Annotated in this window: 47 protein-coding genes, 1 tRNA gene and 1 pseudogene (1 of these 49 running past the window's edge); 30 read left to right on the top strand and 19 right to left on the bottom strand. The window is 45.8% G+C overall.

The genetic code is table 11. From position 1 onward, the window contains the following. Positions 1 to 1,145: the 5' portion of a M13 family metallopeptidase gene (locus F752_RS0110010; protein ID WP_017731597.1), read on the bottom strand. 913 nt of this gene lie to the left of the window's left edge; the window shows 1,145 of its 2,058 coding nt (coding positions 1-1,145); it begins with the start codon at positions 1,143 to 1,145; the stop codon falls past the left edge of the window. 598 nt (positions 1,146 to 1,743) lie between these two features. Between F752_RS0110010 and F752_RS0110000 the strand changes: the two genes are divergently transcribed. Continuing rightward, positions 1,744 to 2,139 carry a hypothetical protein gene (locus F752_RS0110000; protein WP_017731594.1) on the top strand — a complete coding sequence of 132 codons (396 nt, stop codon included), beginning with the start codon at positions 1,744 to 1,746 and terminating at the stop codon, positions 2,137 to 2,139. A 94-nt stretch (positions 2,140 to 2,233) separates the two neighbouring features. Here the strand turns inward: F752_RS0110000 and alr are convergent, their stop codons facing one another. Together alr and F752_RS0109990 are read right to left on the bottom strand one after the other, a co-directional pair. Continuing rightward, positions 2,234 to 3,385: an alanine racemase gene (alr, locus tag F752_RS0109995; protein WP_017731593.1), complete on the bottom strand. Its 1,152-nt coding sequence runs from the start codon at positions 3,383 to 3,385 to the stop codon at positions 2,234 to 2,236. A gap of 24 nt (positions 3,386 to 3,409) precedes the next feature. After that, positions 3,410 to 4,585: an amidohydrolase gene (locus tag F752_RS0109990; protein WP_017731592.1), complete on the bottom strand. Its 1,176-nt coding sequence runs from the start codon at positions 4,583 to 4,585 to the stop codon at positions 3,410 to 3,412. 141 nt (positions 4,586 to 4,726) lie between these two features. Here F752_RS0109990 and F752_RS0109985 point away from each other — a divergent pair, with 141 nt between their 5' ends. Beyond that, on the top strand, positions 4,727 to 5,254 hold the full coding sequence (locus F752_RS0109985) for a hypothetical protein (RefSeq protein ID WP_017731591.1): 528 nt from the start codon (positions 4,727 to 4,729) through the stop codon (positions 5,252 to 5,254). A gap of 47 nt (positions 5,255 to 5,301) precedes the next feature. Here the strand turns inward: F752_RS0109985 and F752_RS0109980 are convergent, their stop codons facing one another. The 8 genes from F752_RS0109980 to F752_RS0109945 all read right to left on the bottom strand — a co-directional run bounded on the left by F752_RS0109980 (position 5,302) and on the right by F752_RS0109945 (position 12,651). After that, positions 5,302 to 6,423 (bottom strand): hypothetical protein, encoded by a 1,122-nt coding sequence (locus tag F752_RS0109980; protein WP_017731590.1) that lies wholly within the window; start codon positions 6,421 to 6,423, stop codon positions 5,302 to 5,304. A 32-nt stretch (positions 6,424 to 6,455) separates the two neighbouring features. Continuing rightward, positions 6,456 to 7,223: a hypothetical protein gene (locus F752_RS0109975; protein ID WP_017731589.1), complete on the bottom strand. Its 768-nt coding sequence runs from the start codon at positions 7,221 to 7,223 to the stop codon at positions 6,456 to 6,458. A 2-nt stretch (positions 7,224 to 7,225) separates the two neighbouring features. Continuing rightward, the gene (locus F752_RS0109970) at positions 7,226 to 7,798 is read right to left on the bottom strand and encodes an RNA polymerase sigma factor (RefSeq protein ID WP_017731588.1); all 573 of its coding nucleotides are present in this window, start codon (positions 7,796 to 7,798) and stop codon (positions 7,226 to 7,228) included. Positions 7,799 to 8,023: 225 nt separating this feature from the next. Continuing rightward, positions 8,024 to 8,479, bottom strand: a complete 456-nt coding sequence (locus F752_RS0109965; protein WP_152425094.1) for a carboxypeptidase-like regulatory domain-containing protein — start codon at positions 8,477 to 8,479, stop codon at positions 8,024 to 8,026. Positions 8,480 to 8,648: 169 nt separating this feature from the next. Then, positions 8,649 to 8,900 (bottom strand): hypothetical protein, encoded by a 252-nt coding sequence (locus F752_RS0109960; RefSeq protein ID WP_017731586.1) that lies wholly within the window; start codon positions 8,898 to 8,900, stop codon positions 8,649 to 8,651. A gap of 48 nt (positions 8,901 to 8,948) precedes the next feature. Beyond that, a complete protein-coding gene (locus tag F752_RS0109955; RefSeq protein ID WP_017731585.1) occupies positions 8,949 to 9,683 on the bottom strand; it encodes a serine hydrolase domain-containing protein in 735 nt (244 codons plus the stop codon). A gap of 123 nt (positions 9,684 to 9,806) precedes the next feature. After that, on the bottom strand, positions 9,807 to 12,293 hold the full coding sequence (locus tag F752_RS0109950; RefSeq protein ID WP_017731584.1) for a PspC domain-containing protein: 2,487 nt from the start codon (positions 12,291 to 12,293) through the stop codon (positions 9,807 to 9,809). A gap of 7 nt (positions 12,294 to 12,300) precedes the next feature. After that, positions 12,301 to 12,651 carry a PadR family transcriptional regulator gene (locus tag F752_RS0109945; RefSeq protein WP_017731583.1) on the bottom strand — a complete coding sequence of 117 codons (351 nt, stop codon included), beginning with the start codon at positions 12,649 to 12,651 and terminating at the stop codon, positions 12,301 to 12,303. A 253-nt stretch (positions 12,652 to 12,904) separates the two neighbouring features. Between F752_RS0109945 and F752_RS0109940 the strand changes: the two genes are divergently transcribed. The 17 genes from F752_RS0109940 to F752_RS0109855 all read left to right on the top strand — a co-directional run bounded on the left by F752_RS0109940 (position 12,905) and on the right by F752_RS0109855 (position 36,885). Continuing rightward, on the top strand, positions 12,905 to 13,993 hold the full coding sequence (locus tag F752_RS0109940) for a putative type IX sorting system protein PorV2 (RefSeq protein ID WP_040664515.1): 1,089 nt from the start codon (positions 12,905 to 12,907) through the stop codon (positions 13,991 to 13,993). Continuing rightward, on the top strand, positions 13,986 to 19,013 hold the full coding sequence (gene porU2, locus F752_RS0109935) for a putative type IX secretion system sortase PorU2 (RefSeq protein WP_017731581.1): 5,028 nt from the start codon (positions 13,986 to 13,988) through the stop codon (positions 19,011 to 19,013). Before F752_RS0109940 ends, porU2 begins: the two co-directional genes overlap by 8 nt. Positions 19,014 to 19,630: 617 nt before the next feature. Then, entirely contained in the window at positions 19,631 to 19,819 is a 189-nt protein-coding gene (locus F752_RS0109930; protein ID WP_026135646.1) for a hypothetical protein, read from the top strand. A gap of 37 nt (positions 19,820 to 19,856) precedes the next feature. Continuing rightward, complete coding sequence (locus F752_RS0109925; RefSeq protein WP_017731579.1) at positions 19,857 to 20,510, top strand: hypothetical protein; 654 nt, start codon at positions 19,857 to 19,859, stop codon at positions 20,508 to 20,510. A 427-nt stretch (positions 20,511 to 20,937) separates the two neighbouring features. Then, positions 20,938 to 22,263 carry a hypothetical protein gene (locus F752_RS0109920; RefSeq protein WP_017731578.1) on the top strand — a complete coding sequence of 442 codons (1,326 nt, stop codon included), beginning with the start codon at positions 20,938 to 20,940 and terminating at the stop codon, positions 22,261 to 22,263. Between the two features lie 3 nt (positions 22,264 to 22,266). Next, a complete protein-coding gene (locus tag F752_RS0109915; protein WP_017731577.1) occupies positions 22,267 to 22,665 on the top strand; it encodes a hypothetical protein in 399 nt (132 codons plus the stop codon). A 137-nt stretch (positions 22,666 to 22,802) separates the two neighbouring features. Further along, positions 22,803 to 24,239: a hypothetical protein gene (locus F752_RS0109910; protein ID WP_017731576.1), complete on the top strand. Its 1,437-nt coding sequence runs from the start codon at positions 22,803 to 22,805 to the stop codon at positions 24,237 to 24,239. Positions 24,240 to 24,370: 131 nt separating this feature from the next. Beyond that, on the top strand, positions 24,371 to 27,805 hold the full coding sequence (locus F752_RS0109905) for a hypothetical protein (protein ID WP_017731575.1): 3,435 nt from the start codon (positions 24,371 to 24,373) through the stop codon (positions 27,803 to 27,805). After that, positions 27,795 to 29,048, top strand: a complete 1,254-nt coding sequence (locus F752_RS0109900; protein WP_017731574.1) for a hypothetical protein — start codon at positions 27,795 to 27,797, stop codon at positions 29,046 to 29,048. The genes F752_RS0109905 and F752_RS0109900 overlap by 11 nt, the downstream gene beginning before the upstream one ends. 14 nt (positions 29,049 to 29,062) lie before the next feature. After that, positions 29,063 to 30,475: a hypothetical protein gene (locus F752_RS0109895; RefSeq protein WP_017731573.1), complete on the top strand. Its 1,413-nt coding sequence runs from the start codon at positions 29,063 to 29,065 to the stop codon at positions 30,473 to 30,475. After that, positions 30,472 to 31,155, top strand: coding sequence for an OmpA family protein (locus F752_RS0109890; RefSeq protein ID WP_017731572.1), 684 nt, complete (start codon positions 30,472 to 30,474; stop codon positions 31,153 to 31,155). Before F752_RS0109895 ends, F752_RS0109890 begins: the two co-directional genes overlap by 4 nt. After that, the gene (locus tag F752_RS0109885) at positions 31,139 to 32,194 is read left to right on the top strand and encodes a trypsin-like peptidase domain-containing protein (RefSeq protein WP_017731571.1); all 1,056 of its coding nucleotides are present in this window, start codon (positions 31,139 to 31,141) and stop codon (positions 32,192 to 32,194) included. Before F752_RS0109890 ends, F752_RS0109885 begins: the two co-directional genes overlap by 17 nt. Positions 32,195 to 32,324: 130 nt before the next feature. Continuing rightward, positions 32,325 to 32,690, top strand: a complete 366-nt coding sequence (locus F752_RS0109880; protein ID WP_017731570.1) for a hypothetical protein — start codon at positions 32,325 to 32,327, stop codon at positions 32,688 to 32,690. A 201-nt stretch (positions 32,691 to 32,891) separates the two neighbouring features. After that, positions 32,892 to 34,232, top strand: a complete 1,341-nt coding sequence (locus F752_RS25325) for a T9SS type A sorting domain-containing protein (protein WP_017731569.1) — start codon at positions 32,892 to 32,894, stop codon at positions 34,230 to 34,232. Positions 34,233 to 34,340: 108 nt separating this feature from the next. Continuing rightward, a complete protein-coding gene (locus F752_RS0109870; RefSeq protein ID WP_026135645.1) occupies positions 34,341 to 34,562 on the top strand; it encodes a hypothetical protein in 222 nt (73 codons plus the stop codon). 21 nt (positions 34,563 to 34,583) lie between these two features. Continuing rightward, positions 34,584 to 34,928: a hypothetical protein gene (locus tag F752_RS0109865; RefSeq protein WP_017731567.1), complete on the top strand. Its 345-nt coding sequence runs from the start codon at positions 34,584 to 34,586 to the stop codon at positions 34,926 to 34,928. Between the two features lie 457 nt (positions 34,929 to 35,385). Next, positions 35,386 to 36,885 (top strand): oligosaccharide flippase family protein, encoded by a 1,500-nt coding sequence (locus F752_RS0109855; protein ID WP_017731565.1) that lies wholly within the window; start codon positions 35,386 to 35,388, stop codon positions 36,883 to 36,885. Positions 36,886 to 36,968: 83 nt separating this feature from the next. Here F752_RS0109855 and F752_RS26975 read toward each other — a convergent pair. After that, positions 36,969 to 37,130: pseudogene (locus F752_RS26975) on the bottom strand (DapH/DapD/GlmU-related protein); the annotation flags it as partial. A gap of 760 nt (positions 37,131 to 37,890) precedes the next feature. Beyond that, positions 37,891 to 38,286, bottom strand: a complete 396-nt coding sequence (locus F752_RS0109845) for a DUF983 domain-containing protein (RefSeq protein WP_152425093.1) — start codon at positions 38,284 to 38,286, stop codon at positions 37,891 to 37,893. A gap of 518 nt (positions 38,287 to 38,804) precedes the next feature. Between F752_RS0109845 and F752_RS0109830 the strand changes: the two genes are divergently transcribed. After that, positions 38,805 to 41,387, top strand: a complete 2,583-nt coding sequence (locus tag F752_RS0109830; RefSeq protein WP_017731560.1) for a PAS domain-containing sensor histidine kinase — start codon at positions 38,805 to 38,807, stop codon at positions 41,385 to 41,387. Between the two features lie 57 nt (positions 41,388 to 41,444). Next, positions 41,445 to 41,957 (top strand): GAF domain-containing protein, encoded by a 513-nt coding sequence (locus tag F752_RS0109825; protein ID WP_017731559.1) that lies wholly within the window; start codon positions 41,445 to 41,447, stop codon positions 41,955 to 41,957. 65 nt (positions 41,958 to 42,022) lie between these two features. Here the strand turns inward: F752_RS0109825 and F752_RS0109820 are convergent. The 3 genes from F752_RS0109820 to F752_RS23850 all read right to left on the bottom strand — a co-directional run bounded on the left by F752_RS0109820 (position 42,023) and on the right by F752_RS23850 (position 43,650). After that, positions 42,023 to 42,106, bottom strand: a tRNA-Leu gene (locus F752_RS0109820). Between the two features lie 94 nt (positions 42,107 to 42,200). Next, entirely contained in the window at positions 42,201 to 42,512 is a 312-nt protein-coding gene (locus tag F752_RS0109815; protein WP_026135644.1) for a putative quinol monooxygenase, read from the bottom strand. Between the two features lie 289 nt (positions 42,513 to 42,801). Continuing rightward, entirely contained in the window at positions 42,802 to 43,650 is an 849-nt protein-coding gene (locus tag F752_RS23850; protein ID WP_017731557.1) for an SAM hydrolase/SAM-dependent halogenase family protein, read from the bottom strand. A gap of 95 nt (positions 43,651 to 43,745) precedes the next feature. Between F752_RS23850 and F752_RS0109805 the strand changes: the two genes are divergently transcribed. Both F752_RS0109805 and F752_RS0109800 read left to right on the top strand, forming a co-directional pair. Continuing rightward, positions 43,746 to 44,687, top strand: coding sequence for a PhoH family protein (locus F752_RS0109805; protein ID WP_017731556.1), 942 nt, complete (start codon positions 43,746 to 43,748; stop codon positions 44,685 to 44,687). Between the two features lie 33 nt (positions 44,688 to 44,720). Then, a complete protein-coding gene (locus F752_RS0109800) occupies positions 44,721 to 45,152 on the top strand; it encodes a GNAT family N-acetyltransferase (RefSeq protein ID WP_017731555.1) in 432 nt (143 codons plus the stop codon). A gap of 69 nt (positions 45,153 to 45,221) precedes the next feature. On the opposite strand, the gene F752_RS0109795 is transcribed toward F752_RS0109800, so the two are convergent. Continuing rightward, the gene (locus F752_RS0109795; protein ID WP_017731554.1) at positions 45,222 to 45,830 is read right to left on the bottom strand and encodes a sll1863 family stress response protein; all 609 of its coding nucleotides are present in this window, start codon (positions 45,828 to 45,830) and stop codon (positions 45,222 to 45,224) included. Between the two features lie 53 nt (positions 45,831 to 45,883). After that, on the bottom strand, positions 45,884 to 46,765 hold the full coding sequence (locus F752_RS0109790) for a mechanosensitive ion channel family protein (protein WP_017731553.1): 882 nt from the start codon (positions 46,763 to 46,765) through the stop codon (positions 45,884 to 45,886). Positions 46,766 to 46,903: 138 nt separating this feature from the next. On the opposite strand from F752_RS0109790, the gene F752_RS0109785 reads away from it, so the two are divergent. The 7 genes from F752_RS0109785 (at position 46,904) to F752_RS0109755 (ending at position 54,331) form a co-directional block, all read left to right on the top strand. After that, on the top strand, positions 46,904 to 48,979 hold the full coding sequence (locus F752_RS0109785) for a ComEC/Rec2 family competence protein (protein ID WP_017731552.1): 2,076 nt from the start codon (positions 46,904 to 46,906) through the stop codon (positions 48,977 to 48,979). 6 nt (positions 48,980 to 48,985) lie between these two features. Next, positions 48,986 to 49,759: an enoyl-CoA hydratase/isomerase family protein gene (locus F752_RS0109780; protein WP_017731551.1), complete on the top strand. Its 774-nt coding sequence runs from the start codon at positions 48,986 to 48,988 to the stop codon at positions 49,757 to 49,759. A gap of 76 nt (positions 49,760 to 49,835) precedes the next feature. Then, entirely contained in the window at positions 49,836 to 50,789 is a 954-nt protein-coding gene (locus F752_RS0109775) for a histone deacetylase family protein (protein ID WP_316928872.1), read from the top strand. Positions 50,790 to 50,887: 98 nt separating this feature from the next. Continuing rightward, a complete protein-coding gene (locus F752_RS0109770; protein ID WP_017731549.1) occupies positions 50,888 to 51,409 on the top strand; it encodes an EF-hand domain-containing protein in 522 nt (173 codons plus the stop codon). Positions 51,410 to 51,730: 321 nt separating this feature from the next. Then, complete coding sequence (locus F752_RS0109765) at positions 51,731 to 53,008, top strand: SpoIIE family protein phosphatase (RefSeq protein ID WP_017731548.1); 1,278 nt, start codon at positions 51,731 to 51,733, stop codon at positions 53,006 to 53,008. A 226-nt stretch (positions 53,009 to 53,234) separates the two neighbouring features. Beyond that, entirely contained in the window at positions 53,235 to 53,558 is a 324-nt protein-coding gene (trxA, locus tag F752_RS0109760; RefSeq protein WP_017731547.1) for a thioredoxin, read from the top strand. A 209-nt stretch (positions 53,559 to 53,767) separates the two neighbouring features. Next, positions 53,768 to 54,331, top strand: coding sequence for a peroxiredoxin-like family protein (locus tag F752_RS0109755; RefSeq protein WP_017731546.1), 564 nt, complete (start codon positions 53,768 to 53,770; stop codon positions 54,329 to 54,331). Between the two features lie 32 nt (positions 54,332 to 54,363). Here the strand turns inward: F752_RS0109755 and F752_RS0109750 are convergent, their stop codons facing one another. After that, positions 54,364 to 57,345 carry a PD-(D/E)XK nuclease family protein gene (locus F752_RS0109750; protein ID WP_017731545.1) on the bottom strand — a complete coding sequence of 994 codons (2,982 nt, stop codon included), beginning with the start codon at positions 57,343 to 57,345 and terminating at the stop codon, positions 54,364 to 54,366. Between the last annotated feature and the right edge of the window lie 326 nt (positions 57,346 to 57,671).

The raw sequence follows: 57,671 nt of genomic DNA, 5'->3' as shown, positions 1-57,671 counted from the left end.
TTCGCTTCAGGAGGGAAGGTTTCATCTACGTAAAGTTTACCAACGGCAAAGCCAACAGCATTATTGGTGCTGGAAAGAGAGCGCTCCCAGCGGGGCTTCATTTCTTCCGTTCCCTGCAGTACTTTTCCGTAGAATTCGAAATTGCGGTTTACAATTTCATTATTCAGGTAAGCAGCAGCATCGTTAACCACATTCCACTTCAGGTAATCTTTAATAGTGGAAAGATCGGTATCAGCGATAATCTCATTTACCTCTTTAAAGAAATCCGGCTGACCAACAATTACGCTGTCCACTTCGCCTTCTACACCCAATTCATTAAAATAGGCGGTCCAGTTAAAGTTTGGTGTGTGCTGATCCAGCGCTTCGAGGTCGAACTTATTGTAGGTTTTAATAGGGTTTCTACGCTCAACATTATCCATGGAAGCTTTGGCAAGGCGAGTTTCCAGCTCCATAATCTCTTCGGCCGATTCTTCTGCTTCCTCTTCGCTATAACCTATGTAGTCTAGCATATCGGTGATAAAGGCTACATATTTCTCCTTTATTTCTTCCGACTTGCTGTCTTCTTTTACATAATAGTCGCGGTTAGGCAGGCCTAAGCCCCCTTGTCCGATGTGCATGGCCATTTGGTCGCTAAACTTGCGATCGGTCGTTACATAGCTGCCAAAGAAAGGGCTTACTCCCTTAAGTTTAAGTTCTGCCAGCTGGCTGCGGAGTTCTTCTTTATTCGAGATGGCATCAATCTCTTCCAATAGAGGCTGAAGCGGCTTTACGCCTACTTCTTCAGCCAGGGCAGAGTCCATGGCTATCTGGTAGAAGGTGAATGCCTTCATTTCGTCGCTGCCTGCTTCATACTTGCCACTCTCGCGGGCATTGTTGAGTACTTCGAGCAGAATTTCATTATTGCGGTCGCGCAACTCATTAAAGGATGACCAGCGCCCTTCATCGGCCGGAACTTCTGTTCTTTCCAGCCAACCGCCATTGGCAAAGCGGTAAAAATCTTCTGCAGGGCTAACGGTGGTGTCCATATCGGCCAGGTTAATGCCTGCAGGTTCATTTTCTGTTGCTTCTTCTGATAGTTTGCTTTGGCAGGCACCGGCACTAAGCACAGTAGCCAGCGCCAGAGCGCTCCATTTAAGTTTCTTCATATAAAAAGGGAATTTCTGTTTGCGGAAATATAGAAATAAATTTTTCTTTTTGCCCGTCTTTTTTGATAAGCGGTAGCAAGTTTCGGAATAAAAACAGGGGAGGAAAACGGGGTTTAGTTTGGTTTCATTCTTTTGTGCAAAGCTTAAAAAGCCATAAAACGTTCCCTAATGGATATTTAGGTGTCATATTAACACATCTGCTAAAGCATTTCTCGTGCTGGTGAAAAGGATTAACATGTTATCTTTACTTGAGGCAGCTGGCCTGGGCTTTGGTTTGAAAGAGATGAAATGCCTGCCCCCTTAGCCTTTCTGTTAAGGGGCGTTTGATGTATTTTCCGATACTAATCATCTGAAAATTAAAAATATATAATATAAAATTTGGATTTTTGTAAAAAAATGGTTATAATATAAGTGATGGCTATAACTGTGGCCGGTAAAGGAATTACGGAAGGAGAAATGAGGAATAATAGGCGTGTTCTGCCTGTCATTACTTCTTTTTTTATACCAGATTGGAATGTAGGTGCCATCCACAGAAAGAGAGGCTGTACAAAAGGATCTCCTGCTTGTGTAGGAGAATGGTTAAATTAAAAAGAATATTATGCTTTATACAAGAAAAGAAACAGAGGATTACAATTCAATGGCAGAAAAGATTATTCAATATGCAGAAAAATCGGGTTTTGAGGAAATAAAAGCAGATTTCACAGGCTACGACAGCCCTGCTTCGCTTACAATGGTAAATCAGGAAATTAAGCTTACGCCGGACTTTTCTGCCAAAAGAGGTGAAAAGAAATATTATTTCGAGTTAGTAGTGAAAAACGAAGATGAAAAGGACCGCGAAATGTTAGTAAGCAAGTGGAAGGCGCTGGAATCTATTGCCAGGATGAAGGGCGGTAAGCTGCAGTTATTTGTACCACGCGGGAGCTACAAGTATGCGTCTGAACTGGTGAAAGACCACCACATTGAGGCACAGCTAACGCGCCTGAATAAAATTTAAAGTTCACCAGAACTTCTCCGGTCAGTGTGCATTTGCGGAAAGTGGTTCTGCTGCTTTTGATTGCTACTGCTACACCGGCCCTCTCTCAACTCTTCTACTTTACTATTTTTCTGGGAATATCAAGCGGAAGGCGGGTAAGGAGCTCGTAGTTAAGCTGACTACTCATTTCGCTGAAAGAGGCTACCGTTACTTCCTGTCGCCCCTGCTTACCTACCATTACTACTTCTTCTCCTTTTTGAATATCCGGCAGTTCGTTAATGTCGATAATGGCCAGGTTCATATTTACTACACCAATTACATGCATGCGTCGCCCTCTAACCAGGACCCTTCCAAGGTTGCTGAGAGAGCGGGCAAAGCCATAAGCATACCCAACCGGAATAGTGGCAATATGCATATCACGTGGCGCCTGATAAGAGGTGCCATAGCCGATAAACTCACCCATCTTTACTTTTTTAGTGTTCATTATGTGGGATTTCCACCTAATGAGGCGTTTTAATGGATCTTTGCCTTTATGTTCCTGTTGCCGTAGCTGGTAAATATAGGTTTCTTCATTAGGCCAGAAGCCGTATAGCATAATGCCAACACGCACCATGTCGAAGGTGGTTTCCGGAAAGTTAATAGCGGCGGCAGAGCAGGCGGTATGACGTAGTTTTGGCTGGAGCCCTTCATTGCAGAAGCGATCGTACAAAACATGGTACTTCGCAATTTGCTGCTCTACACGCAGGTAATTTGCCACGCTCTCAGCCCCTGCAAAGTGGGTGCACAACCCCTGTAGCTGCAGGTATTCTTTATTCTCCCTGAGCAGGTCGAAGAGTAGTGGCAGCACATTCTCTTCAAAACCGGTTCGGTTCATACCTGTTTCTACCTCTATGTGAATGATGGCCTTTTTGCCTGCTGCCTTAGCAGTTTCAATGGCGGCAAGGAGCCGGTCCATTTCAAATACATAAAACTCAATATTGTTTTCAATAGCCCAGGACAGCTCTTCATTGGCAATGTAGCCGATGATCATAATCGTGCTCTTGTGCCTGATGCTCTGCTGTACCCGCCTTGCCTCGGAAGAGCTGAAGACTGAAAAATGGCGGATACCGGCTGCTTCTGCCATTTCAACAACCTGTTCAATGCCATGGCCGTAAGCGTTGCCTTTACAAACGGCCGATAGGGTGGTGCCTTCCGGTAGCCTGCTGCGCACGTATGATACATTGTTGCGCATGGCTGATTTACTGAGCTCTATATAAGAGGTGTGCAAGGATTTTTAGTTTTTCGTTTTACTTCAATTCTTTTTTTCATGGGCAGACTGCACCTCACGGATAATTCCGGTGAAAAGTTGTAGTCCTTTTCCGATAATCGCGTCCGGAAAATCATAATCCGGATGGTGAAGTGGAGCCTGCTTTTCTCCTGCTCCGAGTCCCACAAAAGTGGTCGGGCAACTTTTGTGGTAGTGCCCAAAGTCTTCTGACCAGCGGAAAGGTTCTTTGAGCAAAGTATTTTGCAGGCCGGTAGATTCAATGGCCTTACGTACATACGCAAGGGGCTCAGCCTGGTTTACTGTAGCCGGAAAATCTTCCAGGTAGTTACATTCACAGGAGAGCTTTTCCGCTTTGCAATACTTCTCAATAATTTCATGGGCCCTCTGGCTCAACAGTACCATGTCCTCTTCATGAATTGTACGAAGCGTAGCACCAAATTCGGCATAGCCTGCAGAGGTTCCGTACGCTTTTTCGCCCAGCCGGGCGTAGACAGGAGTTACCAGAACAAGGTCTTTCCAGGTATTCTTTTGCTCAGGCAGGGCCTGTAATTCAAGCATTATATTTGCCAGCGCTTTGGCGGGATTTCGGCCTTTTTCCGGCTCTGCCGCATGAGAGGTACAGCCTTTTAACCGGAGAGATAAGCCTTTAGAGGCAGCGCAAAAGTGACCTTCTTTCCAGTAAATTTCGCCTGCTGCCTTGCCCGGGATATTGTGGAGGCCGAATAGCCAGTCTGGTTTTATTTCTTTCCACTTTTTATCCTTAATCACCGCGGCAGCGCCCTGCCCGGTTTCCTCGGCAGGCTGGAACAGGAGTACCACCTTTCCTTTTTGCGGTGGATGGGCCTGGATCCATCGGCCAAGACCTGCGAGAATGGCCATATGCCCGTCATGCCCACACTTATGCGATACCCCTTCTGTAGAAGAGGCGTAGTGGAGATCTGTTTTTTCATGAATAGGAAGGGCATCCAGTTCGCAGCGGAATCCGATTGAAGGGCCGGGGGAATCGCTTTCATAGACAAAAGCCAGTCCGTGACCTCCCAGCTTTTGTACGATTTGGGTGGGATTGGTACCCTTTAGAAAAGATTTAATTATCTGGGCAGTCGAGGCTTCCTCTCCGGAGAGAGAAGGATGTTTGTGCAAGCGGTGACGGAGTTCTACCAGTTCATCCAGATCGACCTCCTGCCATTTTGATTCAGACATAACAGAAGTTTTAATTATTCTAATCAGAAAGGTAGCCAATTGTTCTCCATTGGCTGGCACAGGTTAAAATAAGGAGGCAGAAGGTATGTTATAATTGTGTGGGATTTTGTGCTTTTAAGGGGAAGCTCTTAGCTTTATGGCATGGAACAAGGTAAGGAAACCTTTATTGCGCAGCGCTTTCAGCGCCTGTCGAATTTGTTTTACCTGATGGTAGGGCTTCCGTTGCTGTGCTTTGGGTGGGTGTATTTAAACCTGCAAGGCCTTTCGACACCAGCTTTATTTGACCATCCGGTGTATGCATGGTTCTGGCATGTGCCGGCAGTGCTCCTTATAGTGGGGCTAACGGCAGGGGCATATATCCTGTACAGGGGCAGGCTTAAAAATTACTTTTCGGCAGCAGGTAAAGAACCTTCCCTGCAGCGCCTGGAGAACAGGGTAGAGGTGTTTTACGAATTATCCCTGCGTAAATATCTTATGCTGACCGTAGCTGTACTGTTAGCGGTGCTGAGCCTTTACCTTTCCGGGCATAAAGGTTACGCTGCCATTTATGGAATACTGCTCCTCATTTTTTCCGTTTCCCGCCCAACAGCCCGGGGTCTTAACCGGGACCTAAAGCTAAATAAGGAGGAACGACTAATTGTGCATGAGGCCTTGAAGCAGTTAAGATAAAAGCTGTGCCAGCCCAAACTTTGGACTGGCACAGAAAAAAATAGGTTCTACAAAATAATACCGAAGCTAAAGGCGTGCAGTTCAGGTCCTTTTCCAGTGTAAAACAATTCGTTCAGGTCGTAATTGGCAAAGAGGTCTACTCCTTTTACGCCTAGCTGCAGGCGTACTCCATAGCGCCAGTTATTGAGGTAAAAGTCATCGCGGTCTTTATCTTTTTCTGTATCATCGCCAACTTCAAATTTGTATTTGGTATGGCTGGCAATTCTATAGCCGGCATATCCTCCAAGGCCAATTCTAAAAGAGTCATCATCGTAATCGCGTACCCGTAACATTCCGCCATCGCTGTCGCGTACCATTTTGGTTTTGTACCCGAAGTGGAGCATGGGAACTGCGTTTACATTAAGGTAGGCAGCGGTAAGCTTGCTTTTCTGTGCATCAATTTCAGGCTCAGGGTCGATATAGAAGTTGACGCCCTCTTCAGTTTCCTCCAGTCGGGTGCGGTCATCGGCGAACTTGAAGTTGTACCAGTCGACCCCTGCTCCCCATTGAAGTGCCAGCGGACCGGCAATGTGCGTACGGAAATTAGAGTTAATACCCACAAACCATGAACCCCAGGGACGAACAGCATAGATGGCATTGTCGGCGGCAGGAAAATCACCTTCAGGACTAAGATAGTTGTTCATTCCCAGGTCGAAGTTGATGAAGTGCCGGGTGCCGAAGTACCGCTCATCGTTTCTGCTTTCCTGTTTTTCCTCCTCTTCGTCTTTCTCATCGTCGTCATCTTCATCGCCAAAGCTAAACTCGAAGTGGTAACGCTTCTTTTCTTCTGTGCTATCCGCTTCGTGCGCATACCATTCGTCATCCTCTTCCTGGCCGGCAACCTCTATCTGGTATTCTTTACCGCTTTCATCTGTTATAATGATCAACTGTTCGAGCTGGCCTAAGCTGTCAACTGTTTTGTTTAGGTCGCGGATCATCTGGTTAAAGTCGTAGTTCTGGAGGCTCTCCAGGTCTTCTTTACTATCTACCCATATGATGATTTTCTTGGTTTTGCCAATTTGAATGGTAATGGTATCGGCCGGTGCCGGGGGTAACTGAATGGCGCCTGCGGCAGCCGGCATCAGGTACAGCAGTGCCAGGGCAAGTATACTTGCAAAAACTTTTTTCATGACGATAAAATTAAATGTTGTGGTTTCTTTTCTTAATTAGGACTGCTAAGCCTGTCGAGGCTCAGGAGTTCATTTTTAGCTTCGCGCAGGTCGGCAAGGTTGTTATTACTCGTTACCTTTTTGAAAAAACCAAGGAGCTTACGGGCAGATAGTTCTTTTTCTCCCGAAGATGTTCCTTCTTCCTCTATGCTGGCGACAGCCATTACCTCTTCAGCAGGCGTATAGCGGATAATAATTTCTTCCGGTGCGGATTCGGGACTTTCAATTACTGGCTGAGCGTTTGCTTCTGCCAGACTTTCTATTTGTAAAGGCTTTGGTTCCAGTTGCAGGTCCGGTAGCTTATCTTTAGCGGCCGCTGTATGGCTGACGGAAGCAGCCAGTGGGTCTGCCTGCTGGAGGGTGCCCTTTTCCTTCTTTTTAGTGTCTGCTTTCGACTTTGTTGCCACTGGGGCCGGTTTTTCTTTTTCTATTTCAGCAATAGCTGGAATGGCTTTAGTGAAAGTCTCCTTTATAATTTCCTCTTTTTGTGCTTCAGGGGTTGTGCCGGTAAGAGGAGTTTCTTCCTTTTCTTCGGTAGCAAGTTGTTGGGCCTGGTTAAATGGCTGACTCAGCTCCATCGCTCCCCATATTCCAAAAACTAAGAGGAGGCAGGCCGCAATGCCGGAAAGATAATGCCAGGCTTTGCGCTTCTGCTTGTGATGCAGGTTCTGCTCAAGCTGCTGCCATGCCTGAGAAGAAGGAGTAGCTTCGAAGGTTTCGAGCTTCTGCCGGAATAAACGGTCCAAATCTTTATCTTCCATGACTATATAGCTTGTTTCTCTATTAATTTATTATGCCGGGCCAGCTGCTGCTGTAAAAGGCTCCGTGCCCGACTCAGTTGCGACTTGGAGGTGCTTTCGCTAATCTCCAGCTTTTCGGCTATTTCTTTATGAGAAAAACCTTCAATGGCATAGAGGTTAAAAATGGTGCGGTAACCATCTGGCAGCCGCTGAATCATCGCCATTAAATCTTCTGTCTGCAAATTCTGCTCAGCATTTTCGAAGCTCACTTCCAGACTAGCTTCTTCAGCATCTACCATCATAAAAGTATGCTTGTGCTGTCGCAGGTAGGTGAGCGATTCATTAACCATAATCCGGCGCATCCAGCCCTCAAAACTCCCTTCACCACTAAACTGATCGATTCTTTCGAAAATCTTCAAAAAACCTCCTGTCATCACCGATTCTGCTTCGCTGCGGTCTTTCACATATCGCAGGCAAAGTCCCAGCATCTTCGGCGCCCATTGCTGGTAAAGTTCGCGTTGCGACCTGGAGTCGTTTTCGCGGCAACCCCTGAGGAGGGTTTCTTCTTTGCCAGATTTACGGATGCTGAATTTCATGCTTTGGTGAACGTTTGTACCTGATAGATGCAGCTCGGCCACGGGAGGTTGCATGGGCTTAAAAAAAATAACCAGGCCTAATACAAAAATAGATGGAAATAATTAGACATCAGCTATTTATGATGATACTAATTGTTGGATAAAAATAAAAAAGCTGCCTTTAAAAGCAGCTGAAGAAGGAAGGAAGCATCAATAGCTTTAATACTCCCGGAAGTTGAATGATAATTAATAAGCCGCAGCGTAGTTAATGTCGATCTCTATTCTAGTGATTTCTCCTTCCTTTACAGTAACTGGATTGATGTTCCCTTCTCCATCGAAAGAATTGGCAAACAGGCCCTGCTCTTCTTTTACAAATACAGAATAGCGGCCAGGAGGGAGGCCTACCACAAATTCTCCTTTTTTATTGGTTTCCACTGTTTGCACCAGCTTACTTTCGATATCGTGAAAAAAGGTTCCTTCCGAGGTAGCTTCATCCATGGTGGTGAGTTCATATATGTGCAGTACCCGTTGTACAGGCTTTCCCTGCTTTTTATTTTGCTCTTCTTCAGGATTTTCGCTGATAGTAGGCATGAAGTTACCTTCTAACCAGCGCACCTGTCCTGCCAATCCTTGTTCGGGCATATCTTCACAGCTCTTTGTTACTGCCAGCAGCAGTGCAGCCATGATCATCAGTAGTTTCATAGTTGTTTTTTGGTAGAATACGCTATTTTATGGCTTCCAAGTTACAGAGATTTCTGAAAAAGAAAAGGCAGCCCCGAAGAGATGCCTTTTCAACAACAACAGTAAACACAACAACTACCAAGAACTTTCCAATTTTAACACGCAAACGCAGATAGGAAGCGGGGCTCACTTAATTTTTAGCTACACTTCTTGGTGATAGCTCATATATATTATCGGCGATATCGTACAGGTTTTTATGTTCCTGATTAGTGAGCAGGATAATCATGAGCCCATTCTGTTTATAGTTTCTTACCAGTCCTTCATAATTTTCTGTAGAGCCATGGTGTAAGTGTAACTGAATATCGTCGCCCTCCCAATCGCAGCGCCCCAGGGGCGACTGGATGTTATCTCCTTCCATAGCTTCTTCGGATAATAACTGCATAGACTCTTTTGAGATGATTTCAAAGTTATCGAGTTGGGAAAACCATTTTTACATGCCTCTGGCAGAGGAACAGATCGTGGTGACTTCCACTTCATAGTCGTCTACCTCAAATTTACCATTAAAGGGAATGGCCATGAGGCTGGTGTCCCTGTAGGGATAGCTTTCCTTTATTACTATTCCTTCTATTTCAAATGGGCGGAGTAATTTCTGCTCCACATAATCCTGAAAGCTTTGTTCTGAAACAATTTCCACTATCCTCATCAGTAAAAACGGATTGTAATTAGAATACAGGTAATCCGTTCCGGGTTGGAACTCAAGCTTTTTTAGGTCAGAAAGATTCTGAACAATCTCATCTTCCCTGGCTACCTGATTATTTTCGAAATAGGAGTCCCATTTGATGCGAGGCAGGCCGCTGGAGTATTGCAGTAAGTTTCTGATAGTAATTTTATCGGCCCAGGCCGGAAGGTGAGGCATGAACAAGGATAATGTATCATCGGGTGTAAGAAGCCCTGCCTCTTTTAGCTGCATTATAGCTACTCCAGGAAACTCCTTATAAATGGAGCCTATTGCAAAATGGTGCTCAGGAGTAAGAAGGTGGTTTCTTGCTCCATCTGCATAGCCGAAGGATTTTTCATAAAGCACCGTATCATTCTGCATCACCAGAACATTACCGTTTAGCTGACCTTTTTCATGAAGGCGGCTAAGGTAGGCGTCAATATCCTGTGCCTGATTACAACTGAGCAGGAGCATAACCATAGAAATCAAACTAATGATCATTTTCATTGTGGTATAGGTTTAGTGTTATTCATTCGGTTTCTGCCTGCTCCATTCTTTTTACAATATCCTGTAAAAAGAATTACCTTTTATAAGGAATGGAGGAGAGGCTTCTTTTAGCTTCAATCAGTTTTAATCCAGCTTGTCCACATCTGCACCACCACTCTTGTTGATGCGGGTTTGGGGGTTCCCGGTATAGCTGGTCTGGCTTCCGCCGCTGGCATTTACCTCCAGCCGCTGTCCGGGGGTCACCTTGGCTTCGCTGGAGCCACTCTGGTTTATGGTTGCTTCCCGAACGGGAAATTCTAAGGCCTTTAAGGTGGAACTTCCTGAAAGATCGGCTTCTAACATTTCGCCCCTCCCGCGCAGTTCCAGCTCACTGCTTCCGCTCATATCGACGGATAGCTGATCTATTTTTCCTTCCAGCCATACTTCGGAAGAGCCGGATTGGTCGACAGTCATCTGTGGCGCCTTCCAGCTTTCCAGCCGGGCTTCACTGGAGCCCCCCATGTCGAGTTCTCTCAATTCTGGCAGGCTAATGAAAATTCGGACCTTTCCGTTATTTGAGTCGAAAAAGGACATGGAATTTTTAAAGCTGATACTGTTTCCGTTCTGCTCAAACTCCACCGTATTTACGGCATCCTCATCTCCTGCCAAGCGTACGCTGTAATTGGGTGACTGTGTAAAAATTACCTCATAGTCATCGCCCACCGACACTTCCTGGAAATCCCGGGCATTGATTTCGCGAATAAAATCTCCTCCGGCTCCTTCGTAGGTTTCCTGTCCTCTCCATTCCTCATTGCCGGAATGCTGGCGCCACTCTTCCTCTCTTTCAGGGCAGTCGAGGCAAATCAGTTCCTCATCTTCATTAAAAACAAAAGTGGGATTTCCTCTGAGATCGCTCACGTTAAGGCCGGCAGGAGTAAGCGTGTAGGATAAAATTCTGCGCAGGCTGTAATCCATTTTAAATTTCTGCCCCACGGGCATGTAAAGGGTTATATCTAGTTCCTGAGCACGATAAGGAACTTCATCCGGTAACTCGAGGTGATGACTGAGCAGGAGGGTATCGCCCTGCTGGTCTACCTCGTAGCGCGTTTGTTTGGCCATAGCAAGGGCGGCATTTTCTGTACGACCTCTGGCGTAGAAGCGCTGAGTCATTCTTAACTCATTTCCCGATCCTGCCTTGATGGTTAAATCCACATCGTCCGCATCCATATTATCTTCATTTTGCAGCACCAGGAACATGGCTTCAGTACTGTCGGCCATAAAGGTGGTTTCTGTTTCATAATAATTGCGCTCTTTAAAGTCGGCCACCAAAGCCGGAATGGTAACAGCAAGTGTAATAAGGCTGATGACCCAAAGGGCAAAGATGATCCAGGAGGCAGCAGTGTTGAGGAGCCAGCGCTTGGCAATAATCGCAATCCCCAGTAAGATGGCGGCCAGTCCCGGAATAAAAAGAGAGATAAAACCGGCCACCAGTGTAATGGTAGGGACTGTTTCGCTGGCAATCATGGCCGGGAAGCGGAGGTCGAATAAGTCGAGATACACCTCAGGGAAAAAGCCACCGGCAAAGCTAAAGCCTGCAATAAGCGAAAGGAGAAAGAAAAAGCCCATCAGGATAAGGGCAACGCCTGCTATAACCCGGATGGCATCGCCCAGGAACTTAATCAGCGGACTCAGGGACCTGCCGGCGCCCGAAAAGATGGCTGACAGGAGGCGGAAGGGGAAAAGCAGTACTTTAACCACTGCATTTTCCTCACCCTCCTTTACATTTAAATTTTTTTTTATGTTATGTTCGATATTCGAAAGCGTAACCGGCTCTCCCTGCATTTGCATACGGTCGGTAAGGGTAATGGCCTCCGGGGTAATCACCCAGAGGACCAGATAGGCAATAAGGCCGGTGCCTCCAAGGAATATCAGCAGGATAAATAAAATGCGGATGAGGGTAGGGTCTACGCCAAAGTAAGCTGCCAGTCCGCTGGCCACACCGCCAATTACTTTATCGTCGGGGTTGCGGAACATTTTCTTCATTTTCCGGTCTTCCGCCAGGTCGAAGCGCTCCGGTACCACAATCCAGAGGATGATATAGCCAATGAGCAGGGCAGAGCTGAAGGAGAAAGAAATGAAGAGGTCCAGCAGGATGATGAGAAAAAGCAGGCGGATCCAGAAGGCATCGATGCGAAAATAGTGCGCAATGCCCGCGGCTACACCGCCAATAATTTTGCGACTGCCATCGCGGTACAGTCTGCGGCTTCCTGCAGTAGCAGTGGCGCTTGCTGCACCGGCTCCTGTACTTCCGGAGCCGGTGTAGGTGTGTTCGTAACTGTGGTTGTAGGTGGTTTCTTCCGGCTCTTCGATGGCCTCAAAATCACGAACATTCCCCATTTGTAAAATCAGGCTGTCCACGTCCAGGGCAGTAATTACCTGCTTGTGAGGGTTAAGCTTGGTCAGGAATATTTCTGCCACGCGGTTTTCGATGTCGGCCGCTATTTCACCGGTATCGTCGTAGGTGGCAAAGTAGCGTTTAATCTCATCCAGGTAACGCTTAAGGCGGTCGTAGCCATCTTCCTCGATGTTAAATATGATGCCGCTGATATTAATGCTTATGTTCTTTTTCATAGCCGCATTATTTTGTTGTGGTGTTGTTGTTGCTGTGGTTGATGATCTTATTCGTGGAGGCTGAAAGCTCCGCCCATGTTGTGCTGAGCTGATCCAGAAAGGTAGTGCCTTCGGGAGTGATGGTATAATATTTTCTTGGAGGGCCTGAATTTGATTCCACCCATTTATACTCTACCAGGCCTGCTTTTTTCAGACGGGTAAGCAGCGGGTAAAGCGTTCCTTCCACTACCATTATTCTGGCAGAGGTGAGCTCTTCCAGCATATCGGATGCATACACTTCGCCCCGCGAAATAATATGAAGAATGCAATACTCCAGGATTCCCTTTCGCATTTGCACCTGTGTGTTTTCGAGCTTCATAAGCGTATAATTTTAATAACTTATAATACAAATATATAAAAAGGTACTGTGCGTTGCAAGGTACTGTATGCTGCTTATAACTGGTTATTACTTAGTAGTGTGTTTTCGAGCTTTGAGCGGTGCCAGAAAATGATGAGTGGATGGTGGTCTGGGAGGTAAAAAGATGGAATTTCTTACCTCCTTTTGCTATTGTAGCTGATTAAATTGCAGAAAACCAGTGAATTGGCTATGTTTGTTGGGTTATACTATTTCCATGAATTATAAAAAAATAGTTATCCTGCTGTGGCTGGGGTTATTGTGGGTGAGCAAGGCTTCTGCCCAGACCATTGCCCCTAAGTACAGCAACGAATTTTTAGCGATTGGAGTAGGCGCCAGGGCGCTGGGGATGGGCAATGCACAGGTAGCGCTGGTAAATGATGCCACGGCCGGTTACTGGAATCCGGCTGGCCTGCTGTCGATCTATAATGATTACAGCCTGTCGCTGATGCATGCCGAGTATTTTGCCGGCATTGCCCAGTACGATTATGCCGGCTTCTCAACCCGAATTGATTCTTCCAGTGTAATAGGGTTGTCGCTGATCCGCTTCGGGGTCGACGATATTCCCGATACCCGCTTCCTGTTCGATGCCAATGGAATGCTCAATTACGATAATATCCGTTTCTTTTCCGCTGCCGACTATGCCTTCCTTTTTTCGTATGCACGGGAATCGTCTTTAATGGAAGGGCTTAGCTTAGGAGCAAATGCAAAAGTGGTGCACAGGAGTGTAGGCAGGTTTGCCAATGCATGGGGCTTCGGGCTCGATGCCGGGGCGCAGTACCACCTTGGCCGCTGGTCATTTGGTCTCATGCTGCGCGATATTACCACCACCTTTAATGCCTGGACTTATAATTCCGAACTGTTAAAGGATGTGTACAGCCAGACCGGCAACGAAATTCCGGAAAGCTCTCTGGAAGTTACTCTTCCACGGGCAGTAATTGGCTTTGCCAGGAAGTTTTACTTTTCGGAGCATTTTAGTGGCCTTCTGGCAATGGATCTGGTTACCACTTTCGACGGTAAACGAAATGTGCTGATCAGAACAGATGTAGCCTCTACTGAGCCCCAACTGGGAATGGAACTTGCTTACCAGGATCTTGTTTACCTACGTGCCGGCATAGGTCACTTTCAGCAGCTGAAAGACTTCGACGGTAGTAAATACACCACTTTTCGCCCTAATGGGGGAATAGGGGTTCGACTGCACAAGGTAATAATTGATTATGCACTGACGGATATCGCAGACCAGTCTTCGGCTCCCTATTCTCATGTGTTCTCCCTAAAGGTTAACCTGGATAAAAAAGATGAGTAAGTTTATGCGTCCGCTCTTTCTGTATTTTTGCCTTGGGCTCTTTTTATTGCCTTTAGCTGTGGAGGCACAGCTGCACGGTAATGAGTGGATAAACTACAACCAGCAGTACGTAAAAATACCGGTTGGGCAGGAAGGGATTTACAGGATCAGTTACCAGGACTTGCAGGCCGCCGGTTTTCCGGTTTCATCAGTGAACCCGCGTAACCTTCAGCTTTTCCATCGTGGTAAAGAGCAGGCTATTTTTGTGGAGGGAGAGGGTAACTTTATTTTTGATCCTGCAGACTATATTCTTTTTTACGGACAAAAAAATGATGGAGCACAGGATGCAGAACTTTACTTTGCTGCCGATGCGCAGCCTCATACTCATTATAATTTGTACTCCGATTCTACTGCTTATTTCCTGACTTTTAACTTAACAAATCAGGCCGGTAAGCGAATGGGTTTTTTCTCGGAGAATAATACCTACGGCTTATCCCCGGAACCTTTTCATTTCGAAGAAAGACTGCTCCTGTATACGAATGACTATTCGGCCGGCCTGGTGCATCCTTATGCCGGGGAATTCAAAACCTACCTTACCTATGGCGACTATGGCGAAGGCTTTACGGGTCCGGTTATAAGTAACGGGCAAACGCAGGATATAACTTTTAGTAATCTGAGCGGAATAGTAAGTGCAGGCCCGGCACCGGAACTGGAGCTGTTACTGCAGGGCCGCAATAACCTGGATCGTACGATAGACGTACTGGCCGGGGCAACAGCTTCCTCTTTACAAGGCCTTCATCAGGCGAGTTTTAACGGGGGGCGTCATTACCGGCTAAAGGAAAAGCTTAACTGGAACATGCTTTCGGGCGGCCAGTCGGTCGTAAGAGTAGCGACCGATGCCGGAGAAAGAGTTTCAGTATCATTTGCCAGGCTCCGTTATGCCCAGGTGTGGGATATGCAGGGAGCATATGAAAAGATATTTCGACTTCCGGCTGGCACAGGCAACAGGCGGTATATTGAGGTAAAAAATGTTCCGAGTGGTGTTAAGGCATTTGATGTCAGCTCGCCAGAAAACATTATCCAGATAGGTTTAAAAAGGCTCGATGCCAGTACTGTGGCAGCCATTATTCCTCCTGGCGCTACGGAAAGAGAAATACTTTTTTCGGGTGTGGAAGTAAAACCGGCTGCAGTCCGTAAGGTTTCATTCAGGAAAATTGAGGCTGCCCGGCACAATTATTTAATTGTTACACATGCCAGCCTGCGGAAGGGTGCGGGTGGTTATCCTGACCCGGTAAAAGCCTATGCAGCCTACCGGGCTTCGGCCGAAGGAGGAGGATTCGATACTTTACTGGTCAATATGGATCAGCTGTATAACCAGTTTTCTTATGGCGAAATCAGCCCTGTGGCTATTCGCAGATTAGTTACTTATATGGCTGATGGTGGGGAGCCGGCTTATCTCTTTCTGATTGGAAAGGCGCTGGACGTATACTATAACTACCATCGAAGTACAAACTGGACCAGCCCTCACCACGACCTGGTACCTACCTTCGGTTATCCTGGCGGAGATATTCCGTTTACTGCCCAGCTAAAAGGTTTAGGCTATATGCCAGCTTTTCCTGTAGGCCGCATTGGTGCTCATAACCCTCAGGAGGTAGCCAATTACCTGAATAAGGTAAAAGAAATGGAAGCTAGTCCACTAACTGATACCAGGCGTAAAAATATTGTACACCTCAGCGGTGGTGCCAGTGAAAGTCAGGCAGCGCAATTTAGGCGGTATTTAAAAGAGTTCGAGAATATAGCAGAGGGGCCTTACCTGGGCGGGCATGTGGAAACAGTTTCTAAAAACGCCGATGTGGTAGTGCAGGAAATAGATATCACCAGGCAGGTAAATCAGGGAGTGGGGCTGGTGACGTTTTTCGGTCATTCAGGGCCTTACCTGTCGGATATGGAAATAGGTTATGTATCGGATGATCGTTCCGGTTATCGGAATAAAGGGAAATATCCCTGCATTCTGGTAAACGGTTGCGATGCAGGCGACATTTTTTCAACCTCACAATATCCTACTTTTGGGGAGGACTGGACTTTAACCGCCGGACGAGGAGCGCATAGCTTTATAGCCCATAGCGGAATAGGGTATACTGATATGCTGAGGAGGTATACAGAAAACTTTTATCAGACTGCTTATGCCGATACCAATTACATTGCAGCCTCGGTTGGGAAAATCCAGGCAGAGGCCATCCGGAGGTTCCTTTCCGAAGGGCAGTTAACCCCCGTTGCGATTTCACAGGCTCAACAAATGGTATTGCAGGGCGATCCGGCTGTTCGTCTTTTCGGAGTAGAGAAAGCAGATTATGAAATAGATAATAACCGGCTCTATGTCCATTCTTACTCCGGGGAACAGGTAAAGCTTTCTGCCGATTCCTTTGCTGTTGCCATTATTGCTCAAAATTTTGGACGGGTATACCTCGACTCCATGGAAGTGCGTTTAACAATTCAGGAGAAGGGAAGCAATAACACTTTAGTCAGTAGTAAAAAGTTTAAAGCCCCTTTTTACCGGGATACGCTCTTTTATTCTATTCAATCTGAATCGCTGGGTAAACCCGGGATGTACCAGTTTTCAGTACAGCTGAACCCCGAATCTGAAATTCCCGAGATCAATTATACTAATAATCAGGCCTCATTGGAGGTTTTGCTCAATTTTGGAGGAACGATTAACCTGTTGCCCCACCAATATGCTATTGTAGGCAAGCCTGAGGCCCGGCTGTTTTTCCAGGGTACGGATTTATTCGGTAAAGGAAATCAATACCTGCTGGAGATGGATACGAGCGGGACCTTCAATAGTAGCTCCCTGCAAAAGTACAGTCTGCAGGGTGATGTTTTAATAAACTTTAAAGCTGGTCTTTCTGAGGTTTCAGGAGGAAGTACAGATTCTGTTACCTACTTCTGGCGAACAAAACTGGCACAGGGCGATACTTCGTGGGTGCGCTCTTCCTTCAGTTATATAAAAGAAGGTGAAGAGGGCTGGACCCAGCGGCACAGCAGGCAGTTTAGCCACAATGATCTGAAAAATATTAGTGTGGCAGAAAACCGAAAGTGGACGTTTAATAATATCCGCCGCCATGTAGAGGTAATTACTGTCGGTGCCCAGGCGCCGGCAGAAGCTGTTGAGGAGGTAGAATTAAAGATAGATGAGGTAGGGTATATTTTGGGTACGCTACGGGGTAGCTGCCGTTCTAATTCAATTAATGCAGTGCATTTCAATAAAAACCTGGAGCCCCTGATTGCCCTGCATGGGGGAGTATTCAATGATGAGAGCTGTGGAAGGGCCCCGGAAATAGTTAATAATTTTATTGAAAAGGATATTGTCTATGGCAATAACGATGGGTATAATCTGGAGAAATACCTGGCAGATGTTCCGGAAGGGCATTATGTGCTGCTCTTTTCAATGGGGAGTGTTAATTATACACTATGGCCCTCTTCGGTAAAGGACCAATTACTGAGCCTGGGTGCTACACCGGAAGAGGTGGCTGCTTTGGCCGATGGGGAGCCTTTTATTATGCTCGGACGTAAAGGAATGGCGGCAGGAAGTGCGGTGGAGGTATACGCCCAAAAAGGAACAGATAGTCCACCTGCAGCAGAGCAAACAATTCGGCTGGACCATATAATGGAAGGAAAGGCCCAGCAGGCAACAATTACTACGGACTTAATTGGACCGGCGGCTGACTGGCGGGAGCTGGCCTGTCTGCTGGCATCGGAGGTAAATGATCGCTTTAGCTTGCAGGTAATAGGAGTAAATGCGCAAATGCAGGAACAACCGCTGTTTGTGGTAAATGAAAATCAGTCTTCGCTTCCTCTGTCGATCGATGCCAGGCAGTATCCTTACCTGAAGTTGAAATTAGATGTTGAAGATGGAGTGGAATTTACTCCTCCGCAGTTAAAATACTGGCAGGTACTATTCTCTCCCCTGCCGGAAGGGGTTCTTTTGCCAGCTGACAGCCTTCCGCTCCATGCTGAACTGGAGGAAGGGCAGGAGTATCATCCGGCTTTCCGCTTTATAAATATTTCAGACCGAACCTTTGCCGATACTTCCCTGCAGGTAAACTATCGGCTCTCCAATAATGACCAGCAGAAAAATAAAGAAGCTGAAATGCAGGTTACGGCTCCCGGCCCTTCCGATACTACTTATTTTAGTATGCCTATAGGCACCGACTCCTGGTATGGGCTGAATGATTTTACCGTGCAGGTGAATCCGCAGATTGTCCCCGAAATGTACTATAATAATAACCGGGTGGGTGTGAGTGGTATGTTGAGTGTACGAAAGGACACCCTGCAGCCAATTATTGATGTGGCCTTTGATGGTTTGTACATCACCAATGGTGCTATTGTAAGTCCTACGCCCCTGGTGAGTATAATTCTGCGCGACGAAAATAAGTTTAAACTAAAGCAGGATACAACTGGTGTTTATATTTATCTGAAAAAAGAGTGCGAAGGGTGTGCGTTTGAAAGAGTGGACCTGGCCGCTTCAAAAGTTCGCTGGCAGCCTGCCACGGAAAATGAAAGCTTCCGCATTGAATTTGAGCCGGAAGCGCTGAGCGATGGGATGTATACCCTTCAGATACAGGCGGAGGATGCCAGTGGAAACCGTGCCGGAAAGGAACCATACAGTATTAATTTTGAGGTAATTACAGAGTCAACAATAACGCGGTTTTATCCCTATCCTAATCCTTTTTCAACTGCCACACGCTTTGTTTTTACCCTCACCGGCAGCGAGGTACCGGATGATATAAAAATTCAGATTATGACGGTAGATGGAAGGGTAGTGCGGGAAGTACTGATGGAGGAGCTTGGGCCTATCAGGATTGGGCATAATATAACCGATTTTGCCTGGGATGGCCGCGACGAGTGGGGCGATCAGCTGGCCAACGGTGTCTATCTGTATAAAGTATTTATACGTCATAGCGGTGATAATTTCGAAAGCAGGGCAACTAAGGGCGATAAAGCCTTTAAGCAGGACTTTGGAAAGTTATACCTGCTTCGCTAAAAGCTTCAAATACTTTTAAATGACCCGCACCTGCGGGTTTTTTTATGTCTTTATTTTTCTCTCCCTCAGCTAAAACCTCAGGAATAAAGGAAAAGGACCATCAATTCTGTAGCAAAAGGTGCTGAGCAACCCTTTAAATTATTAGTGGGGAGTGGAGAACGGATTTTAAGAATGTTTCGTTTTTGGCAGGTTAAAGCATAACAATGGTTAAACTCCATGTATTGACATAGTAACAATTCATATGTTAAATAAAATAATTTTTTTATTTAAAATTTAAATTACGTATGTTAGTTCCATGAAAGAAGAGGTGATAATTTAATCGTTTTCTTCCTGCTCAGGACCCATTTTATATTCAGACGGTTAAATATAAAAGTACTATTTTCCCTTTATGGGGCACAGGAAAACACTTTTGTCTATACCAAGCCCCCGTTGGCTGTTTTGCCAGCTGGCGCCTTACAGTAGGCGAGCTGTCTGGTGTGCCATGTAAGTGATGGTTAAAAAAGAAGGATTATATAATTACATCGTTCGGTAATTGCTGAAACAGGCCCTTTTATGACCTGCGTGCTAAAGTTCAGAAAAGAATAACAAATAACTAACCCAACTAAACTACCTTGAAAATGAAAAAGATTGCTAAACTCTTAGTGCCCGCACTTATTGCTGTTGTGCTTTTTGGTGCATGCGAAGACCAGATGGATGAACTGACTGTTCAGGAGGTCTTAACTGAGATGCCTCCTAAAAGTAAAATTAAGTTACCTCCCGGATATGTAGAGGATTCTACAAATGAAGAGTCCGATTCCGGCGAATAGTTTTTGCAACAGCAGGGCACAGGGTAAATATGTGTGTATGAAAACAGCCCTGACATTACAGCCTACCTATATTATAAAGGATTTTAAGTATTCCTTTGCCTACTTATTAAAAGACAAGCGAAAGCTCCTGCTGGCTTTCCTTGTCTTTATTTTTATTCCGCTGTTAAACATCAGCTGGAAGTTTATAGACCCTTCCATTTCGGCACCTTATTATGATTCCCTCCAGATTTTCGTCTGGACGCTTGGCGAGAGTGTTTGCATGGTACTTACCTCCACGGCCTGGTACCTATCCGCTGCCCGTAAAGATTATGCCACCAAGCTGCTGGCCTTGGGGTCGGTGTATTACTGGATTTTTATCCTCTTAAATAAAATACCTTTCGAGGATATAACCTCCTTAGTTGAAGAACTTACCATTTTCGTCTCCATCATAACTGCTTTTACTCTGCTGATCCGTTATATAAAGAATAACTACATTAACCGGAATGTAAATTACAAGGAAGAGTATGACGGAATGGTTTACGATTACCACCACCTGTGCAGGGGCTTTACTAAAACAGTGGAAGGCCTAAACAACCTGAAAGAAAAAGGATATATTACGGAAGAAGAATATAGCAGCCGCCTCGTTTCTGTAACTGAGCGCTTTGATGACTTTGCCATGAAAATCCATAACCGCTATCAGGAGTTGGTTTAGGACTGCTTTCCACAATACGTTTCTTCTTGCTTTCCTTAAGGTAAACTGCTTCAATAGGCGGCGCTTCTGCTTTCAGCTTGAGTTGAGACTGACAGGGGAAAGTTTTTTTGCAGTAGCTCTGCTGGATTTTTAGCTTTTCTTATCCATTTCTATGTTTAGCTGCTAAGGCAGTCCCCTGTAACGAACATTTCAATCGGACTGGGGTTAGATAGGTTAGCTGGTAATTTTCCTGTATTACAAGCGAATGATAAATAACCTCAAATAACGGCCAGGTGAAAAAAATTGCCATGTTATTAGGTGAAAGCTTTCCGAAATTTCTTTTTTACTAAGTCTGCTATCTCTGGGTTTAAAAGGGGCGGAAAGGCAATAATCCGGCTTGTTTTTAAGTTATGTTAAGAATAAATTAAAATTCCTCAAATCCTCTTGCATGAACAGAAAAAACTGTAGTGCCTGTTTAATAATTCTTTTTGGCTGGTTTGCCCTTGCGGGTTGTGGAACCAGCGAAGACGGGCAGATTGAAACAGTGGTTGACTGCCCGTCCGCACCGGATGTACAGGTAGCCGAGAAAGTCGATACCCTCAACATTATCATCGAAACCAGTGGTAGTATGGCAGGCTTTATGCCGAGCCGCAGTGGTGAGCAAACGAATTTTCAAATGCAAATCGATGAACTCCTTGCCAATGCAGAGGCCCTGGAAGGCAATGATATCCGTACGTTACGCTACTACTCGGCCCGCGATAAAATTTATAAAGAAGTGTACAGCCGCTTTGTGCAAATGCTACGCAGAGGACTTAAAAATGCAGGCTCCAGTACTCCTATTCCTGGCCTGCTGAGAGATATTGCCGAATCTTTTACGGGTGAGGACCAGGTAAGCCTGTTCATTTCTGACTTTATTTATGCGCCCCCCAATAGCCGCGATCGCGATTTTATTGCCAATGATATCCGAAGGGCCCTTAATCAGGTAGAGAACGAAAACTTCGTTGTATCGGTATTCGCCCTCAAGTCTGACTTTGCAGGTACTTTTTACCCGGCAGCCAGCGAGAACCCCGGAGGAAGAGTACGGCCCATAACGCCCTGCTGCGAAACAGAAGTGCCTTACTACATCTGGGTAATGGGTCCGGAAGAGAAAGTAAGAATGGTGAACCAGGAGATTATACGGAATAGTTTTGCTGAACAGCTTCACCTGGGCTTTGCAGAAATAAATACTCCTTATGGTATTATTCCAGGTTCCGGAAGAGAAGGAGGCTGGTATCCTGCAGACCGCGAGGGTAAGATCATTCAGCTGGATAATCCGCAGGAAATAAAAGAAGAAGGAGTGACATATACCATTGGTCTGATGCTGGATGGGCTGCCCGGGCAGGTAAGGAGTACCGAATACCTGGAAGAACACCTGAAGCTACAGGTAGAGAATGGCGAAGGCCGGGTAAAAGAGGTATATGACCGCGCATCATTTTTAACCCAGGCAACGATTAATAATAAAGACCGAAAGCTGATCGACTGTTACTCGCATTACGTAACAGTGGTGGTGGATAAGGTTTACGACAGGAACAGCGACATTAACCTTCAGCTGCAACTCGAAAACTCCCTTCCACCCTGGGTGGGAGAGTACACCACAGAAAATGATAGCCGAATAGAGGAAGAGGGGCCTAAAACCTACTCACTTAATGCTATCATTGATGGAGCCGGGCGTGCAGTAAGAGAGCAGGAGGGTACTTTTTTTAATGTTTCAACCACTATTGATTTAAGTCGATAAGTTATGAAGGATATATTCAGATTCCTGTATGAACTGATTATTGGACGGCCACAGCCACCCATGGAAACCCCTTTGTACCGGAACGATATATTTCCGGATGTAGGAGGAATTACGCTTCTGCTCATTACCATGGGAATGGTAATTCTTTATTACTACCTCCTGAATCATTTTATGCGGACCGCCGTTTTTAGCCATTGGTATCACTGGCTGGCAATATTGCTGATTAACGCGGCCATCGCTTTTGGTTATGCTGTTTACTATTGCCGAATTAATGAAGCAACGCCCGATTCCTACATATACTGGTTTGCAGCGGCTAATGCTCTTTACAGTGCCATTTTCTTTTTATTGTTCTCGATGGCGGTAAAATGGAAGTCGAATAATGCCGCTCATACACCTTTTTAAAAATGATAGAATGGTGAATCCAGAATTAAAATTTAAGAATTAGAAATGAAGGGGTCAGGGCTGGATAAGTGTGCGGGGCAGGTAAAAGGCTGCCACTCTTTACCCATGATTCAAGACTAACTACTCAAGACTATTCTATGGCTAAATTATTTGTTTTTGGAATTGGAGGAACCGGGGCAAGAGTTTTACGCTCTTTTGCCATGCTCATGGCCGCTGGCGTTGATGTTAACTGCGATAAGGTGGTGCCTATCCTCATCGACCCCGATACCCAGAATGCCGACTTAAACCGGACTGTGGAAGCGCTGAAGAGCTATCGCCGCCTGCATACCGCGGCAGGCGATAAAAGCGGCTTCTTTAAAAAGGATATCAGTAAACTGGCCGATATAGAGGAAAGCGGCGAAGGAAAAATTAAAGACACCTTTACCTTTGACTTCGGGGGCATTAATCAAAGTTTTAAGGAGTTCATTCATTTTAATGAAATGGACCCCGACACCCAAAGCCTGATGCAGCTACTGTATACGCAGGATAACCTGCAAAGCCCGCTTACCATCGGCTTTAAAGGCAGTCCCAATGTAGGAAGTGTGGTACTTAATAAACTGCTCGATTCTCCTGAAATCCGGTATTTTGCCGATAACTTTCGAAAAGGCGACCGCATTTTTATTATCAGCTCCATTTTTGGAGGAACGGGCGCTGCCGGGTTTCCGCTGCTGCTCAAGAACCTTAAAAACCCGGATTCCGGCCTGCAGAATGCCGGTGATATTTCCTCTGCCATTATCGGGGCCATTACGGTACAACCTTATTTCGGGCTGCAGTCAGATAATGAAAGCGCTATAGATTCCAATACCTTTGTTACCAAAACCCGCGATGCCCTGGCGTATTACAAAAATAACCTGCAGGGCCTCGATACCCTCTACTATATTGCAGATAACCCTGATACGCCATACGAGAACCGCCCCGGCGGTGCCAGTCAAAAAAACAATGCCCACCTTGTGGAGCTGTTGTCGGCACTGGCCATTATCGATTTTATGGAATATCCTGAGGCAGATTTTGCCGGCCCAACCCTCTACCATGAATATGGGCTAAAAGAAGATGCGCGGGAAATTACCTTTGACCACCTTTACGAAGAAACAAAACAGCGCATAGGTAAACAGCTGGTACAGTTTAAGTACTTCGCCAAGTATTATAAAGATTTTATTCATCAGGATAAAGGAAAGAACTACTATAAGGCGCTGGGGCTGGACAATGCCTTTGCCAACGACAACTTCCATAAAGAACTTCGCCAGTTCCTTGAAAATAAGCAGTGGGGCTTTTATGCATGGCTGCACGAGCTGTCGCGCAACAGCCGGAGGTTTATGCCTTTCGATTTGAATACCAGTAACCTGAACCTGCTCGTAAAAGACAAAGCGGTGAGCCATAGCTGGCTGAAGAAAGGAATTACGCACGATGGTTTTGTAGTAAGGCTGAATAAGGAAGAAAAAAGCCTTTCGGCCGAAGCAGACCAGCGGCGGAAATTCCTGCAAATGTTCTACAAGGTTACCGACGACTACTTTAACGAAAAAGTACCGGCCCTTTGAGTATTAAAGGGGTTTTGTATACGATGGCAGTAGCTGCTCATAAGAAATGAGTTGAGGGTGCAGGTAAAAAGCTTTGCGGCTCCAGATTTCTCTTACTGCCTGCTAATTTTTATTCTTTACTGAAAAACGATATGGCCAAAGTTCTCAGATTACATACCAACGCATCGACCGACCTGGAAGGATGGAAGCAGAGTATCCAGATAGACAGCAGCCTCATTCAACATATATCCGACCCATCCGGAGGGCGAGCCAAAAAGGTGAGCACTTCTATTCCTACGCCACTGGCCCGGATGCACCTGTTTCGCACAGCCTTTGAGTTTGTGGTAAACGACCCGGCGGCCAACCTCCGCGATAATACCGTTTACCACAAAATGGTGTCGCAATGCCTCGATGTGCTGGAGCTGGTGTACAATTTCAGTAAGTTCCGGCAGGCCGAAAAGCAACTGCTCATCCGCCGCTGGAATATAGATGGTAAGCTGCAGCAGATGAAGGATAACCCGCAACATCAGCTGCTGGCCCATACGCTCTCTCTTTTCCTTGATTACCGCAGGCCCGAAAGCTCTTTCTACAACTTTACCGATATTTACCTGATTTACTACAACTACCAGGTTATTGCCGGTACCAGCCCGTTTACCCTTTTCTTTACGCTGCCCGAATTAAGCGGAGTTGATCTTAACAGCAGCAAAGGATACAGACTTTTTGAGACCCCGGTGCCTGTTTATGACCGTCCGGAAGGTTTCCAGCTTTATCTGCATAAGCTGTTTGGTGCCTATCCATCGCTAAAGGTTTCCTGCAAGGCATTGTACGAATACCTGACGCTCGCGAAAAAGCAAACCCCGCCGGCCCTGCAAAATCAGCTCAATGAGTTGCAGTTCAATTCCGATTACGGTGCCAATAACTTTATGCAGGAATTTATGCCCCTGCTCGACGACAGTAACAGCCTTGTAACTATTAAAGATGTACAGCTGGCTACCGCTCCGGTCGATAATGTTAATATTGCCTCGGTGAGTGATTTCGTACTCCGGCCGGAGAAACAGGTGGCGGAGAACCGTTTGCCGCTCCTTCTGAAGGAAGGCAATTACCCCGGCTGGAATTATGTGTCAGGTGCCTGGCAGCAGGAAACTCCCGTACCGGTAAAAGACCCTTACCCGCTGGAGAGCCGTATTTTGCCCGGCCTCTCCGATAAATATCCTTACCTGACGGTAGGCGACTTCCTGGAAGACTACCTGCTGGAGCTTCCTTACGAGCTTAACAGCCCTCGTTTTAACTATGGAAAAGTCCAGTACCAGAATGGAGCCGAAAAAGACCGCCTGTTCCACTTTAACTACCTGCTGCCTGTCCGTAAGGAGTTCTTCAAATACTTCTCCTATAAGGACCTGGATAAGTACCTGACCTTTATCATCGATCCGGCCTATGTAAAGGTACAGCTCTCTGTGCCGGTGCGAAGAGGACAGATGATTCTGGAGAAAACCTATTATGAGAACCCGCAGAACCCGAAGGATGCCGAAGGGAATATCATTAAAAAGAAAGGTAAAATCGTGCAGGCTACCTTTGGCCTGGGCGTTTTTCCATTCTTTAAAATGGCTGAGCAGGAATACAACGATTTTTATAAGGTAATGCTGGTAGACCTGGAGCGGAATGGCGCCCTTGCCTTCCAGGATTACGACCTTCGCTTTTACCAGAACGAGCAGCCGCTACGGGAAACCGAAGGGGTGAGCGGTGTTCGTAAAACCCGGCGTACTTCCAAGGACGAAGCCAATTATGGTTCGACTTATTACGAGGTATTTAATACGGCTTTCGACTATATGGAAGTGCTGCACCCGATGAGTGGCGATACAGAAGATCCTGTAAAAGGGGTACTGATTCCGAAATGGCGGGAAATTGGTCCGGGTACTAAAACCTATACCTTTGCGGTCGACTTTGGTACCACCAATACCCATATTGCCTATACGGTGGGGCAAAATACCGCTCCACAGCCCTTTTCTATAGAGGAAGAAGACCTGCAACTGGTCATGCTCAATAAACCTGCCAGTGAACCCGGACTGCAGCCTATTCAGAAGTTTAAAAAAGCTTCCCTGCACAGAGCGATGGAAATAGATACGGTGGTTAACCGCGAGTTTATTCCTTACCTGATTGGCGGACAGTTTAGTGGTGCAGAGGTGAGTTTTCCTATTCGTACGGCTACCTGCGAAGTAAGCGACTTTATCGTGCAGCCGACCGATATGCTGGGGAATATTAATATTGGCTTTGGGATCAACAAGGAACTCGAAGTGCCTTCGCACACCAGCTATAAAACCAACATTAAGTGGAGTCTCGATCTGGACAAGAAGGGTAATGACCGGATAGAAGTATTCTTTAGCGAACTCCTGCGACTCATAAAGCATAAGGTGGCGCTAAACGACGGCATTATCGAAAAAACCCGCCTGGTGTGGTTCGCGCCTCTGAGCCTGGAGCCTTTTGCCTTTAACCAGTTTCAGGAAAAGTGGAATACCCATTACCAGCGCATTTTCCGCACTAACCGCCAGCCGGGCCACCTAACGGAATCGGCCGCTCCTTTCTACTACCTGCAGGCAGCCGGCGAAGTAGTACCGGCAAGGGGCGAAAATCTGCTCAATATTGATATAGGAGGAGGCTCTACTGATGTGCTCTTTTTTGTAGATCAGAAGCCAGCCATGGGTTCTTCATTCCGTTTTGCGGGCGATGCCCTCTGGGGCGATGGCTTCAATAAAATATCCGGCATGGATAACGGCTTTCTGCAAACGTATAAGAAGTTAAGCGATAAGCCTTTCAAGCCCCGGTCTATCAGTAAGAGTTCTTCCGATGCCTTCAACGAGATATTCAATAATATTGATAAGGAGGTGTACAACAATATCTTCATTCGCGCCCGCCATATGCGCATCCTCTTCTACCTGCACTATACTGCGCTGGTTTACCACTGTGGCCAGATGATGAAGGAACTTGACCTTTCTATCCCCCGCTATATTACCTTTAGCGGCAAAGGAAGTCTTTACCTGAACTTCCTAACCGGGGGTAGTAACCTGAGCCAGCTGGAGCGCCTGACGGGGCTGTTGCTGCAGGAGGTGACGGGAAAATCAGTGCCTGCTAATTTTAAAATGATACAGGCAAGCAAGCCTAAAGAAGCAACAGCCAACGGCGGAGTGTTTTATAACCCTGATATTCATCGATTCGATGAGGTAGGGGCCATAAAACTGCTGGGCGATCCGCAGCATACCGACATCAGCAAGAATGTAGTGAGGTTGAAAGAGGCAGATGAACAGGTAGTAGGGCAGGTACTGGAGAATGTACAGCATTACCTCGACCTGGTGCTGAGCAATGCCGCCATAACCGACTACCTCGACGTTTTTGCCATCGAAGCCGACCTGCCTACCCTCCGCGAGAGCCTGAGCCGAAAGTTAAAAGATAGCATGAATCTCGGCCTTAACCGCCTGCAGGAACAGAAGAACGTGGAGGAAAGGCCATTGGCAGAAACTTTGTTTTTCTATCCGTTGCAGCACAGTTTATACGAACTTTCTAAAGAACTTTACCAGGAGCATTATGCCGATTAAACGATTAACGGGCTTTGTCATTTTTCTTAGCCTTTGGGCCGGAAGCTGTTTTGCCCAAGCTCCACTGGATAGCCTGCAGTACCGCCAGGCAAAATTGAAAATCTGGTGCGAAACAGCGCAGTTTATTTACCAGGATTATAAGGCAGACAGCCTGCTCAAAGGACTCAATTGCCTAAACTGGGAACAGTTCAGGCAAAGTCTCCGGCCTAACCACCTGGAAACCTATACCTTTTTTGAAGCTGTTGAAAAGCCTGCCATCTATGCCGGCTATACTTCTTTTGAAGCAAAACTGGGGAAGCTGGTAGAGGAAATAAGTAAGAAGCTGAAAGCCTCGAGCAGCCGGAGAGGAAACCAGGCGCGCTTGCAAAGTGTCGATCAGCTTCAGCAGAAATTAAGTGTTATTGTTGCTCAGCCGGAAGTATTCAGCGAATCTATAGCCGGGGCTGCTGATGAAGGAGTTACTGTACCTCCTGGAGAATCCGAAATGCAAAGCTCCAATGTGGAGGAAGCTAAAGCTGAGCTGGAGGAAGGATGGGGTTGGACTGAGCTACTTCAATGGCTTTTAATTGGATTGTCCCTGGCACTCTCGGGCTGGCTATGGGGGCAGAACAAACAGCTGAAGAAAGAGCTGAATCAAAGAATGCAGCGCCGGAAGCAGGAAATAGGCTCGCTTACCCGGCAAAGCGAAGCCCAGCTGAAAAAGAAAGTGAAGATTCCTGAGCCAGGTTTGGGTGAAGCAGAGGTAACTCACTTAGTTCGGAAAGAAATTGATAAAATCCGGCAGCAGCAAAAGGCAAAACAGCAGAGAATGGTTGTTTCTGCTTCAAAGGAAGAGGGCTCACAGCCGAAGCCTGCATCATCTCCCGTAGAGCAGGAAAAGCCCCGCCCTGCAGTAGAAAATCACCAAGAATCCAGAAATGGGCCGGCTGGCCTGTATTATGATAAGCTTCCGTTTAAAGGAGGCTTCCATCACAATCAGCTTAGTCCTCAGCTTCAGCCCGATAGCATCTATACTATTCAGTTAATGAGCGACCGGCCGGAAGAGGCCCGCTTTTGGGTAACCGAAGACCATGAAGTGCAAAAGTATGCCATGCAAAACGGGCTGAGTTTTTTTGAGGAAGCCTGTGAATATGGGCAGGTGGAGGAAAATCCTTCCCGTGTCCGGAACCTGGAGAAAGGGCAGCTACGTAAAAAAGGGAACCTCTGGCAAATTGAAAAGAAAGTAAAAGTAAGTTTTGAATAAACCGCCCTGCTGGCATGCTCTACCTCGAAATACTGCTCATTCTGCTGGTGTTAGCTGTACAAATTGGACTGTACCTGAAGAACAGGCAAAAAGCAGCTGCCCTGGCCCGGCTTTATCCGGAGCGGAGCCACTTATCAGTAGTAGCGGAGCAAGTTAATCCCGATGAGTCTGCTGCCATTGAGCAGCTTTTAGCAGCTGAAGCTTCCGAGACCTTCCAGCAAACGCTCGACGATTCCAACACTTATTTGCGGAAAAACAGGGGAGGGGCGGCCAGTTTCCAGATGCTGAAAGAGCTGGGAGAGCGGCCGATGGAGCGGGAGGAATCAGCCGCCGCCGGGCAGTTGACCACGCCCTTGTATACTGGTTTACTTGGTACTTTTTTAGGTATTCTCCTGGGGTTGGCAGCCATTGTGGAAGCGGGAGTCACGGAAGACAGCATACAGGGCTTTTTAACCGGAGTAATGGTGGCGATGGCTGGTAGCTTCGGGGGTCTGCTGTTTACCCTTCTAAGCTCTTATCATTTTCGAAAAGCGCGGCAGCAGGCCCTGCAGCGGCAGCAGGATTATCTAAGCTTTCTGCAGGTGGAGCTGCTTCCCGCCCTCGAGCAGGATATGGCCAGCAGTCTGGGAGGGCTCCGTACTGTTCTCGACCAGTTCAATAAAGACTTCTTTCAGAAGATTATCGACTTTAAAGAAGTATTTGCCAATCTGAGCAACTATGTTGGGGTGCAGGAGAAATTCCTTACTGCCCTGGAAAGCTCCGGCTACAGCAGGCTTACGGAAGCTAACCTGCAGTTCTTCGAGAAGATACAGGAAAATAAAGCTCTTTTTGAGGAATTTGGCAGCTACCAGCGTAGTCTGAATGAAAGCCTCCAGCTCGGAAGGGAAGCAGCAGGCGATATTCGGGAAGTGGTGGAGCGCCTCAGGCAAATCGACGATATGCAGGCTTATATGCGGCAGAACGAAGAGCTCCTTCGTAAGCAGGTAGGTTACCTTACAGCCCATCAGGACAGGATGCAGGACCTGACGAATACCATACAGCAACATTTTATTGAGGCAGGCGACGATATTGGCAAAATTGTGCAGGAACGTCTCCAGATTTTGAGGAGAGAGGAACAGGATGCCGGCGAAGCACTACGCGAACATTTCAAGCGCTTACAGCAGGAGAGTGTGTACGAGAAAATTGCCGAGCAACTGCAGCCTATTAAGCAAATGGAGCAGGAAGTGGAACAAATGAGTAATACCACCCAAAACTCCTCACGCATGCTGCTGGAAACCAGTCAGTACCTCATGAAAAAGATTAACCAGGACAGCCGAATCCACCAGGGACTCCTGGAAGAAATACAGGAACTTAACCGGCAGGTGGCCCAGTTGAACGACCGGAAGAGCTGGTGGCAACGGGTGTGGAGTAAGCAGGGCAGGCCATGAAAAAAGAGCAGGACTTCTTCTGGCCCGGGCTGTCGGATTTGATGACGGTGCTCTTCGCTGTAATGCTGGTGCTCTTTGTTCTGAGTTTTAAGTTGTTTCAGGACAGAGAATTACGGCTCGAAAAGTACGTGACCAGCTATCAGAATATTGAAGAATTGGAGCTGGCCTTACAAAGGTTGGATAAAAGCGAATACTTTGACTATCAGGAAGAAAACGAGCGATATGAGCTGAAAGTGCCGGTTTACTTCGACCAGTGGGAGAGTGAAATATCGCCGGAATACCGTGAAAAACTGATAAAAGCAGGCAAACACTTACAAGGGTTACTGCAGGAGGTGGGGCAGCAAAGCGTTGAAAGTGAGCCAGATATTAAGTATATTGTCATCGTTGAAGGAATGGCAGCAAGAGATCTTGTTAACTCACAAAGAAATCAGAACGAACAATTTATCCGGGACACCTATCTGCTCAGCTACAAACGGGCACTGGCACTGGTAAACCTATGGAAGGAGAATGGGATTAGTTTTGAGAAAGAAAGGTTTGAGCTCATTATTTCTGGCAGTGGAATATACGGAACAGGCCGATATACACGTAAAGAGAATGAGGGTAAGAACAAGCGCTTCCTAATACAAATTGTACCTAAAACCGGAAAACTGGAAAGTGGAGAGCATGAAGTGGATCTGTAGAATCTTTGTATTTGTAGTATTTATTCAGTTAAGTGCCTGTAATACAGGCTATGAAGACATTCCCCACCTGGTGGTAGGGATAGAAGATGGCAATACCCTTGTATTGAAAGACGGACTTAAGGTGCACCTGATTGGGGTGGAATCTAACCGACAGAGCCAGGAGTATCTCGAACATAAAGTTTTGCACCGGAAGGTAAAGCTGGTCTTCGACCGCAGTAATTATCCTGAAGTAAAAAAAGGTACCGAGGAAGTGTGGGCTTATGTGATGACCGAAACCGGTAATCATTTAAATGCCATGATGCTTCGCGACGGACTTACCTCCCTTAATGATAAATTCCTTACCGATAGTCTGGTGGCTTTCTCCGATTACAGCACTCTTACAGCCAATCAGCCTGTCGAAGATAATATGCCTTACTCCGGCCCCCTTAAGGAGCGGACATTTAAGCCTAACCTGCCACCTATGGAGCCAAAAACGGAGTTTAAAAGCTTCGTAGACCTGGTAGCTTATGCAGAGCAGGCGGTTTTTCTGGTATTGGGACGCAATGAAAAAGGCCGTACCGTAAGCCAGGGAACCGGATTCTTTATTGAAGAGAATGGGCTTGCCGTTAGTAACTACCACGTTTTTGAAGATGCCGTAAAATGGATGATTCGCACGAAAAATGGTAATCGCTATCAGGTAACGGAAATCATCGAGAGCAATAAAGAGTTTGACTATATCCTCTTCAGGGTAGGGCTTGGGGAAAACGAAACCTACCCTTACCTGCCGGCAGCTGAGGAGGTACCGCGGAAAGGAACCGATATTTTTGTGCTGGGAAATCCGCGTGGGCTTGAAAGCACCATTACCCGTGGCATTGTTTCGGCCATCCGCGACCAGGGCGAAAAGGAGGCAGTGATACAGATAGATGCAGCCATCTCTCCCGGCAGTAGCGGAAGCCCGGTAATGAACATGGACGGAGAGGTAGTAGGAGTAGCTACTTATAAAGCACGCAATTGCGAAAGCTGTAACTTTGCCATGAGTATCAAGCTCTTAGGATTTTAGCTTTTTCGAAAATAGCCTGTCATTCGCTCTCAATAAGGTTTTGTTAAACTTTTTGGGCTTTCAGGAGGTTATATAAATGAACAGTGTACGGAAAACCCTGCTGTTTGTTGTTTAAACTGCCTGCAAAAACATGAATGACAGAATCAGAAAAAAGTTAATTCAAATTGTTCGTCTTGAAGATTCACCAATTTCCTATCCCAGTCTTATCCAGCAGATGAACCTGGGCCTGAATCTCGACATCCCACATGAAAAGAATATGCTGGGAGAAATTCTAAATGAAATTTCCACCGAAGAGCATGAGGAGGGCCGGCCGCTCCTAAGTTCCCTGGTTAAAATTAAACCAAAAGGGCAGGGCGATAATTTTTTTAAGCTCTGCGAAAAGCTGGGCTACGGCGAGTGGAAAGACCTCAAAAGAAGCGATAGCTTTCTGGATGAGCAGATTGGCAGGTGTAGGGAATTTTGGTTAGATGAGGAAAACTATAATAAGTTTCTCTAGTCGGAAAAAGCAGCAAAGAAAATATATGAGAAGCTCATGGCCGTAAAGACCATGGGCTTCTTTTTTTGACAACAGCATTTCATTCTCATAAATATGAATAAAAAAACATATTCTTTTCATAACATTTCATAGCTGTTGTGGGTATCAGTATTAGGTAGGTTCGTGTATCCGCAGGATGCATCCATTTTTTAACCTTCAGCTATGAAAACCAAAGGAGTTACACTTCTTTCTCTGTTAGCGATACTTCTTATTTGTGCTGAAAACGGCCATGCGCAGGTGTTGGTGCAGTCTTTCGATACCTTATCGGCCTTAAGTCAGTTTGAGGGCACGCCTCCGACAATTGGACAGGTAGACATAATAACTGAACACCAGTATAGTAATGGAACATTGCCTTTTTTTATCTCAGGCAATGGAGACCAATATTTGCTGATGAACAAAAGTAGCAATAATCAGCGCCGGTATTTTGAACGAAGTACAGGAATAAATGAGGAGTCTTTTCTGAGAATTAGCTTTGATTTTAAGGTGGATAGCAGCAGTGCCGCAGGAAAATTTGCCGGTATCTTTGTTGGGGATACTTTAGCCCATTTTAGCCATTACCCGGTAAACAAGGAGCGCTGGGCACATCTGAACATTTACGTTACCGAAACCAAAAGCTTTTACCTGAGTAATGAAACAGAAAAAGGGGAGTTAGGGAGGACGCCTGCTTTTAGCGGCGAGCACCGTATTTCTATTTTCCTCAATAATAGCGGGAGTGATATTGTGTATGTGGGGCCGGATGACAGAACAAGTGTGCTCTCCGATGGATTTGTGATGGTATGGATAGATGACTTGCCACTATTAGTATCACCAGCTCACAAGGGAAGCAGTTCAGCCATCAATACAGTTAAATTTTTATTGTGGGGCAACAGCCTTGTCGCTTTAGCCCAACTCGATAATTTATTGATTACAAACGATATAAATATCGACCCGCTGCCAGTAGAGTGGCTTAGTTTTAGTGCTCATTGGCAGGGGAAAGATGTTGAACTTCAATGGAGAACGGCTACTGAAATGAATAGCAGCCACTTTGTGGTGGAGCGCTCTGCCGATGGAATCCATTTTAGCCGGATTGGCAGTAAAAAGGCAGCCGGTACAAGCCAGGAGGAGCAAGCTTATCAGTTTAAAGATGAGCATCCAGAGCGGCTTTTTTCCCCTGTTTTATATTACCGGTTACTGCAGGTTGATTATGATGGTGCATCGGAATATAGTCCGGTGGTAAGTATTGAAGTACCACCTTCCGCCCTGCAGCATGTAAAGGTGCACCCTAACCCATTTCGGGATAAGCTATTCATACTGTGGAGAGCGCTAAAGGAAGAGAAAATATACTTCCGCCTGTACGACAGCAGGGGAGGGCTAATACTACAGGAGGAGCGGCAAATGGCTGCCACTGATACCGTGGTATGGAAGCTGGATACAAGAGCATTACAGCAGTTGAAGGCAGGCTTGTATGTGCTGGAAGTGAGATCATCAGAATGCCGGCATCAATATCGACTACTGAAGGAATAAGGTAGCAGGCTGTAACAAGCATAGAATATTTCCGTAAGATTGAATCCTTTTTATTGTAGCTTTGTGGCCTGAAAAAGGAAGGAACGCGGAAAGGTTAAACAGGATACTATGGCAATGTCGTTTAATGCATTGAGGGTTGGGCATCGATACCGCCTGCGGAACTATGATGAAGTTCGTGAATTTACAGTGGTAGGTCGCCTGCACGACCAGAACTTTGTGGTGCAGGATTCTACTACCATGGAAAAATACGAGTTGCAGGAGTTAGTGCGCTATGGTAAGGGAAAGGACTATGATCTCGATGAGATTAACCAATACGGAGATATTATCTGAATTAACTGAATAAAAAGTCTCATGAAATCCGATGACCATTTGGAAGCGGTAGTGCTTCTGCAAAAGCACCTGCAGGTACAGAAGGGCGAACCTTTGGCCATAGCGCCAGCAGCCGGTTTAGCAGGAGTAGAGGAGCTGCGGGCGCTCCTTCAACAGCAAATTAATTTTCTGCTCGACCACCAGTTCGAGCGCTTACTGCAGGCCATGTACCGGATGGACGTGAGCGAAGATGCATTTAAAGAGGCACTGGCCTTATCTACGGGGCCTGCCATTGTAAGTAAACTGACGGATTTAGTGCTTGAGCGGGAAATGCAGAAAGTGGCTACCCGCCGCCTGTATTCTGCTTCAAAAATGAGCAGTATTTAAACAATAGAAGCCGGTGGTTCGGTTTGCCAGAAAACTGCGGCAGGGAGCACCAGGCCCTTTTTTTTCGCTAACTGCAGGCCTGTAGCAGGTTTTCCTTTTTGTAAGGTTTCCACTGGTCAAAGACTTCTTTTTTGCAGGTACCTCTTTTAGGTATAGAACCTAATTAACAGGCTTCGGACTGCTTAATACCTAAGCTGGATAAAAGCCGTCTGCATCTGTTAGGGCATATATCTCAACCGTTCAGAAGAACCGCCGCATGTGAAACCAAAAATAATTCGTCGGTAGCCGGCCTCTTTTTTAAACTCTTCAGCAAAAAGGACGTTTAGTAAAGGTGAGAAATCCGGCCCTCCCCTATATCAGTTGTGGTTCTGACAGGTGAAATTAATCGCTCTTCAATGATGGCGGAAGAGGATTTTACGGAATTTTTTTCATCATTTAATCTACAGGAAGACTTTACATGTTAAAGCAGAAGTTAATTTTAAGCTACTCATCAGGTATTATTTTTCAGGTGTTGCAGGTAGTGGCCAGCCTGGTTGTGGCCAGGGTAGCGGGTCCAACCGTTTTAGGTACAGTGGCCTTTGGTACTGCCTTCGTCTCTTTAATAGCTTTTATTGCCGATCTTGGCCTGGCCACGGCACATATACGGCTTATTTCGCAGGGGAGAGATGAGGCAAAATGTATTACCACCTTTACAATATTAAAGCTGGCTACAACGACTCTTTTTGTTCTCTCCGTTATTACCATGTTTATGGTGCAGAAGTACCTTCTTAACGAGCCTTTTGAAAGCCGGGTTCATGAAATTGTAATTTTCATTTCTCTGGCAGCTGTTACGGTAAGCCAGCTTCTTTTTATTCCAAAGTCGACCTTTGCTGCCCATACCGAACAGGCAAAGATTGAGCTTCCTAACCTCACCCAGGGCTTTATCCTGCAGCCTTTGCGAATAGTAATCGTCCTTTTAGGGTATGGAGCCATTGCCCTGGCCTCTGCCTCCCTGGCTTCCTATCTGCTCGTTATTCCTCTTTATATTTATTTGTTTCGTGGCTACAACTACGGTTCTTTCGATAAAAAACTGGCCCGTGAATACATCAGTATTTCATTGCCGGTCATTTTTATAGGGATGTCTACCAGCATGATAAATCAGGTAGATAAGGTACTGCTTCAGTACCTGGCCGGTTCTGAAAGTGTAGGATATTATACCGCAGGTTTTAAAATTGGAGGCTTTATTTTGCTGGTAGGGAAGAGCGTGCGAAAATTGTTTTTCCCGCTCTTTTCAAAGGCAATTGCAGAAAATAATCAGCAATACATAAAGGATAAAATAGAGCGTTTTGAGCGTTTCAGCTTTCTTTTTATTATGCCAGCCATCCTGCTGCTTATAATTTTTTCGAAAGAAATCATCTTCTTACTCCTGGGCGCGGAATACCTTGAGTCGGTGTTGGTAATGCAGCTGGTAACGGGGGCGATGTTCATTTCTATTGTTAACATGCCTTTTGAAAGTGTGGTGGAGGGAGACGGCAAGTTTAAGCTCTCTGCTATACTGAGTACCGCCAACCTGGTGCTGTTTGTGGGGCTGATTTTTGTCTTTGTCGGACCTTGGTTTTTTGACCTGGAAGCTGCAGGGGTAGCAGTTGCTTTATTGCTGAGTATGCTTTTTTTAGGAGTTATATTCCGCTTTTATGCACTCCGTAGCTGCCCAATCCTTAGTCATATAAGTGCGGCCAAATATGCCCTTTTCGGGCTGCTTTTCTTTGCGGCTTTCTTCCTCGTGTATGAGTGGCTATTTGATGATCAATGGTACCTGCAGGCTGTTTTTGTAAGTATTTTCCTGATTTGCATCTATGCCTTTTTTACCCTGATAGGGTGGATGAGTAGAAAAGACTGGCAGGAGCTGCTGTCTGTTGCAGATTTTGGGTCGATGAAGAACTATATTTCGAGTGAGTTAACAAAGAAAAAGAAATAAATAAAGCAGGAAGAAAAGGTGGAGCTGCAGGTTTTTATCTTACATGAAGGCCCGCTGCTTTTCTTCTAATATTCCCATTCTATTTTTTCCTTTATTACTTTGGCAGGAACGCCACCAACGAGCGTACCGGGTGGCACATCTTTATTAACCACGGAGCCGGCTGCTATTACAGCACCATCCCCGATTTTCACCCCTTTCAGGATAGTTGAATTAATGCCTATCCATACATGGTTTCCTATTTCAATGGGCTTGCTCATTTCATGGTTCGTGTTCAGGATGGTATGTCCATCGGTATCCCAAATACGTACTCCTTCTCCAATAGCTACTCCATGGCCAATTTTAATGCCTTTGAAACAGGCAATCTGGCAACTGTTATTCATGCTGCCGCTGCCTAGCTCCAGCCTTGCATGCGGACTTACCTCCACCCTGCAGCCGGTGAAAATCTTGAACCTGCCGTTAATAATAAGTTCAGAGTTGTCGGACAAGGTAAAAAGGGAAGGGTTGTAAACATCCGTTCGGTGGCGAATTCCAACCGCCAGCTGGCCCTCCCCTTTAATCGAAACATTCTTGCCTATTCTTCCTTTTACGCCTTTATGAATCCTGATATTTAAAAAGTCTTTTAAGGAAGAGGTGCTTTCCTTTCTTTGTTGCATCCGGGAGAGGGAGATGCTACGGCTAAGATTTAAACCCGTCAGGAAGGGTATTCTCGCCTTAATGTATGTAAACATGACATTTAGAAAAAAGTAAAAAATAAATTTAACACGGGAGACAGTATTTTGGTATCCCCCGCTTTCAACTTTCAAAAAGTGGAGGCATCAAACTGACTCCTGATATATGATAAATCTTGGTTTAGCTGAAAATGTTTCAGTTCTTATTTTTAATTATCAGGTATTTATCTGGAAAAAATAAAAGGTAAGATGATCCACGGTGTGGGTAAGAAGTGAGGAGGTTTTTGTTCAGGCTGGAGTTTGGTAAAAAGCTAAGCTAAAGAGTGCTGGGAGGAGTTTATTTTTTTTGAATTCGGTTGCATGGGCCTTCATAATCGATAAAGATATGGATCCATAAAACCCTCGACAATCGAAAGTTGATTGGCAGCAGCCCCAGAACAATCAAAATAATTACTGCGGTAATTAGCAGGAGCGTAACCTCTTCGAGCAGAAAGCTTAAGGCAATCCATGCAGCCACAAATAACGCGGTACTAATGGCATAGCTGATGAACATGGCACCAAAGTAGTAACCCGGCTCAGGGTCAAAGTTTTGCCCACAGCACTGGCAGCTAGGGTACATTTTAGCAAATTGCGACGGGCTATAGAGAGTGCCGGGTGGAAACATATTTCCTTCGTGGCATCTCGGGCATTTTAAAGTCGATATACTATACAGTTTGCTTTTTTTCCAGTCCATAATTCACCTGTAGTCCTTAGAGATTCTAAGGTACTGTATATGGTAATTCTGAAAAAGGTTCGGCCCGAATATATTAACTGGAGGCCAGAATCATGCGGAAAAATATCTTACCCATTCCTTTGCATCTGTATATCGGTGGGCTGATAGCTAAAACCATGCATCTTCAAATAATTAAATTATTTTGCTTATGAAGAGACTTGTTAACCGCCTTAAATATCCTGATACTAAATACAAAACCAATGAACTCCTGAAAGAAAGCCTGATTTATAGAGGGTGATGAACCAGCAGTTTCCGGAAGAGATCCGGGACTGTATTTCCCGACCGCTGAATAAGCGCGATCTGGAGATTATAAAATTTCAGACAGCCATGAGACAAGGCTTAGCTGATACCAATCTTGCTTTTCTGTTTAATAATTTATTTATATTGGAGGAGCAGGTAATTATTTTCTGTTATTTTCTGTTAATTCCCAGACAGCACCGGAAAGGGCTGATCATAATATTATTTTTACAAAAAGAGGAATGAAAAAGGGCTATGACGAGCAGAGTGAGGAAATCCTGAAGAATAAACAGGAGAATATTTCCTTAGAGAGAATGATGCATTTCTCTCCGGATATGATCTGCCTGTTCGACAGAGAAGGTTACTTTTTAAAAGTAAGTGGGGCATGTGAAAATATTCTGGGGTATAGCACCCATGATTTAGAAGGCCGAAAGCTGGACGATTTTGTTCATCCTGATGATCTGGAAAAGACCATGCAGGAAGCGGGCCGAAGTGTCAGGGAGGGTAAATCCGTTAATTTCGAGAATCGTTATGTGGATCGTTCAGGCAGGGAAGTATACCTGCAATGGTCAGGAGGCTGGTCGGGAGAGGAGCAGGCCTTTTTTTATATAGGTCGTGACATCACCGAGCATATAGTGGTAAGAAAAAAGCTTCGTCAGCAGGAGGAGCTGTACAGTTCCCTCGTTGAAAATGGGGCAGACATGCTGGCCTTGCTGGATAAAGAGCTAAATGTTGTATACAGTGGAGGCTCGACCTTAAAAATTCTGGGGCATGCTCCAAAATATCTGGAAGGAAAGAGTGCACTTGACTTTATTCATCCCGATGATATACCATTAATAGAAACAGCACTCTCAAGTGCACTGGTGTCGGAAGGTGAAGTTAAGGTATCTGATTTCAGGTTCAGGGATGCCGGTGGAAACTGGAGGTGGCTCGAAACCTCGGTTAACAATCAGTTGGCCAACCCCAATATTGGTGCTTTCGTTACCAGCTCCCGCGACATAACAGACCGGATTCTTATCCGGCAGGGACTGGAGGAAAGCAGGCAGCGCTTTAAAGCCCTGTTTGAAGCCAATCCGGATATTGTGGTTTTTGAAAGCAGGGAAGGAATTATCCTGGACGTCAATCCTACTGCCTCCTTTTATTTTCGTACCCCACGAGAGGACGCTATAAGCCGTCCCCTTTCTGATTTTTTACCAGTCGATGCAAAGCAGATTTGCCAGGAGAGCCTGCAACAGGCGCTAAAAGGGGAACAGCCTAACTTTGAACTGGAAGTTATATTGAGCCGGCTCGGGAAAAAGGTTTTGGATGTAACCAAAATTCCGGTGATGGTGGACCAGGAAGTAGTAGGTGTGTATACCATTGCAAGGGATGTGACAGCTGTCAAAACTTCCGGCGATTTAATTAAACAGCAGGCATCAAAGCTTAGTACAATATTTGAAAGTATTACAGATGCTTTCTTTACCCTCGACAAAGACTGGAACCTTACTTATGTCAACAGCGAATTTGAAAGGCTCACCCTGCTGAGTAAAGAAGCATGTATCGGCAAAGATATCTGGAGTATTTTTCCTGAAGAAAGTGGGGGCGAGTTTTACAGGCAGTACCATAAAGCTGTGGAAACCGGTAAATCCGTTCATTTTGAGGCCTTTCTGGCGAGAGTCGATAAATGGCTGCAGGTAAAAGCATATCCTTCGACAGAGGGCTTATCTGTTTACTTTGATGATGTAACTGAAACAGTTAACTCCAAGCAGGAGCTCGAAAAGCTTTCTTTGGTGGCTAGTAAGACGACTAATGGGGTAATGATTCTGGATGCAGACGGAGTAACAGAATGGGTAAATGAAGGCTTTACAGACATAACCGGTTATTCGCTTTCAGAGGCCATTGGTAAGCAACTTAAAGAGCTTTTACAGGGAGAGGAAACAGACCTGGCAACCCTTAAAAGGATAAATGAAAAGCGAATACAGGGAAAGCCTTTTTCTGAAGAAATGTTGACCTACAAAAAGTCAGGTGAGAAAGTGTGGCTTTTCCTTGATATAACTCCTGTGTTTGATGATTTTGGTAAAATAGTGAGGTTTATTAACATTCAAACCGACATAACTTACCGAAAGCAGGCAGAGGAGGCCCAACAGCAATTAACCAGAGACCTTTTTCTGCAGAACAGAGATTTGCAGCAGTTTACCTATATGGTGTCACATAACCTCCGGTCACCGCTGGCTAATGCTATGGGGCTGGTTAATCTTTTAAAAGAAGTGGACAAGGATAGTGAGGTTTTCGACACTTCCCTTGCCTATCTAAAGGAAAGTGTCTTCAAGCTGGATAATGTTCTGAAAGATATGAATACGATCCTTTCCATCCGGGATAGGAAGGACAATTTCGAAAATGAATGGATTCCATTAGCACAGTTGTGCCGCGAAAGTCTGCATGACCTGGAGGAACCTTTAGAGAAAAGTGGCGGAGTGGTGAATATAAGTATTCATGAGCAGGTAAAAGTGCAGGGTAATAAAGCCTACCTGTATAGTATATTCCACAATTTGCTTTCAAATGCAATCAAGTATCGGTGGGCTTCCCGCCCTTTAAAGGTTAATATTACATGCCTGGCCCATACAACAAGAGGCACCATTATCTCTTTTACCGATAATGGTTCGGGAATTGATTTAAGTAAGGCTGGCGATAATCTTTTTAAGCTTTATAAGAGGTTCCACAATCATTCAGATGGAAGGGGAATAGGCCTATATCTGATAAAAACCCATATGGAAGCTATGGGTGGTTATATAGAAATTAACAGCGAACCAAAAGTAGGTACCCGCTTCCTGCTTTACTTTAAATAGATTTCACGGACGCTAAGTCAGAAAGTCCAGAAGAAAAATCTTGTAGAAAAAGAGAAGATGGAAAATTCATTTGGAAGACCTATTATTCCCGAAAATGAGACCGAAAGGCTCACCAGGTTGTATAGCTACGGCTTAACAGATACTTACGAGGAGTTGGGCAGCTTTAAGCATATTGCCTCCATGGCTGCTCATATTTTTAGAACACCAATTGCCCTGGTTTCATTTGTAGATGAAAAACAGGTAATCTTTAAAGCCAATGTTGGGATGGAAGGTACCCGCCAGGTAAGCAGGGGTATTAGTCTCTGCTCGCTCTCCATTTTACAGGAGGAGGTAACGGTATTTGAAAATGCAAGGGAGGAAGCCTGTCTGCTGGCCAATCCCTTGGTGACCGGCGACTTTGGTTTACAATTCTATGCTGCCGCCCCGCTGCAAACACCGGATGGTTACCGGATTGGTTCTGTTTGTATTGTGGATAAAAAGCCGCGAAAGTTCTCAGATGCCGAGCAGGAGCTCCTGCAGGGTTTGGCCAGTGCCGTAATGGAGGAGCTGGAAGAGAAAAGGTTGGGGTAATAAGGAAAATACTTTGCAATAAAAAGCGGACTTTTCACTGGATCTAGTGAATAAGTCCGCTGGAGTACCTCGGGCCGGAGTCGAACCGGCACGGCCTTGCGGCCATTGGTGTTTGAGACCAACGCGTCTACCAATTCCGCCACCGAGGCGTTTCTAATTTCTTCGCGATTGAAGAATATCCTTTTAACAGGCTTGCAAACATAGAGAATAATTTGCTGAAAGCAAATAGCTTCTCAATTAAAATCAGGCTTTTTGCTGCCCGTCAACCTCTGCCAGTTTAATGCAGGAAAAAGCGATTGGCTTATTTGAAAAGTATTTTTTCATTTGCGACCAGTTCTCCATAAAGAAAGCAGAGGAACGGTAATGATCCAAAGCTTTTTTATCGCGCCAGTAGCTATAGGTTGTCAGGATGTGTTTTTGATTATAGTCCTGTAAAAGCTCCAGTTTCTGGCAGCCGTCGAAGTTACGGATGCGCTCTTTGGACTCCTCAAAAATCTCAAGAAAATCATTTACATGCTCTTCCTGAAAGTACATTCTTACCACTCGTATCAACATGTTTCTGTAAGTTTAGCTTTTGTGCAAACAGCTGCAAAAGTAGAAGGTTTAGCGGTCTTTGCAAAGGCAGGCAAATAGGCTTCACCATTTTTTAATGTTATTCTTATGTTGTTTAATCTACCAGAAAAACAGGCAGGGTACAGAACAAACGTTTGAACATGCAAAAAAAGGTCCAAGGGTTTAAGGGATACTGACTGGAGGAAAAAATTATTGAGGAAGTAAAATTATAAATGAGTTTTTCAGCGAAGAGTAGAACAGCGAAACCTTTACAGGTTTATAAACCGCTCCTTTAGTCTAAGCGGCTTTTTTTTAAGGGAAGGTTACTTTCTTTTGAGTTGGCTATTGCACTTTCTTCGGTAATAAAATGGATAGTAACCGGGCTGTCGAAGCCCAGTCCCAGCAGTTCAGCTGCATTGCCGCAATTGATGCCTAACTCCAGCAGTCCCTGGCTGTTAAAAAGGGCAAATATTTCGCCGGCATCCACATGATTATACGCTTTGTGGATTTTCTGCAGGTTTTCGCGCCCCACCTGGAGCCTGAATTTGTCCTCCAGCAGAAATTCAAATTCATGTCGTTCAATATTGGTGATCAGGTTCCCGTAATGGTCGACATGAATCACATGGCCGGCAATACTTTTGCGACTGGCGCGGGGCTTGCGGCCAATCATTCGATTAAAGTAAGAAGTTTCCTCTCCCAATGCGTTCATAGGAATTCCTGCAGCCAGACGGGCCGCTGCAAAGGCCATAACATCTCTGGCAGGAAAACTGGTAAGCCGGGCCAGTTCCTTTTCTTCAGGCGTAGTGCCCAGTATTACCACCTGCTCAGGCTCCTGTTCGCTTAATAAACCAATCAGGCCATTGTCTGTACCAACAAAATAATGCCCTTCAAGTTTTACAGCAATATAAGCTTCGCCAAGGCCGCCGGTAGCGTGTACGGCTACCAGGTGAATGCTGCCGGGAGGAAATTCCCGGAAAACACTTCCAAGCACAAAAGAACCATGTGCGATGTTAAAGTGTTCTATTTGATGACTGATGTCTACAATTACCTGCGATGGGTTCTCAGACAGAATACGGGCTTTAACGGCAGCCGTATAATGGTCTTGAGCCCCAAAATCGGAGATAAATGTAATTATAGCCATAGTTGAGGATGAAATAAATGTGTAGATTTGTTAGAAACAAACTTACAGATTTTTAGAAAGCTTTTGAACTCAAACTTATAAAATATTTCGAGCCTTTGGTAGAAAAAGTAATCACGCTGGAAAACGTTTCCCTGCCTGAATTTTTAGGTGTTGAGAACCGGAACATACAAGAAGTTGCTGCTGCTTTCCCGAATAGCAAAATCATTTCCCGGGGAAATGAAATCCGCATTAAAGGAGCGGCGCACGAAATACTCAAGATTAACGATATCCTTAACTCTCTTCTGCAACATTACCACCGTTATGGAAAAGTAACGGAAGATAATGTACAGAACTACCTGCAGCAGGAAGAACAGGCGGTGTTGGCCAATAGTAAGGATGAAACCCTGGTGTATGGCACAAGGGGGTTTAGCATAAAGCCTAAAAGCGCTAACCAGCAGAAACTGGTCGATGCGGTGTTTGATAATGATTTAGTCTTTGCTGTAGGTCCTGCCGGTACCGGTAAAACTTATATTTCGGTAGCCCTGGCGGTAAGGGCACTGAAGAATAAGCATGTCAAGAAAATTATTATCACCCGGCCGGCTGTGGAGGCGGGAGAAAATCTGGGCTTTTTACCAGGTGATCTGAAGGAAAAGATAGATCCTTATCTTCGGCCCATCTATGATGCCCTGCAGGATATGATTCCGGCAGAAAAGCTGAAGTTCTACCAGGAAACCGGAATTATTGAAATTGCGCCCCTGGCCTATATGCGCGGGCGTACGCTTCAAAATGCCTATATCCTTCTCGATGAGGCGCAGAATACCACGCCTATGCAGCTAAAGATGTTTCTTACTCGAATGGGACCTAATTCGAAAGTAATTGTTACAGGCGATATTTCGCAGATAGACCTGCCGAGGAAGCAAAAATCCGGTCTGGTGGAGTCACTGGATATCCTGGCCAATGTCGAGGGAATAGGCTTTGTAAAGCTCGATGGAGCAGATGTGGTTCGCCATAAACTGGTAAGAAAAATCATCGACGCTTATGAGAAGGCAGAGGCCTAGACTTTTCTAAAAAAATTGAACTTGAACACCGGAATGAAAGTAGATAAAATCACCAGCCGGGAAGAGCTGGAAAAAGCTTTTGCTATTCGCGAAAAGGTATTTGTTGAGGAACAAAAGGTAAGTAAGGAGGAGGAATATGACGAGTTTGAGGAGTCGGCTGTGCATTTTCTTGCCTATAACAAAGAAGGTAAAGCGGGAGGAACGGCCCGCTGGCGTTTTACTGATAAGGGAGTGAAGCTGGAGCGCTTTGCCGTGCTGAAAGAAAATCGTGGTTCGGGCATTGGCAGTGCACTGGTGGCAAGGGTATTAGAGGATGTACAGGAACAATCTGAAACAAGTGGTAAAAGCATTTACCTGCACGCCCAGCTTACTGCTGTTCCGCTTTACGAGAAGTTTGGTTTCAGGAAAAAAGGCGACCAGTTTGACGAATGCGGCATTATGCATTATAAAATGATAAAGGAATAAAAAAGAGAAGGGTGCTGCCAGCTGGCAGCACCCTTCTCTTTTTTATTTTTATTAATAAAATTATTTCAATTAGTTATCAACACCTTCTTCGGTATCGATTTCTAAATCCTGGCTTAACTCATCCCATTCAGCTCCTAATTCTTCCAGGGTCTGGTTAGTTTTAATTCTTACCTGTTCCCACTCATCTTCTGTAGCAGTTTCAAGTTCTTCAAGCTGATCATTGAGTTCTGTACGCTTTTCTTCAAGTTCCACTTTGGCTTTTTCCCATTCCTGCTTTAATTCAGCATTTACAACATCGCCTTCTTCCTCTATTTTACGTTCCAGTTCATTAATGGTGCGGTTGGCACGATTTAATTCTTCTTCAACCTTATTCACCACCACTTCGCGTTCTTCATATCCATACGGATCGTCGTAATTATAGCCCGGCTCTCCAAGACCGGTAGTAACTGGCTCTTCACCTGCAGAAACGCGCTCTACATTTTCTTCCTCATCTACATATTCGCCATTCTCATAGGTTACCTCCGGCTCATTAATATCTGAGTCATCATACTCTTCTTCTACTTCCCGTTGGATTGACTGATTGCTTTTAACATCTGTATTACAGCTGGTAAAGGCAAATGTCATGGCTGCTCCAAGTAAAAGGGCACCGTTTTTACCAAAAATATTTTTAAGTTTCATAATGTTCAAAATTTGGTTTGTCCGGAATTATACGATCTCAAAAATCAAAAGTTTTATTTAGGCCATACCTCATTGAGCTTTTCACCACCCTTTATTCCGAAGTCGAGGGTACGTATTGGGAATGGAATCATGATGTCATTTTCATCGTAAGCTTTCTTGATTGCCATGATAGCATCGCTCTGGGCCTGCAGGAAATCAGTCTGTTTTTTGAAGGTAGCCCAGAATCGGACCGAAAAGTTAATGGAGCTATCGCCAAACTCATTAAAGTAGAGAGAGATGTCTTCGTTCTGAAGAACAGTTGGAATGCTTTTTACAGCCTCCAGTGTAACTTTTTTTACCTTCTCCAGATCATCTCCATAGGAAACTCCAACTGCAAGGTCAATTCGCCTTCGCCCCAGGCGGGTGTAGTTGGTAATAACTCCCTGAAAAACATTCTTATTTGGAATGATATGGTACTGTCCCTGAAAGGACCGAACGATGGTGGCCCGAAGGCTCATGTCTGTCACCACGCCCATCTTTTCTTCCGATTCAATAATATCTCCTTCATCAAAGGGTTTACGTACGGCCATAAATACCCCTGCCATAAAATTAGAGGCGATATCCTGAAAGGCAAAGCCCAGTGCCAGACCAACAATACCGGCACCCGCCAGCAAAGAAGTAACTGTTTTGTCCAGGTCCAGAACCCCAAGTGCGATAAAAGCTGCAATAAGAATGATGCTAACGTATACCACATTGGTTACCAGTGTAAGCAGGGCACTGTGGTGAGTGGTTTTTCTGAGCGTTTTGTGGATAAGGTTCCGAACTGCACGGGCGAGGACATAACCAATTAGCACAATAACAATGGCAATCGCCAGGTTCGGCAGCATGGCTATAAAGGTGCGAGCCCAGGCTTCGAGCTTTTCAAGTACAAGCTCCGAGGCATCTTGAATATTCATAGATGAGACTAAATAATTGAATTTAATAGACACATAACCGGCCGTTCAGGAAATTGTTGGTAAAAGGTGTAAAGGAGCAGCTTCCGATCTGTAAAACAATTTGCACTTTCCGGAGGTATAATTTAAAAAGAACTGCAGATGTACCCCTGGGCTGCCTTTCCATTCCTCCGTTATGTACTGTGGCTGATTGCCGGCATACTGGCCGGATTGTATTTCTCTGCCAGCACAGTGCTTTTGGCGACTACTGGATTGCTGGTAGTAATTCTTTACGTACTGTTTTACCTGTTCCGCAGGCATATGGCTTCCACTCCCCTTTGGAATGGGCTGGCTGCTTTTTTACTCTTGTTTACATTGGGTTTTTTGCGAATGGAGCAGCGGCAAGAGACTCTGCAGGTAGAATGGCCGGAGAAGAGCGTGGCATATTGGCTGGTGGAGGCCAGGCAGGAGGGGCTGCCTACTGCCAAAACCGTAAAAGTACCCGTTCGCCTGCTGGCTTATAGGGAAGGAGATAGCTGGCTCCCGGCAAACAGCAGTCTTATGCTGTACATCCGAAAAGATTCCCTGCAGTATTTTCCTTCCTACGGCGATCGCCTGTTAGTAAAAATGGAACCTGTTAAAGTTCCGGACCCCTTAAATCCAAATACCTTTAATTATAGGCAGTACATGGCCACGCAGGGTATTTGTTGCCAGGCCTTTGTCCGGCCAGAGCAGGTAAAGCTGTTGGGTAGCTCTACGGGAATTAGAGATCTGGCGCTGGAAGTAAGGCTGTGGGCAAGCAGGCAAATGGATCGATACCTTTCCGGACCGCAGGAAACCGCCATTGCCAATGCGTTGGTGCTGGGTTATCGCGAGTTACTGGATGAAGAGATAAACAGGGCCTATTCCACAGCCGGGGCTATGCACGTACTGGCGGTATCGGGCCTGCATGTTGGTTTTATCTTTTTCTTTCTCCAGCTCCTCTTCCGCCCCTGGCGGCGGCATCCCTGGTTAAAATGGCTGGGTTTTGTGTTGAGCCTGCTGGTTTTATGGAGTTATGCTTTTGTTACCGGCCTGTCTCCCTCTGTACTCAGGTCTGTTATTATGTTTAGCCTTGTAATGTTTGCCCTGCAGCTCAAACGCCGCTCCGGCATTTACAATACCCTGGCACTGGCAGCCTTTGTCATGCTGTTATATGATCCTTTTATCCTTAGGGCAGTCGGCTTTCAGCTTTCCTTCCTGGCCGTTTTCGGAATCGTGTATCTGCAACCACGCTTTGCTGAATGGTACCAGGGGAAAAATAAGGCAGTACGCTGGCTATGGAACCTGCTGGCTGTTTCGCTGGCGGCTCAACTGGCTACCTTTCCCCTTGGGCTCTACTACTTCGGACAGTTTCCCACCTATTTCTTCCTGACGAACCTGATAGTAGTGCCTGCTTCCAGTGCCATACTTGGCCTCGGCTTTTTACTGCTGGCCTGTAGTCTTATGAGTCCCTTCCTCGCAGAAGGAGTAGGCTGGCTCCTCGAGTTGGTAATCAGTTTAGTAAATAAAGTAGTTTTTATGGCAGAGGTGCTGCCTTACAGTGCTATGGAGACCAGCCTGAGCCAGTGGCAGCTAGTATTACTTTTACTTTTTTTACTGCTGGCATTGCTGTTCCTGCACTTTCGGCACTTTTTTCAGGCCTTACTGGCTGTTTTGGCAGGAGTGGTATTAGTTTCGACCTTCGTAATAGATGTTTATCAGCGCAATGAGCAGAAGAAATTGTTGCTGTACCATATTCCGGGTTATTCGGTCCTTCAGCTGGTGGCGGGGCGGCAGGAGTACCTGCATACTTCTAACGAAGTTCCTGAACAACAGCTGGCATACACGCTGCGGCCTAACCGTATAGCGATGGGGCTAAATGTATCTGAAATGCCGGAAAACACTTTGCGGCCGGCCTTAAGTCGAAATCCCGGCTACGATTTGCTGGTGTGGGAGGGACAAACCATTGCTTATGTAAAAGCTCCTCTGGCAGTTCCCTGCCCGCTGGCCTCACCCTTGCAGGTCAATTATGTGGTGCTTAGCCATAATGCAGTAAAAGACCTTGAGCTGCTGAGCTGCTACTTCCGCTTCGATCAGCTGCTTATCGATGGATCTAATCAAAATTATATCCAAAACAGGCTGCAGCAACAGGCAGAAAGTTTAAATTTGTCCTACCACCTTACCTCTGCGGAAGGTGCTTTTGAACTAAACCTTTAATTTTTTATGGAATTTGTAAACTTTGAGGTGCGCAACCGCATCGGCTATGTTTCCCTTAACCGACCCGAAAAAAGAAATGCACTAAACTACGAAACCGTTAGCGAGCTAAAGGAAGTTTTTAAGGAGACCGCCGCCAACGATGCCGTAAAAGTAATTGTACTTACCGGCGAAGGTAAAGCCTTTTGTGCCGGAGCTGATCTTGCCTATATCCAGCAGCTGCAAAACAACACCTACGAAGAAAACCTGGAAGATTCCCGCCACCTGAAGGAATTGTTTTACCAGATATATACCCATCCTAAAGTAGTTATTGCGCAGGTAAATGGTCATGCTCTGGCAGGAGGGTGCGGCCTTGCCAGTGTATGCGATTTTTCTTTTTCCATACCCGAAGCAAAGTTTGGCTATACCGAGGTAAAGATTGGTTTCATACCGGCCATTGTAAAGGTCTTTCTGCTGCGGAAAATAGGAGAGGGGCGAGCGAAAGATCTGCTACTCAGCGGCAGGATTATCAGCGCTGAAGAGGCAAAAGACTACGGCCTTATTAACGGAATTGTAGCCGCCAATGAGCTTGAGCAGCATGTTTATACCTTTGCCCGGGAGCTTTGTAAAAACAATAGTGGCCAGTCTATGGCTTATACGAAGCAAATGATTGCGGCCGTACAGGAAATGAGTCTGGAAGATGGTCTGGAATATGCCGCCAGCCAGAATGCCTCTGCCCGCGGAAGTGAAGACTGTAAAAAAGGAATTGCCGCCTTTTTGAATAAAGAGCCGGTTAGCTGGTAGGATTATGGTTGTTAATTGATGAAAGGGAAGGGAGAGACTGTTTTTCAGAAAGCTTTAAGCAAAGTTTGCCCGGGCCGTGAAGTTTGCTATTCACGAACAACTAAAAACAGACAACCAACAGCCCTGTATGATTAAACTGGCATTTTCAGATAAATATATTTACGAATTGCCTGAAGGGCACCGGTTTCCTATTGCCAAATATATACTGGTAAAGGAGCAGTTGCTCTACAGAGGCGAGATTGTACCTGAGCAGCTGTACGACCCTGGCCTCTGTCCTCCGGAGCTGATTACCGGTATCCACAGCCCTGCTTACTGGCAGCAGCTGGAGAATCTGAGTCTTTCTCCGAAGGAGATCCGGAGAATAGGCATTCCTTTATCAGCCCTTTCATTGAAAAGAGCACAGAACAGCGTTGCAGGAACCATTGCCAGTACATCAGAAGCCTTCCGGACCGGCCTGGGAATTAATATCGGAGGTGGTACACACCACGCCTATGCCGGACATGGCGAAGGTTTCTGCATCCTCAACGACATTGCGATAGCAGCCCGTTATCTGCTCGAAAGAAGAAAGGCAGGTAAAATTCTGATCGTAGACCTGGATGTGCATCAGGGAAATGGCACTGCGGCTATTTTTCAGCAGGAGGAAAGGGTATTTACGTTCAGCATACATGGAAAGGAAAATTACCCTTTACACAAGGAACAGTCAGACCTTGATATAGCACTACCGTCGGGTACGGGAGATAGAGAATACCTCCATATTTTGGGAGCCCGTCTGCCCGATCTGATACAAAATGTGCGGCCCGATTTTGTTTTTTACCAGGCTGGTGTTGATGTGTTAAAAACAGATAAGCTGGGAAAACTATCACTCAGTAAGGAAGGCTGTCTGCAGCGCGATTTACTGGTTATCAATAGCTGTAAAACGAAGGAATTGCCGCTCGTTATAACAATGGGCGGTGGTTATTCCTCCAGACTGGCCGATGTGGTGGATGCTCATACCCACACTTTTGCCGCCGCCTTACAGGTATACGGTTAAAATATCCTATGCAGGCGAAACCCTTCCGGCCAGATTAAAGTATAATACTCATATTTTTTAATCTAAACTTTTTAATCTTTATTTTTATGGGCGTACTAATGGCTAAAGGAAAATGCCTGCTCCTGATGCTTTCTCTTTTTTCTGCTTTAGTGACTGCAAATGCGCAGGTATCGAATTTGGGAGCAGACACAAACTTCCGGGAATGGGATAAAGACCGTAACGGAAGACTTACGCATGCCGAATTTTACAATGGACTAAGGCAAACCAGCCTTTTTGAACATTGGGATCGAAGCTCGGATGGCGCAATTGACCGGCAGGAATACTTTATCGCCAGAGCGGAGCTTTTAAAAAATCCCGGCAGAAATTTAACCGCAGAGGCCGAACCCATGCTTGCGAATGCTTCCGGTCCTTTTACACCTGCACTTTCCCCCGGTGCTGCTGAGCCCTATTTTCCGGAACTCCAGGTATTTTCCTTGGAAGAGTCCGACCTGAACCGCAACGGAACCATTGATCAGACCGAATTTATTACAGCTCTTTTTCGCTTATGGGATAAAAACGTCGACGGTCACATTCGTGCGGCTGAATTGAAGGATGGCCGGCTGAGGCGCTGGTTTTACTAAAGAGTGCGGTTCCTTACCGAAGGCTGCATCTTTGTGCCCTTTCTGCTGTAAAAGTGGGCGAAAGCTTTTTTCAGTAAAATACGATACGATCTTCTGCTTATATCCTCCTTGTCGGAGCAGTAAAAATAACTGGCGGATAAGCAATAATTAAGGTGGTGGTAAGTAAAAAAAGTAGTATGGGTAGAAACTTCTTACTTTTTTCTTAATGCTATAATTGTTACCTTTCTTAAATCATTTACCTTTACAGGTGCTTAGATTTGACGACTTTTATTTCGTTGCCAATCCTTTTATTTTTATTGCCCGTAAGGCCCTTTAGTTCGAATGAAGCAGGAAAAAAAATATATACTCATAATTGACGATAATCCGGATGACCGGGAACTCATACAGGAGTTCTTAAAGAAGGGGAACCTGGAAGATAGTTTTTCCTTTGAGGTAGAGGAGGCTGTTTCTTTAGAAAGTGCTTTAAACAAAATTGAAGAAAGAAAGCCTGACTGTATTCTGCTGGACTACCTGCTGCCGGATGTTAAAGGCCTGGAAGCGTTGCCTGTTTTACGGCAGAAACTCCACAGTGGCATGTGCGTAATTCTCTTAACCGGTGGAGGAAATGAAGAAATAGTCGTGCAGGCTTTTCGCGGAGGGGTAATGGACTACCTGCAAAAAGGAAGCTTTATGCCTTCCGAGCTGTGCCATTCCGTTGAAGTGGCCATCCATCGAAAAGAAGTCAGGGAAGAGCTAAAGCTAAAGCGGCTGGAGTTGCGCAAAAGTAATGAAAGCCTGAAGGAGGCCAACCAGCTATTGCGCGAGCGGCAGCAGGAACTCATCCGGATGCAGCTAAAAACCTCCATTGCCATGGTGGATATAGAGAAGGAGAGTGAGCGTAAAAGCCGGGAGCTCCAGGAGGCCAAGCAATTACAGCTCTCTATGCTGCCGCACGTATCTCCTGAACTGCCCCACCTCGATATGGCCATGTTCATGAAAACCTGCGTGGAGGTAGGAGGCGATTATTACGATTATAAAATTGATGCCCATAATAACCTGACAGTAATTATTGGAGATGCTACCGGCCATGGAGTAAGAGCCGGTATTGTAGTGGCTACTGTTAAAAGCTATTTCCACACAATGGGGCACGATGTATCACCGGCAGAGATGATTTACCGTGTATCTGAGGGAATCCGGAACCTGCAGGTTCGAAATATGTATATGGGCCTTACCATAATGCGGCTGCAGGAAGGCGGCACCCTTACAATTGCCTCATCCGGTATGCCTCCTCTGTTGTATTATCAGCAGGAGTACGATAAGGTAGAAGAGATATTGATTAAAGGGCTGTTCCTGGGCTCTTCTCTACAGGAAAAAGTAGAAACGAAGGAAATAAAGGTACAGCCGGGCGATGTGTTACTGGCAATGTCCGATGGTCTTCCGGAACTCTTTAATCCACAGAAAGAAATGCTGGATTACGACCGCATCCGGCAGCGCTTTGCCCAGGTGGTGGATCAGCCTGCGGAGCAGATTATCCGTGCTATGGAAAACCTAAGCCAGGAGTGGGCTAACAGCGGCGACATCAACGATGATATTGCCCTTATTGCCATGAAAATGAAATAATCTTCTCTTACAGAGAAAGGAAAGCGGCAACAGCTTTGTTATTTTTATCTTACTGATACAGAGCAGGCTATTTTTTGTAAGCATCTTTAGCTTACAGAAAAGCCATTGTAAATGGAAAGAGTGCACAGTAGACGAAAAGGGTTGGGGTAAAAGAAAGAAACTTTTTCTACTATCTTTGTGTCTGATACATATAATACTACTATCAACATTAATAAATTTTTGAATCATGGGTAAAGCAATTGAAATTACAGACTCCAACTTTAATGAAATAACCAATACCGATAAACCAGTTCTGGTAGATTTTTGGGCAGAATGGTGCGGACCTTGTAAAATGATTGCTCCGGTAGTGGAAGAACTTGCCGGCGATTACGACGGTAAGGCCGTTGTAGGTAAGCTGGATGTGGACTCAAATCCGGAAATTTCTGCGAAGTTTGGGATCCGTAGTATTCCTACACTGTTGGTATTTAAGAACGGCGAGGTAGTGGATAAGCAGGTAGGCGCAGTATCTAAAAATGTACTGGCTCAAAAGCTTGATGCTCAGCTGGCTTAATTAATACTGGTAATAAGAATTTGAGACCCTGTTTCTGCCTGGCGGAAACAGGGTTTTATTTTTGAAAGCTTCTTTATTTTCCTAACTACTTATATTTACTTATATTTATCCGGGAAGCGGGAATAGCTACTTTTTCTTTTTTCACACATGGAAAATATTTCAGCTAAATGGGGCGCATTTTTATTTGTTTCTTTTTCTAATTTTGTTTAATGAAATTAGAAAGAAATGTAACAGCACCGGCTTTTTCTCTGGTAGATATTTTCGGTCGCATTATTGATTTAAATGATTATAAGGATAAGAAATTACTTCTTGCCTTTTTCCGGCATGCCGGCTGCCCCTTTTGCAACCTGCGGGTACATGAGCTCACTAAAGCTTATTTTGAGCTAAAACAGAAAGGGCTGGAAATGATTTTCTTTTTCGAATCGAAAGAAAGGGTGTTGCTCAGGAGTATTTTCCATAAAGAGGTATCGCCCATTCCGCTTATTTCAGATCCGGAAAAAGTATGGTACGATACCTACGGCCTCGAAAGTTCCGCTTTTAAATCGGCAGTAAGCCACCTGACCACTTTTGTGCAAACAGCTTTTAAGGCAAAGATGAAGGGATTGCCCATGCACCCAATGGCCGATGGTGAGTCTATTAATACCATTCCTGCCGAATTTCTAATCGATAAAGGATTGGTAATCCGTAAGCTTCATTACTCCGGTAGGCTGAACGACCGTTTGCCACTCTACCAGATTCACGCTTTCGCCAATAGTGGTGTGGTGAGTGAATAAATAAAATAGGTTCTTGCCCAAAGAAGGGAGTCCTAGCGATGGCAAAGCCCCCTGAACTGGCAGTAGCCACACTTCTTCAGGTCTTCTGTCTGGTTGAAGGGCTGGACAGAACTGAATATTTCTTCCAGCAGCTTTAGTAAATGACTCCGGAAGGTGGAGACCATGGGTTTAAGGTCGTGGATGGGCTCGTACTTATTTCTTGCCACCTGTATCTCCAGCTTTACGTCAAAGCCTTTGCTGAATAGCTCCTTGCTGTTGTAAAGGCCGGGAATAACGCGTGCATCCTCTTCCGGGTGCTTGTTCAGGTACAACAGGCCGTAGAAGAGGGTTTGCATCACAGCCTTGTTGCGCTTGGGGTCTTCCCGGTCGAAGAGGGAAGGAATGCTGATAAAGCGTTTGGTGTCTTTACCGGTTTTATAGTCGATTACCCGTACCTTATCCTCCTTACGGTCCACCCGGTCAATAATGCCCTTTAAGCCGATACTCACCGGCTGTTCCCCCTCAGGCTGAATGAGGAGGTCTAATTTAAAGCCGGTACTGGTATCGGTATCATCGTTTTTATCCTCATCGGCCTCCAGCGAAATAATTTCGAAAGGGGCATACTGCTGATCGCAGGAAAGAATGGCATTGATGAACTTCCGCACCACCGAGCGCACAATCAGGTTCTTTCCTTCAAAGTCAAAGGCTTCGGTTTCACCATAGTGCTCCTGAAAGGTCTGGTCAATGACTGCATCGGCCAGCTTTTTGAGGCGGGGGAAATCCTCCGGTTCAATCAACTCGCGACCTTCCTCCTGCATAAACTGCTTATACACCAGCTCCATGCTGCGGTGGAGGAGGTTACCGAAAACCATGGCATTTACATCTTCCTGCACCTCATCGGCCTCGCTGATGCCGGCAATATATTTATAGTAAAACCGGAGGCGGCAGTCGAGGTAAGTATTCAGGGCCGAAGGGGTAAGGCGGCTGTAAGAGCCATTCTGCCGTACCACATACTTCTGCAAAATCTTTAGCACCTCCGGGGTTTTGGCTATCTCTACCGGCAGACTTTTCGCCAGCTGCGCCTGGTTGGAGAGTACCTGGCGGTGAATTGGCAGTCCCGACTCGAAGAGCAGTTGGTAGAGGTAGCGGCTCATTTCGCCATTCATGTTAAAGCCGGTTTCGGTATTGTAAAAAATATGCACATTCTTGGCCCGCTGTATCATGCTGAAAAAGATATAGGCATAAATGGCATCTTCCCGCTCGGAAGTGGGGAGGCCGTAGCCGCGGCGCAGGTTATAGGGAATAAAGGAATTATGCCCGGGAGCAGGAGGGAAGCTGCCTTCATTGGCGCTCAGGATAAAGAGGTTCTCGAAATCGAGGTTACGGGTTTCGAGTATACCCATAATTTGTAAACCGCGCAGCGGCTCTCCGCTAAAGGGCAGGCGAAGGTTCACCAGTATCTGGCGGAACAGCTTCAGGAACACCGGCAGACTCAGCTCCACACTTTGCTGGCCAATCAGCTCCCGCAGGCGTTTGAGTTGGGTAAAGAACTGGTAAATATATTCCTGCTCAAGCGTAGGCTGTTCATAATTTTCTTCATCTATGCTGCTGTTAATGGCCAGCAATATATCGAGCAGGTAATCGAAGGCATCATTTACTTTCTCGACCTTCCGGAAAATGGCAGGGTAAAGCTGCTCGTCCTTCTCAAGAGTTTTGGCAGAGAGATATACCTTATTGCGCCTTTCAATCTCCTCGATATTTTTCCGTGCCTTTCCGGAATCGAAATAATATACATAGGGGTGGCGCAGAATGGAGAGTACCCGCCGGTAATGGAAAACCGTGCTTTTACCACTGCTGCGGAGGCTTTGCTGCAGGTCGAGCAGCGTCTCCATAAGGCTGTAGAGGGGCGTATTGCGCAGCGGGTAACCCATGGTAACGTTGATGCGGTCGATGTCGAAGGTGCTGCCATCGGGCAGGGTAAAATGCTCCGGAATGGCATGCAGGGCCGGGAACAGCATATGCTCTTCCGGCAGTACAATGGCGGTTTTTTCCAGATTAATAGAGCTTTGCTGCTGCAGGCATTCCAGCAGCTTTTCGCCCATGGCTTTGGTTTGTCCCACCTCCAGGGGCACGCCTACAAACTCAATGTGCTTCGGCTGCGCCGGATTCTGCAGGTATTCTTTGTAAGGCTGGCGGAAGGTGTGTCCTAAAACCCTGTGGTTGGCATAAGCACGGAGAAAGCTGCCGGCCTCCTGCCGCTCATCGAGCATATAGTAGGCATCTACATTCCAGTATACCAGCGAATCTTCATGCTTAACGAAGTACTCTATAATGCGCTCCTCAGCAGGAGTAAGGGCATCGAATCCGGCAAAAATCACCTGTTTGTGAGTGTGTTTCAGCTCCCCAATAATGGCTTTCTCAGCCACTTCGCGATGAATGAGCCCTTCGTAACCAATACCCTCCTTTTCCAGCCGCTGGCGGAAGCGCTGGTAAGTTTCGAGCAGAATTTCCCAGATGGCAATAAATTCGTTCTGGTGACGGCTGCGCTCCGTGCCAAAGCTCTCCCAGAAGGAGCGGATGATCTCAATCTGTTCCGGTAGCAGGTAATCAAGCGAGGTATCCATTTCCTTCAGCTGCGTGATGTTCACGAACAGCATTTCGGCATCGGCCAGGTATTTATCGACTGTGTCGAAGTCGGAGAGGAGCATTTCTCCCCAGAAGAAGAATTTATCGAAGCTTTCTTCGGTAGAGGCGAGTTCTTTGTAAATCCGGAAGAGTTCGAAAACCAGAAAAGAAGTATCGGCCTGTCGGGTAGGACTGAGGCTGCGGATAAAGCCCTCTATGGGCATTACCGCCGGCGACCATACCGGAGCCTGTATTTTGGCAGCCAGGTATTTCTGAAAGAACAGACCAGCCCGTTTGTTGGGGAACACAAACACCAGCTCATCGAGCTGATGAGGGAAAGTAGCGGCAATCTCCTCCGCCATTTCTTCCAGAAAGGGTTTCATAGGTATATCTTCTTCTCTTTTCTTCATTTGTATGTATCCCGCTTTTCTTCCAGCGGACTTTTTAATCCAGGCTGATTATAGACAAAAGAGGCTAATAAACAAGCTGTCACCGAGAGGAGCAAGCAAATAAAACGTTGTCATTGCGAGCGGAGCTTTGCGGAGCGCGGCAATCTTCTAATAGTAGCACAAGAGCTTTAAAGGGCAATGCTCTTTATTGGCTTATTAGCACCTGATTAACAGGTTGCTTCACTCCGCTATGGCTACGTTCGCAATGACAGCCACTTATGAGTCCCAACGGCAGTCTGTGCGAGAACTGCCCTCTTTGTGTGAATTTAAAAGTGCAGAAAAAGCAT

It is taken from the genome of Nafulsella turpanensis ZLM-10 (genome assembly GCF_000346615.1).
GTDB classification, from domain to species: Bacteria; Bacteroidota; Bacteroidia; order Cytophagales; family Cyclobacteriaceae; genus Nafulsella; species Nafulsella turpanensis.
Note: the sequence above shows the minus strand (reverse complement) of the source record. Positions and strands in the feature narration are given on the sequence as shown.

What these genes read in the sequence shown, in the direction of transcription:
- F752_RS0110000 (WP_017731594.1), top strand. Translation starts at nt 1,744, where the DNA reads ATGCTTTATACAAGAAAAGAAACAGAGGATTACAATTCAATGGCAGAA.
- F752_RS0109990 (WP_017731592.1), bottom strand. Translation starts at nt 4,585, where the DNA reads ATGTCTGAATCAAAATGGCAGGAGGTCGATCTGGATGAACTGGTAGAA.
- F752_RS0109985 (WP_017731591.1), top strand. Translation starts at nt 4,727, where the DNA reads ATGGAACAAGGTAAGGAAACCTTTATTGCGCAGCGCTTTCAGCGCCTG.
- F752_RS0109980 (WP_017731590.1), bottom strand. Translation starts at nt 6,423, where the DNA reads ATGAAAAAAGTTTTTGCAAGTATACTTGCCCTGGCACTGCTGTACCTG.
- F752_RS0109975 (WP_017731589.1), bottom strand. Translation starts at nt 7,223, where the DNA reads ATGGAAGATAAAGATTTGGACCGTTTATTCCGGCAGAAGCTCGAAACC.
- F752_RS0109970 (WP_017731588.1), bottom strand. Translation starts at nt 7,798, where the DNA reads ATGAAATTCAGCATCCGTAAATCTGGCAAAGAAGAAACCCTCCTCAGG.
- F752_RS0109965 (WP_152425094.1), bottom strand. Translation starts at nt 8,479, where the DNA reads ATGAAACTACTGATGATCATGGCTGCACTGCTGCTGGCAGTAACAAAG.
- F752_RS0109960 (WP_017731586.1), bottom strand. Translation starts at nt 8,900, where the DNA reads ATGCAGTTATTATCCGAAGAAGCTATGGAAGGAGATAACATCCAGTCG.
- F752_RS0109955 (WP_017731585.1), bottom strand. Translation starts at nt 9,683, where the DNA reads ATGAAAATGATCATTAGTTTGATTTCTATGGTTATGCTCCTGCTCAGT.
- F752_RS0109950 (WP_017731584.1), bottom strand. Translation starts at nt 12,293, where the DNA reads ATGAAAAAGAACATAAGCATTAATATCAGCGGCATCATATTTAACATC.
- F752_RS0109945 (WP_017731583.1), bottom strand. Translation starts at nt 12,651, where the DNA reads ATGAAGCTCGAAAACACACAGGTGCAAATGCGAAAGGGAATCCTGGAG.
- F752_RS0109940 (WP_040664515.1), top strand. Translation starts at nt 12,905, where the DNA reads ATGAATTATAAAAAAATAGTTATCCTGCTGTGGCTGGGGTTATTGTGG.
- porU2 (WP_017731581.1), top strand. Translation starts at nt 13,986, where the DNA reads ATGAGTAAGTTTATGCGTCCGCTCTTTCTGTATTTTTGCCTTGGGCTC.
- F752_RS0109930 (WP_026135646.1), top strand. Translation starts at nt 19,631, where the DNA reads ATGAAAAAGATTGCTAAACTCTTAGTGCCCGCACTTATTGCTGTTGTG.
- F752_RS0109925 (WP_017731579.1), top strand. Translation starts at nt 19,857, where the DNA reads ATGAAAACAGCCCTGACATTACAGCCTACCTATATTATAAAGGATTTT.
- F752_RS0109920 (WP_017731578.1), top strand. Translation starts at nt 20,938, where the DNA reads ATGAACAGAAAAAACTGTAGTGCCTGTTTAATAATTCTTTTTGGCTGG.
- F752_RS0109915 (WP_017731577.1), top strand. Translation starts at nt 22,267, where the DNA reads ATGAAGGATATATTCAGATTCCTGTATGAACTGATTATTGGACGGCCA.
- F752_RS0109910 (WP_017731576.1), top strand. Translation starts at nt 22,803, where the DNA reads ATGGCTAAATTATTTGTTTTTGGAATTGGAGGAACCGGGGCAAGAGTT.
- F752_RS0109905 (WP_017731575.1), top strand. Translation starts at nt 24,371, where the DNA reads ATGGCCAAAGTTCTCAGATTACATACCAACGCATCGACCGACCTGGAA.
- F752_RS0109900 (WP_017731574.1), top strand. Translation starts at nt 27,795, where the DNA reads ATGCCGATTAAACGATTAACGGGCTTTGTCATTTTTCTTAGCCTTTGG.
- F752_RS0109895 (WP_017731573.1), top strand. Translation starts at nt 29,063, where the DNA reads ATGCTCTACCTCGAAATACTGCTCATTCTGCTGGTGTTAGCTGTACAA.
- F752_RS0109890 (WP_017731572.1), top strand. Translation starts at nt 30,472, where the DNA reads ATGAAAAAAGAGCAGGACTTCTTCTGGCCCGGGCTGTCGGATTTGATG.
- F752_RS0109885 (WP_017731571.1), top strand. Translation starts at nt 31,139, where the DNA reads ATGAAGTGGATCTGTAGAATCTTTGTATTTGTAGTATTTATTCAGTTA.
- F752_RS0109880 (WP_017731570.1), top strand. Translation starts at nt 32,325, where the DNA reads ATGAATGACAGAATCAGAAAAAAGTTAATTCAAATTGTTCGTCTTGAA.
- F752_RS25325 (WP_017731569.1), top strand. Translation starts at nt 32,892, where the DNA reads ATGAAAACCAAAGGAGTTACACTTCTTTCTCTGTTAGCGATACTTCTT.
- F752_RS0109870 (WP_026135645.1), top strand. Translation starts at nt 34,341, where the DNA reads ATGGCAATGTCGTTTAATGCATTGAGGGTTGGGCATCGATACCGCCTG.
- F752_RS0109865 (WP_017731567.1), top strand. Translation starts at nt 34,584, where the DNA reads ATGAAATCCGATGACCATTTGGAAGCGGTAGTGCTTCTGCAAAAGCAC.
- F752_RS0109855 (WP_017731565.1), top strand. Translation starts at nt 35,386, where the DNA reads ATGTTAAAGCAGAAGTTAATTTTAAGCTACTCATCAGGTATTATTTTT.
- F752_RS0109845 (WP_152425093.1), bottom strand. Translation starts at nt 38,286, where the DNA reads ATGGACTGGAAAAAAAGCAAACTGTATAGTATATCGACTTTAAAATGC.
- F752_RS0109830 (WP_017731560.1), top strand. Translation starts at nt 38,805, where the DNA reads ATGAAAAAGGGCTATGACGAGCAGAGTGAGGAAATCCTGAAGAATAAA.
- F752_RS0109825 (WP_017731559.1), top strand. Translation starts at nt 41,445, where the DNA reads ATGGAAAATTCATTTGGAAGACCTATTATTCCCGAAAATGAGACCGAA.
- F752_RS0109815 (WP_026135644.1), bottom strand. Translation starts at nt 42,512, where the DNA reads ATGTTGATACGAGTGGTAAGAATGTACTTTCAGGAAGAGCATGTAAAT.
- F752_RS23850 (WP_017731557.1), bottom strand. Translation starts at nt 43,650, where the DNA reads ATGGCTATAATTACATTTATCTCCGATTTTGGGGCTCAAGACCATTAT.
- F752_RS0109800 (WP_017731555.1), top strand. Translation starts at nt 44,721, where the DNA reads ATGAAAGTAGATAAAATCACCAGCCGGGAAGAGCTGGAAAAAGCTTTT.
- F752_RS0109795 (WP_017731554.1), bottom strand. Translation starts at nt 45,830, where the DNA reads ATGAAACTTAAAAATATTTTTGGTAAAAACGGTGCCCTTTTACTTGGA.
- F752_RS0109790 (WP_017731553.1), bottom strand. Translation starts at nt 46,765, where the DNA reads ATGAATATTCAAGATGCCTCGGAGCTTGTACTTGAAAAGCTCGAAGCC.
- F752_RS0109785 (WP_017731552.1), top strand. Translation starts at nt 46,904, where the DNA reads ATGTACCCCTGGGCTGCCTTTCCATTCCTCCGTTATGTACTGTGGCTG.
- F752_RS0109780 (WP_017731551.1), top strand. Translation starts at nt 48,986, where the DNA reads ATGGAATTTGTAAACTTTGAGGTGCGCAACCGCATCGGCTATGTTTCC.
- F752_RS0109770 (WP_017731549.1), top strand. Translation starts at nt 50,888, where the DNA reads ATGGCTAAAGGAAAATGCCTGCTCCTGATGCTTTCTCTTTTTTCTGCT.
- F752_RS0109765 (WP_017731548.1), top strand. Translation starts at nt 51,731, where the DNA reads ATGAAGCAGGAAAAAAAATATATACTCATAATTGACGATAATCCGGAT.
- trxA (WP_017731547.1), top strand. Translation starts at nt 53,235, where the DNA reads ATGGGTAAAGCAATTGAAATTACAGACTCCAACTTTAATGAAATAACC.
- F752_RS0109755 (WP_017731546.1), top strand. Translation starts at nt 53,768, where the DNA reads ATGAAATTAGAAAGAAATGTAACAGCACCGGCTTTTTCTCTGGTAGAT.
- F752_RS0109750 (WP_017731545.1), bottom strand. Translation starts at nt 57,345, where the DNA reads ATGAAGAAAAGAGAAGAAGATATACCTATGAAACCCTTTCTGGAAGAA.